The organism is Pseudoalteromonas sp. AS84, assembly GCF_038900255.1.
Classification (GTDB): Bacteria; Pseudomonadota; Gammaproteobacteria; order Enterobacterales; family Alteromonadaceae; genus Pseudoalteromonas.
In genome coordinates, this window is record NZ_JBBMQY010000028.1 from 1 (window position 1) to 45,887 (window position 45,887).

Genomic DNA, 45,887 nt, shown 5'->3' on the forward strand with positions numbered 1-45,887 from the left:
GTTATTAGTTATTAGTTATTAGTTATTAGTTATTAGTTATTAGTTATTAGTTATTAGTTATTAGTTATTAGTTATTAAAGCGCAAAAAAGCCATAACGTGGTTATGGCTTTTGCTTTATTTTAAATTTGAATATGACGTTAATTAAAACGCGTAACTAACACTTACATTAAATGAACGCCCCTGCCCTGCAAGTTGTTCAAACCCGCTGCTACTACCTTGCTTAAGTGCCGCAATACTTACACCACCTAGTGGGAGTTGGTAATACTCATCAAACACATTACTCACTTCTGCGCTTAGCGTTAATGCATCCCATGTGGCTTTAGAGCTTAAATTAACCAAGCTGTAGCTGTCTGTTTGGTTTTCAAAACGATTATTATCTACACGGCTTTTAGTATCTACCCACTGCCAAGATAATGCATTTTCAAATCGACCTAGTTGCTGGCTAATACCTAGCTGGGTTTGCAGTGGTTTAATTTGATAAAGCGGCTGGTTAGTATCGTCGCGCTTGCCTCTAGTGTTAGTAACATTGGCGCGTAACTGCCAGTTACCTAAATCCTTAGATTCATAAATGTTGGCTGTTAAATCTATTTTTGCACCATACAAAATGGCATCTACATTAGTGAACTGAAAAATGTTACGCGCCGTGTTGTCCAAGTCATAACTATTGAAGCTTCTTACAATATCAGCATCAATATAGTCGCTCACATCGGTATACCACACATTGGTACTTAATCGCCAACGGTCATCTTTAGCCGATTTAATATAAGTAGCACTTATTGTATGCGCAGTTTCAACGTCTAAATCAGGGTTACCAATATAGCCATTACCATCGCCATACCAACCAATCATGGTGGTTGCCATGGTACTTACACCCCAACTGTATCGCTCGTATAAATTAGGCGCGCGGTTTTTACGGGCAAGACCAAATTGCAGCTCATCATAATTTGTTATTTGGTAGTTAATTAATAAGTTAGCATCAACTATGGTGTCGGTTTTATCTCTGTCTCCAGCATTAAATGTCTTAGCTGCAACAGCATTATTTATAGAAGTATCCATAACCATACCGCCCATGCTCATCATACTCATACCATCGTTGTATGATTGAACCTCTCCAACGTGGGTATTAATACTTTCAATACGTATACCTGCGTTTAACCATAACTTTGTATTTACTTGGCTCTCAAATTCTGCAAATGCCGCTATCCGCTCTCGTTTACCGTTGTTTATATTTACGTAATCGTTGGGGCCCATCATGGTTGAGCCTTCAATACCTGGCCACCAATCATCAATGCTGTAATTGTAATATTCTTGGCCGAGTAAAATACTGCTGTTTTTATCTAGCGCAATACGCCATTTTAACTGCGTACTTATATCTTGTGCATCAGTTTTCATTGGCATCATGCCTGTTTTTTCTTCACTGAAAAAACCCATTTCGTGCTTTACGCTATGCCAGTTGACTTGCCCTTCAAGCTCGCTGTTTTCAAAGGAGCGCTTGTATTGAGCTATTGCACCGTAACTGGTGTTATCGGTCATATCCATATACTGATTTGCAAATCCCTGATACGGGATTTTTTGATGGGTTAGCTTTATAACTAATTGCTGTTTATCATCGCGTATAGCTGCGGTTAAACTGTGATTTTGTGCTCGGTACAATGTATCAAGTACTACGTCGCCGTTACCGTCTTCATAGCTATCTGCGTCACTAAACGAACCTTGATAATTAAGGCTAAACGTATCACTTGCTAAACGTGCACCCACGCCAAGTTTACGTCCGTTATCAACGCTACTGTACTTTGCTGACACATAACCTGAGTGCCAACCTAATTCATTGCTATCGCTATACTGTGGTGAAATAGAATTAACGCTTATTACACCGGCAATATTATCGCCGCCCGCGCTTACAGGCGATACGCCTGCTACCACATTGTAAGACGTAATTTGATTAGCCGAGATATACGAAAGTGGCGGGTTCATATGATTAGCACATGCAGCGGTAACATCTGCGCCATCAATCAACACTTTAACTCTGTCGCCCATTAAACCATTTAAAACAGGGAGGTTAGATACGCCGCCCGCTGCTGAAAAATCGACACCTAAATCACTTAATAATGATTCTGACGAGCCCAGTGCTAAATGCTTATTTTGAGCATGTCCGTGTACTTCAATAACTTCTAAAGACGTATCGTCGGCAAATGCAAAAGGTGATAAGACACCACTAATAAAAAGTGCGACAGGGGTAAGTAAGTAAATTTTTTGAGTTTTGCTTTTATAAACCATTTTTAATTTATGCCACTGTAATAATTAGCGTAATTATAGTGTGAACTGCAAAAGCAAAAGCGCGACATATTGTCGCACTTTATCAATTTAGAATGTTGTTAGGTGTGTTTAATCTAAAAGGTCATATAATAAATTAAGTATTTAACTTTGCTACAGTTTGAGAAACAATATCTGCTCCGCGCTCAATCTCTTTAATAACTTCTGACACATTAGCAATAAGCTCTCGCCCTTGCTCTGAAGAGTCTGAAACTGACGTTATTTGCTTTGATATATCGTTGGTTAACTCTTGGTTATTTTTAACAACCGTTGCTATTTCATTAGTTGAACTACTCGTACTAGCTGCCAGCTGCCTTACTTCATCAGCTACTACGGCAAAACCTCGGCCATAGTCACCAGCACGCGCTGCTTCTATTGCGGCATTAAGTGCCAGTAAATTAGTTTGATCGGCAATGCTGCTAATTGTAGAAACAATGGAACCTATTACAGCGGATTGTTCATTAAGGTTTTTAATTAAATCTACCGATTTAAGTACTTGGCTTACAATCGCGTCGGAGTTTGAGACAGAGCTTTGTAATATTTCAGAGCCTTTTTTAGCAGTTTGCGCAGTAGATACCGCCGATTCATATGCTATTGCAGCAGCTTCAGTTACAGCACTATTATTTTTAATACGGGCAGTGATATTCGACGCAAACTTAATTATTTTAATTACATTACCTTTGCTATCTAAAATTGGGTTATAAGTTGCTTCTAACCAAATTTCTGAACCATCGGCGGCAATACGTTTAAACTTCCCTGACTTAAATTGCCCCTGCGCTAACTCACTCCAAAAAAGTGGATTTTTCTCATAAAATACTTCCGTACAAAACATTTTATGATGCTTACCTACGATATCTTTTAAGCTATATCCGATTGTCGTTAAAAAGTTTTGATTTGCGCTTAAAATATTACCCTCTGGGGTAAACTCTATGGTGGCTAAAGCTTTGTCGAGTGCATTTGCAATAGCTTCTTGCGCTTTTCTTTGTATGTAACTAGTCGTAATATCAGAGGCTATTTTAATAACTTTGGTAACTACGCCGCGCTCTTCTACCGGGAAGTAAGTTGCTTCAAGCCAAAGTTTATCGCCATTGGCTTTATATCTTAGAAACGCTCCTGCTTTAGAGTCACCAGCCTTTAATTCTTGCCAAAACTTACTGTATTCGTGTGAGCTGGCATACTCACTTTCGCAAAACATACGATGATGCTTACCTATTATTTTCTCTTTACTGTAACCAATGGTTTTTAAAAACAATTGGTTTGCGTCTAATATTATTCCTTCAGGTGTAAATTCTATATAAGCTACATGCTTATTAATTGCAGATAATACAGACTGCTTTTGAATTAATTGAAGCTCCATTTCTTCAATTTTTGCGTTTCTTTTAGAAATACCAAACATATAAAAACCTTAAGGAGTAAATTAGTACAAACATTAGCAAATCAATGTGATATCAATATGTAACTATACTGTAAATATAAGCTTTAAATAGCCTTTCTGCTAATATTTAATACCTTATAGGCACCTGCTTTATAAATAGTTTTTTTATTTTATAAATATTAAGTAGTGTTTTCTTCTAATTAACATTTTAAAAACCTAACAAAACCACTAATTTATGCATGACTCTGTACTTTTTTTAACTTAAAATAACGCTCTCACAGACTACCCTCTCACACCAAAATTTAAGCATACATATAATATTTTCTATTCAGAATTTATTGTGCAGTTTCATTTTTAAATTAAACCTAAGGGATCATCTATGACATCAGATGTAACGTCGGCATCTAGTCAACTTAACAGAACTGCTATTTTACTCGTATTAGCGCTTGGCACATTTATTTTAGGATTATCTGAATTTTCGATGATGCCTATGCTGCCATTAATTAGCGAAACATTTGGCTCAACGCCATCACAAAGTGGTTATGCAATTAGTGCTTATGCCATTGGTGTTGTAGTGGGGGCGCCTATTTTAATGCTAACAACTGCTAATATGAGAAAGCGCAAAGCATTGCTCATTTTTATAAGCTTAATGTTTGTCTCAAATGGGCTCAGTGCAATGGCAACCTCGCTTGAGCAGTTGGTTATATTTAGATTTTTAAGTGGCTTACCTCATGGTGCATATTTTGGCGCGGCTATTTTATTAGCATCTGATATTGCCCCAAAAGGTAAACGTGCTAGCTTTATGTCAAAGGTGTTTATGGGTTTAACTGTGGCTACTATTGTTGGTGTGCCTGTTGTAACACTTGTGGGTCAAAACCTTAGTTGGCGGTATTGTTTAGCCGGCGCTGCAGTGCTTGCATTTATTGCTTTTATTTTTGTTTATAAAGTGGTGCCTAATATTGATAACGCTAAGCCTTCTAACTTACTAAACGAGTTTGGCGTCCTTAAAAACAAACTGGTTTGGTCTATTTTGGGTATTGTAATTATTGGCTTTGGCGGGGTGTTTTGTATTTATACTTACATTGCCGACACCATATTAGTGGTAACAAAAACAGCCCCATACACTATTTCTATCGCAATGGTAATGTTTGGTATTGGTTGTACGCTCGGTAACTATGTACTGGGTAAAGCTGCCGATAAATCAGCAATTAAAACGACTGGCCTTGCTCTTGTATGTACCATTGTATTTGCCTTCGCTTATGTAACGGCAAGCCATAATATTTGGGCTCTTTACGCGGTGATCTTCTTTATTGGTTGCAGTGTGGGCTTAGCTACGCTGATTCAAACGCTTTTAATGGACGTTGCACCCGAAGGCCACGCTATGATTGGTGCCTTAGTACAGTGCGCATTTAATACTGCCAATGCTATAGGCCCTTGGGTCGGCGGAATTGCAATAGCACAGGGTGCTGCACCTAATCAAACAGGTTACGTAGCAGCTGCATTATTTTTAGGTGGTTTGGGTATGTGGCTACTAAGTTACTTACAACTAAATAAACAGCAACCAACAGCGCAAGCCACTAATTAACCTGAGTTCAGATTACTTTGAAATACAAAAAGAGCCGCTAATTAGCGGCTCTCTTTATATTTTCGCTACAACTAAGCGTTTAACGATGCCATATCAATAACAAAACGGTATCGTACGTCAGACTTTTCCATACGCTCGTATGCAGTGTTAATTTCGTCAATGTTGATCATTTCGCACTCAGGTAGCACGTTGTTTTCACCACAAAAGTCGAGCATTTGTTGTGTTTCTGCAATACCACCAATAAGTGAGCCTGCAATACGGCGGCGACCCATTAATAATGGTACCGTGCTTAGCTCATCTACAGGACCAACTTGGCCAACAATAACTAAAGTACCATCTACATCAAGTAGCGGTGTGTATATAGATAAATCATGCTTCACAGGTACGGTATCTATAATGACATCAAAGGCAGATTGCGATTCTTTCATTTCGTCATCATTAGATGACACTAAGTAGTGCTGAGCACCTAATTTAACCGCATCCTCTTTTTTAGACTCACTACGGCCAATTACCGTAACGCTTGCGCCCATTGCAACTGCATTTTTAACGGCCATATGACCAAGTCCGCCTAGACCAACAACACCAACACGGCTACCTTTTTTTACGCCCCATTTATGAAGTGGCGAGTAAGTAGTAATACCAGCACAAAGTAGCGGTGCTACGCGAGAAAGGTCTAAATTTTTTGGCACAGAAAGTACGAATTCTTCGCGTACAACAACATGTTTAGAATACCCACCTTGGGTCATTTCACCTGTAATACGGTCTTTACCTGCGTAAGTACCAATCATGCCTTCGCGACAAAATTGCTCTTCGTCATTATCGCATTGGTCGCAGCTTTGGCACGAATCAACCATACAACCAACAGCAACCGTGTCGCCTTGCTTATACTTTTTAACGTCGCTACCTACCGACATAACTTTACCGACAATTTCATGCCCAGGTACCAACGGGTAGTCACTGCCACCCCAATCATTTCGTACGGCGTGTAAATCTGAATGGCACACACCACAGTATAAAATTTCAATTTCTACATCGTTATTTCGTAAATCGCGGCGCTCAAAAGAAAACTCTGTTAATTCAGAACCTTGGCTTTTTGCTGCATATCCTACTGTTTTCATAATAACTCCATAGTGGTTAAAAATTTAAATCATCAACAGCATAGTGCATAGCCCGTGAATAGAACCTGACAATATAAAATAGGCACAAAAAAAGCCCAACAATGTTGGGCTTTAGTACACTAATAACCTAATACAGGTTAAGTCGTTTTATTTTTCAAGTAAGGTATTTAGTTCATTAATAATTGAATGAATGCGCTCTGCATTTTTTCCTAAATCACTGCGCCCTACACGCGACTTACTACGAATATCAACAAAACATTGGCTGCCTTCATCTTTAATACGAATGACCACATCGTCTTTAAAACCAAACCATGTTGTTGTATCAGTAGCCTCTACAATACCTGTAGCCGTATTTGCACTTACTACAGCAAAACCAAGGTTTTTAACTGCTTGTTCGCTTGCTGTCATTAAATCGGCTTTTGATTGTGCAAAGCTTAACGTTGCCAGTTCAGGGTATGCTTTGCGTTGCTGCACTGCTATTTCTTCACCCGCGTATTCTACTGGGTTAGATGCATTTGCACGTAGTGGCGCAATTGCTACAAATTTTGGTGGGTTAACTAAATCAGTTGAAATGTCATGAATTGCCGGTACGCCTTCAGCCTTGTTCATCATATTAAGTGGCATAGCAATAGCCACAACCGAAAACACAAGTGCAATAACACCACTACTTAGCGTTAATGTTTTACGCATAAATAACACTTGTACTATAAGTAATACCAAAGCAGCGCCACCAGCGTAAACGCCATATTTAAAACCCGTAAACGCAACGCCTAATTCTACAATACCAAACTTATACAAAGGCCCTGGCAGTAGTACGAGTAAAAAAGCGATTAAACTAACTAAGCTCACTAAAACTTTCATTTTACAATTCCTTTATTGTGTGTGATTTTTATTATTGAAACAGATAAGCACTATTAACCAGTAGCTTATACTACTAACAAGCGCTTTTAGATTACTATTAGCGACTAATTACACAAAAAAGTCCAATGTTGTGTAATCAAAGTTACTTAAATTAGGAAAAATATCAGCAAGCTCAGAGCTTGGCACACCAAACCACTGGGCTAATGTGGCAAAGTACTGCTCATTAGCAACACTAGGAATTAAACGCCCGCCACCGGTATCTTGTGGCCCATCCAAATGTTGCGTTAGTAGCTCGCCATATATATTGCCACCTTTTACTGCGCCGCCCATTACTATTTGGTTTCCTGCCCAACCATGGTCAGTACCATCGCCATTTGAGGTCAACGTGCGACCAAAATCAGACATAGTAAACGCAGTCACTTTATCAGCCATATCAAGCTCTTTCATAGCGCTATCAAATTCACTTAATCCTTGAGCTAACGTATTTAATAAAGCAGGGTGCGTTGTTAATTGGTTGTCGTGCGTATCATACCCCCCCATAGAAACAAAAAACACTTGGCGCTGAGTACTCAATTTTGCCTGTACGCTAATTGTTTTCGCGACTGCTGCGAATTGCTCACTAAGGCTATTATCGCTAAATGGGGTAATAAATGCAGGCGCGCTTTCCAAGGCGCTGTTCATTGCTTGAGTGTTATTTATCGCACTTGTTAAACCATTAGCATAAGCAGTACTTAACGGATGCCCTGTATTACCTAGTAAGCGATTCATAATAGCGGTTACGTGCTCGCTTCGAGGTTGATACCCTCCAAACGCGTTGATATTACTAATGCCGCTTTTGTTAAGCGCAAATGCACTCGTTGTACTTCCCGTTTGCCATAGATTAGTACCGTCGAGTGATACATTAGCTGCAAACTCATCTTGTAACTCTAAACGTTCTAAAAGTCGTGCGCCCCAACCACTGTTAAGTGATTGTTTTTCTCTACCATACATCCACGCAGCCTGCTGATCGTTATGCGAAAACAAATGCTTAGGTAAGCCTACAGTTTTATTTTTATAGTCACTCAATGTCGTGGGAGCGAGTAAAGTACCTACCCCGCCTATAAATGCTAAATTTTGAGATTCAAATACACTTTGTATAGGTTCAAGTGAAGGGTGAATACCGACTCCACCGGCAAACTGGCTTTTAATACTTAACTCAAGTGGGCTCTCTACCGCTAGATTCTGCCTGCTTTGCTCGTAAACACTACGTTGCTCGCCTTCAAGCGGAACTAGCATATTTAACGAATCATTCCCTCCGTATAAATAAACACACACTAATGCTTTGTAATCACCTAGCTCAACAGCATTAGTCGCTCCAGTTAACGCTTGTAATTGCAGGCTTGTTAACGCGGCGGCCGATACGCTGCCTTTTACACATAACGACAAAAACTCTCTTCTATTAATGCTCATTATGCGCTCCTAATACTGCACGTTAAATTCAGGTGAAATAGCAATCATATATAATAAATACGAAACCCGTTCACGGTATTGCTCTTCATTAAAATAGGCATCTAAATCAAATAATGCTTGGCGAGTGTCACTGCTCATTGCGCCTGCAAAATATAGCGTGTTGTACTGAGTTAATAGCGCGCTAACACCGTTTTTCTCTAAAACATTCATGTCGTCTTGAACATAAACATAAATACCATTTGAATTTAAATCACTGTGCGCTTCTGCGGTACTCCACACTAAACTTGCGTAAAGCGCGTTCATGGTGCCAATCAGTGTTGCATCGTTTGCTATTTGTAATTCTGGCGCAACAATACCTTCATTTCGTAAAGCTGCGGTTTGATAATCAGGCCTAAAAAAGTTAAATACCGAAGCCGACTGCATGGGCCCTTGCCCGTAGCTATTTATTAAATTCCATGTTTTATAATAACCCGCTGGCGATTTAGCATCGAGGTTTCGCCAAAACTGTACAGTCTTTAAAATAGGCTCTTTAATTTTACCTTGGTAATTAAGCACTGAGCCAAAATGCCGCGCTTCATCATCTAAATAAATAGCCTTTACTACCGCCGCTAAATCGCCGCGTACACCAGCACCGTTATCAATAAATACATTAGCTACTCGCTCAACGTATTGAGGTGTTGGATTTGACGTAATTAATCGCTGAATAAGCTGTTTGCTAATAAACGGCGCAACATTTTGATGGTTAAATAAGTTATCAAGCGCTATATGCAATGACTCTTCTGCTGCATAACCTTGTGGTATAACCTCGCCATTTAGTAAGTTTTTTTGTTTACTAGAGTGGTACTCGTCAAACGCTTCCATTGGCTTAATATAATCACGACTTTTACGCTTAAATGTTTCACTATCGGCAAACGTCCAACCTGTAAATACGCGTGCAAAACCCTCTATTTCGTCCTGCCCGTAAGTGGCAATAGTATTACCTTGGGCATCAACCTTGGCGCTACCATCTAGGTTTAGCACTTCAAGGCCAATAGTAAATAATTGCATTACTTCACGTGCGTAATTTTCGTCTGGGCGAATATTAAGTGCATCGTCTGCTTTTTCGTTACCCAAATGGCTTAAGTAAGTTCCCATAATAGGCGAAAGCGTGACATCTTGGAGTAAGTCACGATAATTACCAAAAGCATGCTTTAGTAGCAAATCGTAATAAGTGATCATGCCCTCAGGTTGGCCTCTTAAGGCACTGTTTTCGTCCGACACTACTAATATTTCACTTAACGCAAATGCAACGCGTTGACGAAGTTGATCGTCACTTTGCATTGCTGCCTTCCACCATGCGTCTATGCGGCTTATGTATTTAAAGTCGTCATCGTCATTTAGCTTTACTAAATAATCACGGTGATAATTAATAGGTAGCGCTATTTGTTTATCAAGCCATTGCTGCTCGCTTAAACCTTGTGCGCTTTGTATTTCACTAAGCTTAGGCCCCATTGTTGCTTGGTGTAGTAATCGTGCGGCGCTAATGTCATCCATATTATTACGAGCAGTAAAGCTCAGCGTTTTTACACTGCTTGCCCCTTCGTTATCGGTTGCTGTGACCGAAAAAGCATAATCAACAGGCTTATAACTTTGCGCATTTAGCAGAGTTACTGAGGTAGTTGCGGCCTCTAGAGGCCCATTAATTAGTTGAGGCCCTTGCGTTTGTTGCCAGACAACCGAGGTAATAGTGCCGTCTTTATCACTGGCTGTTGCTGTTAGCTCAATTGTTTGGCCTTTACTTAATTCACTAGGAATATCAGCGACTGACAAAATGGGGATTTTATTTCCGTTAACGGTTGGCGTATCATCGGAGCCTGAACCACCGCAAGCGCTTAGTATAAAAACCGAGCTTGCGATCAGAGCAAATTTATAATGCATGTAAAGTCGTCATCATTTGTTAATTAAAGTACGCTAGTGTGTACCGAGTTTGATGCATTTATTGAAACACAAAATTTACAATTTAACTCTTTATTTTTTGTAACCGAATCATGAATGCCCCATTAATAATGCACCAGCTGCAGGGGTAAACAGCCAGAGCTTTATTATTTATGAAAACAGAAATTCGCTATTGTTTTGAATCTTCACAAGTTGCTAACCGATTTTTACACGAGCTCAAAGACTGGCCGGTTAACGATGTAAAAACACGACTTTTTAATGGCGGCGATAGTGTGAAAGTGACATACGAATACGACGAAAGTGGTTTTGACTACACCTCAGCAGAGCTCGACGACCTAGCAGAAAAGCATGGCGGTAAAGAAGTTTAAATTAAGTGATAACAATAACTAAAGGCAATCTAATGAAAAATAAAGTGTTAAGTTTATTTACAATAATATGTTTAGCTTTTAGCTTATTAAGCCATGCAGAACCGATTAAAACAAAACCTTTTAGTATTGGTGAAACCTTTACCTTTAAATCAACCACGCTTGAGCAGCAACGCACTATAAACGTTTACTTACCTAATAGTTATGAGCAATCAAGCGATAAGCATTACCCTGTTATTTACTTACTCGATGGCTCAAAAGATGAAGACTTTATTCATATTGCAGGGCTTGTACAATTTGCTTCTTTTCCGTGGATAAACCATATACCCGAAGCCATCGTTGTGGGTATAGCAAATATCGATCGTAAACACGATTTTACATCACCGAGTAATAATGCCCTCGATTTAAAAGACTTGCCAACGCACGGTGGCTCAAAAAAGTTCATTAGTTCTATAAACGACGAACTACGCCCACTGATCAATAAAACTTACCGTACCAACTCAACAAGCACTTTAATTGGTCAGTCGTTAGGTGGCCTATTAGCTACCGATATTTTGTTTAATCACCCTGCAATGTTTAATCATTACGTAATAATTAGCCCAAGCCTATGGTGGGCCGATAATGAATTACTAAATGGCCCTTTTGAGCCAACTACCTTTCCTCAATCGGTTTATATTGGTGTAGGTAAAGAAGGTGAGCTAATGGAAGGTTTAGCAAAGCAATTACATAAAAAAGTCACGCCTATTCTGAGTAGTAAAAGCCAAGTGCAATTTGGCTATTTTGAAAACCTAGATCACACTGAAACACTACATTTAGCGATATACGATGCTTTTAAAAAAATGAACTATCATCCCGAATAGTTAAGTATAAATAGTTAAATATAAATAATTTCATATAAAAACGCCAATAATGCACTGCATCATTGGCGTAAAATTATATTGTAACTAACAAAATAATTTTACTCTTCTACAGAAAATTCAACTTTTGATGGAGACGAACTCGCAAGATCCAGTACTTCGTAATAATTTAAACCATCTATTTTTTTGCCAATAATAAAGTAATTCATTTCCCCCATCATGGTCGGGTCGCCTATTATATCTTCTGCGCTTTGCACGTCAGAAAACTGAATTGCGATTAAAGCGCCTAAAAAACGCATGGAATCTTGAGGCTTTAATGCTTTTAAAACTTTATTAACTCCCACTTGAGTTGTCTCTGGTGTGGAGCCATCAAATCTAAAATCATTTTTTGTGCTAACGCATGCACTAAGCATTAATATTGATAATGCGATAAGTAAATGTTTCATATATATCCTTATTTTTTTTATTAGTTATTCGTTTATTCGTGATACTTGCGGATCATCGCCATTTTGCGGATGAATACCTTTTACATAGTTTTTATAACGAATAGCAAAGCCTGTATCGTTAAACACAAATGTATGAAGCAGTGTGCTTTCAAACAATGTGTGCGCACCTAAGTAAAAACTCATACCTTTGCGCATCTGCTTTTTACCATCTGGAGTACGTGAGTCATCCGGTTGATACGGAATATGTTGATTGCCAATATCATCGGTTAACAATGCAAGGTAAGCTTCAAGCTCTTTAGCACCTGCGTTAGGTGCTTGTGTTGCGGTCATGGCATGTAATAACTTTGTGCAAACAACTTTAGGTCTAACGTCTCATCGGCACGGGCTGAAAAGCTAAAAAATATAATTAATAGAAAGCTTAGCTTACACTTCATAACGATTACTTTTAAAAAAAGTATTTTTACTAAAACGACTAAATTTATTAATACATTAATTTTTTAGCGCAGCTTTTCTTGCAAGCTCTTTTATATCTTCATCGATATTGTCATCAAAAGACATTGAATAAATTCTCCAACCTTCTTTCACTTTAAAAAATTGAAATTCAAAACGAATAGGCTGCCTATCGTAGGTTACTAGGTAGGTTACATGAACAAAAAGCTCCCCAACTTTATAATCAGAAACCTTATTAATGAAATTAATTTCACCAACAAGATCATCAAGTGAGGATAGCTGTGTTTTTATCTGTTTTACCTGATCAGGTATCGACGACACATATTTATTACTTGCGTAAATGGAATCAACAGCATCGCTTATTTTTTCATCAGCGTACAATTCAAAAAATTTATCAACTTCTTCTTGGTAATTGTTAGCACTGACACCCGATGAGAGTAGAAGTAAAGCAGCAAATATTATTTTCATTTTTAACATTCCTTATTGTTTCTAATATAAAAACACACTATTTAAAGTAAATAAAGTTATAAAATACGGCAAATTACATTTTGCTCTTTACTCTATTTGTTGCAACGCTGTTGGCAGGGTCGTCCGGCCAAAAATGCTTAGGGTAGCGACCTTTCATTTCCTTTTGCACATCGCGGTAACTGCTAGCCCAAAAGTGCGCTAAATCTTGAGTAAGTTGCAGTGAGCGTTTACCCGGCGATAGCAACTCCATAAGTAGTGGCAGTTTACCGTTACCGAGCATAGGCGTACTGGTCAAGCCGTAAACTTCTTGCATACGTACGCTTAGCTTTGCGGGGCCATCAAGTTGGTATTCTATTTTTATATTTGAGCCACTGGGCACCGTTAAGCGCAGTGGTAACAGTGTTTTTAAAGCGGTTTGCTGTTGCCAATTAAAGCAGTTTTGTAATGCTTCAAAGTAGTTAAACTTTTTAAGCTGCGTGAGCGTTTTAATATCTTCTAAAAATACGCCTAGCCACTGCGCTGCATTTTGAATAAGTTGTTGCTCGTTTATTTGCGGAAATTTATCGGGCATTAAATTACTTGCTAAGCTCATACGTATCAGCAATTGCTGCGCATCAGGTTGCTCGTTAAATAATGCAAAACCATGTTTAGCAAATAAGTTAAGCCACGCTTTAGCACGCTCGCCCTTATCTAGTTTTTGTTTACTAGGCTGGCTAGTGAGCGTTATAGCACCAAGCTTTACTTCATCTTGATGAATAAAACGTGCTGATTTTTCATCAAACTCACAACGAGTAAGGTCACTAAATAAATGCGGTAAATAGTCTTGTAACTCAAATGGGTTAAGCGCGGTGGCGGCAAATATACGCCCACCTTTGTGCCCGCCCATAGTTGCAATGGCTAGGTAGTCGTCGTTGTGCCAGTAATCGGCATTTAATTCAGCCCCTGCACCATTGGCAAGTAGGTAACCATTACCGCGTTTTTTAGCAATACGATCAGGGTAAGCGAGTGCCACAAGCAAACTTATATAATGCGTATTTAATTCGCTGGTTTCGTCTTTTACTTTTAAGCGGCTTTGCCAATACTTTAACTGTTGTTTAAATACCGGATGCGGACGTTGCTGTTGGCTATGCAGCGCTAAACTCAACTCGTTTGCACTATTTACTCTACTCTCAAGTAATGCAACTAAATAAATAGCGAGCCTAAAAATACCAGGGAGTTGTTCATCAAGTATTTGTGCTTTTAATAGCATATGCGCCAAACGAATATCAGCGCCAAAACCTAACATTTTACTGCCAAGCGGTGTGAGCTTGCCTTTGCTATCAATAGCTTCAAGCATATTAAGTAAATTACTTGCTTGCTCGCTTTGTTGCTCAGTGGGCTTATCAAGTAGGGTTAACTCATCAATACTGGCTCCCCACTGCTTTGCCTCAAGCATAAGTTGGCTTATGTCTGATGTGAGTATTTCGGGATTGTCGTGGCTATTACGTCGCTCAAAGGTTTGCTTTGAGCCAAGCCTATATACAATACCCGGCTCTATTCGCCCCGCACGCCCAGCACGCTGCACAGCAGACGAGCGCGATATACTTTGTGTTGTGAGCTCAGTAACCCCTGTTTTTAAATTAAAGGTAGCTGCACGGCGCTTGCCGCAGTCAATTACAATGCGTATGCCTTCAATAGTTAAACTGGTTTCTGCTACATTGGTGGTAAGCACTACTTTGCGCATACCGTTTGGTGCAGGGGCAATAGCAGCTTGCTGATTAGCTTTATCTTGCTCGCCAAATAGCGTGGCAACTAGGCAGTTACTGGGTAAGTCGGTGAGTGCTTGTTGCACGCGTAGTATCTCAAATTGCCCAGGTAAAAATACCAATGCACTACCTGTTTGCTCATTAAGTGCTTGTTTTATTATGGTAGGAATTGCATCAAGCCAGCGGCTTTCATCTTTTATGGGTATGTATACTTCGTCTATTGGGTAGCTGCGACCATTTGATTGAATTACAGGGCAATCAAAAAATGCTGTGTAACGCTCAGTATCTAGCGTTGCCGACATAAGCATGATGGTTAAATCTTCGCGCAGCGCACTTTGGGTCTCTAAAGCAAAGGCAAGTGAAGTATCGGCTGCAATTGAGCGCTCATGGAATTCATCAAATATCAGTAAATCTATATCGCTTAATTCGGGGTCGTTTTGCAGCATGCGTGTGAGCATGCCTTCGGTGACTATTTCGAGGCGCGTATTAGCGCTTACTTTACTCTCGCCCCTAATCCGCAAGCCCACACTTCGCCCAACACTCTCGTTTTGGCACTTTGCTAGGTAACTGGCAATATTACGTGCAGCTAAACGACGAGGCTCTAGCATTACAATACGTTTAAAATACCCATCGCGCATAAGTTGCAGCGGCAACCACGTAGATTTACCCGCACCAGGCGGTGCTTGTAATAACGTAATAGGATTACGTTGTAATGTAGTAACGAGTTGTTGATATATGTCTTGAACCGGCAGCACAGCTATTTATCCTAAATTGCTTTGCAGGCATTGTAACAAAAAACCGCAGCGACACCGCGGTAGATGCTTATTAATAATTGCTATTAACTACCCGACACCATTCTAATTCGATCTGCAGGCACTCGTAATTGCTGCATTAAGTAAATTTTAAATGGTGCTTCGTAAGGTTGCTTATCAACCGCTTTTTGCATGCATAAAAGCCATGCATCACTTTGCTCAATTCCTACATGTAAATGTTTGTGCGCTTGAGGAATGTTAATACTGCCAAAATGTTCAGCGTATAATTTAGGACCACCTAACCAGCCCGACAAAAAATAAGCGAGCTTTTTTCGCGATGCCGATAAGTCTTTTGAATGCATACTCCTTATATTTTCAGCCTCTTTTAAAGCGTCCATATTATCGTAAAACGCATTCACCAATTGTGTAATACCTGCTAACTCACCTGCCATTTTGTATGAGCAGTCATCCACTCCGTATTCACACGTTTTTGTATTCATAACTCACTCAGGTTAACTACTTTATTTAATACCTACATATTAGCTTAAAACAAAAATTTAAGAATGAGTTACATCAAAGCGGCGTAACTTATGTCAGCAATAATTACAGGCTGCTATGTATATTTTTTAATAAATAGCGCAATATTAAAAACAAAATCGCTCAACATAAGAATATAACCAACTGATAATAAAGACAATAAAACCATTATTATTCCTTGGTACAAGGCTTGCTACTTTATAACTGACAGTTAATTCACTAACCTAAAGTAAGGATAAACTTATGAACAGCGATCGTATCGAAGGTAATTGGAAAGAACTTAAAGGTAAGGCTCAACAAAAATGGGGCGATCTTACCAACGACGATTTAGATAAAATTGAAGGTAGCCGTACAGAGCTAGTTGGTAAAATCCAGCAGCAATACGGTAAATCTAAAGAAGAAGCAGAGCGTGAAGTTGATGAGTTTGAAAAAGGTCGTTAAACCGCGTTAACCGCTTTTAAAAAAACCGCCATTTGGCGGTTTTTTTGTTTAAGCTGTAGGTTATTTAGCTACGCTTTTAATTGGTTACCAATCGGTAACTGCCTAATACGCTTTCCGCACGCTGCAAAAATAGCATTACATAATGCTGGCGCATAAACTGGTGTAGACGGCTCGCCTACACCTGCTGGTGGTGCATCACTTTGTACAATTTCAACGTCAATCTCAAGAGGTGAGTCGCTCATACGCGGTACGCGATAATCATGAAAATTACTTTGCTGTACGCGGCCTTTATCAAAGGTAATACCATCGCTGATTGCAGTTGTAATCCCGTAAATAGAGCCACCTTGGGTTTGGTTTTTAACGGTGTCGGTGTTTACAACCGTACCCGCATCAATGGCAACCCACGACTTAATTACTTTTAAATCGCCAGCATCCGACACTTCTACTTCAACTACCGTCGCTACGTAAGTTAAAAAGCTTCTGTGTGCTGCTATTCCTAAACCTCGACCTTTAGGAAGCTCTCGCCCCCATTTACTCATGTCAGCTACTTTTTCAATAACATGGCGCAGTCTGCCAATATCTAGAGGATAAACCGCTTTATCGCCACCGTAATTATCGTATGTAGCATTTTGCTCTGTTACATCAACAATACGACTTGGACCTATAGTGTCTAGTAAATAGTCTTTTTGGTCGCGACCGGCTTTGTGCGCTGCTTCACCAATAAATGACTGAATAGCAAAGGCATGAAAAATATTTGATACAGAACGCATCCAACCAATTCGTGCTTTAGCAGGCGCATCACCGTTTTCTAACTTCATGTTAGGTGTGTTAATAGGGTTATCGGTAAATCCTAAGCGCAGTTCAAAGCTTCCTGGCGTAGTCGCCCCTTCTGAAAAGGTAGAGGTGATCGGTGAAAACGCGGTGCGGTGTAAATAAGATTCTATAGCACCATTTTTATCTAGCGATGCTTCAATGTGCTGAGCCGAAACTGCATGGTAAAAACCATGTTGTATGTCGTCTTCACGCGTCCATTGCACACGAATAGGCTTGCCTACTTTCATTGAAAGGTAAGCCGCTTCTGCTGAAAAGTCAGGTTTTGACTTACGCCCAAAACCGCCTCCTAACATGGTAACGTGAACATTAATTTTGCTCTCATCCATGCCAAGCATTGCCGCCACTGTTTTCATATCGGCTTGTGGATTTTGCGTAGCAGCCCATATATCAACACTGTCTTTGTTGTACATAGCTGTTGCACAAGGCGGCTCCATTGGTGCTTGAGCAAGATGCGGTGCGTAATAATCAGCTACCAATTTATTGCTCGATTTAGCCAACACTCCCATGGCATCGCCTTTATCACGTATGTTTACCTGTGGAGTTTGTACTGTTTTTAGTAATGACTTTTTAAATTCTTCTGAATTGTAATCGCCATTTTTGCCATCATCCCACACTACTTTTAATGCTTTACGCCCTTGCCATGCAGCCCATGTGTTTTTAGCTATAATCGCAATACCGCCTTTTGGCTGAAACTGCGGCGCGCCTTTTGGTGCAGGTATTTCAATAACATCTATAACGCCGTTCAACGCTTTTGTAGCACTGGCATCAAATGACTTAACAACACCGCCTACTACCGGCGGGCGTTCAATTATAGCCACCAGCGCTTGTGGTTCGCGTACATCGGCTGCAAATATTGCTTTACCTGTTACTAAATCGGCTAAATCTATGTGCGCCATGCCGGTATTAATATAGCGCCATTCTTTGCGTGTTTTAAGTGTTAGTTTATCAGCTTCTGGTGGCGTTATTGTAAATGCTAAGTCGATTAAATCTTTATAAGTAAGTGATTTACCTGAGCTGTGAGTAACAACATGCTGTACTGCGGTACATGTTTCTGGTTTTACACCCCAATGCTTAGCGGCAGCGTGCTGCATCATGTAACGCACACTTGCGCCCATTTCACGCAGGCGCTGCATATTGTAGCGAATACTGCGCGAGCCATCGGTATTTTGATCGCCGTATTTAGGGTCGCCCTTACCCTGAATAACAATAACCTTATCCCACGCAGCTTCCATTTCATCGGCAACTATTTGTGCAATCGCGGTGCGAATTTGCTGACCCATTTCAGAGCGATGGCACGTTATTTCAACCATGCCGTCTGGGCGCAGTGCTATAAATAAGTTTGCGCGTTTTGCCAGTTCAGATGGCTGCTCTAACACACCCGCAAATGCACTTGGCGCACTGCCTACAAAATAAGTACCAAGTACCAACGCACCTATTGCACTGGTTTTTAAAAATTGACGGCGGTTTAAATCAAAATATTTATTATCTTGGCTCATACTTCTTCCCCTTGTTCATTTGGGTCAAAATACTGAACACTCGCCATTGTTTTAGCAGCCGACTTAATTGCTTTATGAATACGCGGGTATGTACCACAACGGCAAATATTACCCGACATATTACTTACTATTTCATCGTCGGTTGGGGTTGGGTTTGCTGCTAATAAACTCGCAGCTTGCATCATTTGACCACACTGACAAAAACCACATTGCGGCACTTTATGCTCAACCCATGCTTGTTGCACTGGGTGGTCGCCATCTTCGCTTAACCCTTCAATTGTAGTAATTGAAAGACCCGCTACTGCCGCTACAGGTAATATACACGAACGTTGAGCTACCCCATCAATATGCACGGTACACGCACCACACTGTGCCATGCCACAGCCAAATTTAGGGCCGGTTAAATTCAATTCGTCTCGGAGATACCATAATACTGGCGTTGACGGATCGCCAGAAAACTCATGTTTATTACCATTTATGGTAAGCGTGATCATACAAAACTCCTTGGCAAAGCGCTTTACAGGAGGGTTCCTTGTGGCGCGAGAACTATTTTTAATTACTTACTATTTTATACTTACTACTTTTAGCCTACCACTTAGATGTATTTTATTAAAATATTAATTATTAGAACGTTTAAATTTTCACCTTATTGAATAAAAACAAAAAATCGAGTACTACCTAAAACGGAGCATGAAATAGCTCTATCTAAACACGTTATTACATTAAAGTGCTCAAACTCATGCCAGTAATAATTGCAGCCTGTTATGTATATTTTTTAATAAAAGCTCAGCCTCCAAATTAGCCCACACAACCTAAATTACGCAACTCTATAATATTTATTAAATTAGTGAATAAATGACTTTTTGGTACAAGGCTTGCTACTTTATATATGTAGGTTTATTTCAACCTAAAAAATCAAATAATTAGGAGTCACTCATGAGCAGCGATCGTATCGAAGGTAATTTAAAAGAGCTTAAAGATAGAGCCCTGAAAAAATGGGACAAACTAACATGCGATGATTTAGACGAAGTAAAAGATAACCGCAAAGAACTTGTTGCCAAAATTCAGCAAAGGTACGATAAAACGAAGCTAGAAGCAGAAACCGAAGTAAATGATTTTGAAAAAGGTCATTAGTTAAATGTATTTTACATTTTTATAAATCATGAACCGCTATTTTTAACGGTTTCATAGTGTAACAGAGCAACGACACTCTAAATTTAGACATAAGATAGTTCAATATCTATTTTTACTAGGTTATTTTTAGTTGCCCATTGAAATGCAGGACTGTTTTCAATAAAAGCTTTAAAGCTATTAACTTCATTTAACGCAGAACACCACTTACTCGTTGTTGAAAGCGCAAACGCAGTCTCACTTGGCAAAAACTTAAAGGTCGTACTAAGTTGCTGCATGGCATCTGTTGCGTCATCTACGTCTTCTAAATCAGGGATTATTTGGCGTGTAATATCAACTATAAAATAGTCTTTACTTAAACTATCTCGCCCACACTGAAAAAGAAGCATATCGCCATCATTCTCCATCACCGTGTTTTCAATACGATTGCCCTCGTATAAATCAATAATAAAGCTGATGAGCTGCGCAATATCGTTATTTTTATAAAACTCAGAGTTCTCAATTTTAAATTCTATGTCTTCTATTTTCATAACAGACCTTAATACATAATAATTTGGTGGGTTAAATAATATTTGATCTTAGTTATTAATTTACACTTTGGCGTTTTCTAATGTCATAAGTTGCGATAGAACATACTGGCGCTACATTTACAAAATCAATAAATGCATAAATAATGAGGGAAATAACATAGTAATATCTTTATTTAAAAGCGGGTTACCGACTTTTTACCATAAATAAACTAAAACCGCTGTTTCGCGGTTTTAGTTTATTTAGGTCGTTTTACTGTAGTGTAGATTAATATTTAACTACTTAGCTAAAAAGCTAAAAAGCTAAATTTAAGCATAACGTTACGCTTGAAGCCATGCCGCAGTTCTATATTTTTCAAGCCCTGGCCAAGTATTCATATTTTGAGGGTCGTTAATTTTAAAACCACTTTTAGCGCCAAATTCTTCGCGAGTTTCATCTAAAAGTAAGCTACTCCACAAAAACGTTTCATTGGATTCACCTAAACAGTTATGACGAAAAACTGAAATATGAGTAACTACCTCTGATTCACTCATAACGTTTAAAACCTTATTCGCCATATTTAGAAGTTCTTCATGTTCAGAATAAAGTAAAATAAAATATAAATTATCGGTCGCTTTAACACTTCTTTTATATTCAATATCATCAGGTTCAATTTCAGAATCGATAGCTGCATCAATAGCGCTAATAAATGGCGTAATATCTTTTTCTGCGTTTATAAGAATAAAACATGGATCATCGTAACCACCCACCGTGTTAAGATGTTCTTGAATTAAAGGAGGTATACTTTTTAAAGATTTGCTCATTATTGACCTGCCTATTACTACTTATTATTAAAATATATTAAGAGCCTATATTTACTCATTTAAAATTTATATCTATCGATATACAGCCTCTAGCCGAGCATCAATTTTGGAGCAACAAGCCTGAACAGAGTCTGTATTTTCGATACTATTTATATTCAGCCTTATATAATGACTCGTTTTTATTAGCTTGAGCATAATTTTATGTACCGCTACCTTTCGCACTTATTACATCTTCAGATAAAAGCAGTTCATCGTCTTTATAAACTTCAAGCCAACCTGGCGGTGATGTATCGCAGCCAATAATAGTTACTTGTAGCACATAACTATAGCGACCATTTTTAAAGGTATAATGATGATTCCCACCGCTACCTTCAAATGTAATATCGCCATTTAGTAAAACCATATCAGGCTTGTCGCTTGGTTTTTTATTAATACCCCACACTGCATACCGATAATTGTGATCGCCTAAATCATCAACACGAATATGGTAGTTAGCCGTTTTCCAATCGAGTACTGGTTTTTCAAAAGTATTAATACTTAAATGCAAAGATTGCTTACCTTGTTCGATTAAGCTTTTAGCAAGTGCCTGCTCTTTAGTATTTTGTGTATTTACAGCAATAATTTTACCTTCGATATCTACCCACATAACGCCGTTATTTAGCATAATGCCGCGCCAACCAACTTTATCCCAATCGGTATCAATATTAGAGCTACCAATAACTGCGGCGAGGTCATCATTAAATATCTCATCAAAGCGGTTAATAAACTCAGCTTCATTTTTAATGTCAGGTATGGGGTATCGTCGTTTTAATGGGTAACGAACAAGTGCTGCAATTGCGGCTTTGTCATTAGCTTCAAATGCAGCAATAACAGGTGAAATGAACTCGTGATATTTTTTCTCAAGAGCAAATGTGCTAGATGTGAAAAGTAGAGATAAGCAAAGTAAGATGAAATTTAGATACTTCATTTTTAGTCCTTTAGCGCGTTCATGTCTTAATTTACCGCCTAAAGGCATGCTTAAACCTTTAGATGTTATAAAGATTAATAATAAATATATAGATTATTAATCCGCTTATAAACGAAGCTAATGCATTTAAGTAAACCCGGGTGTTATAGCCCTTAATAAACCATTCTTTTACTAACGTTATGGGAATCAAAACTAAGCACAAATAAGCAAACCAAGGGGATACAAACATATCAGCTAAGCTAGATTGCATTAAGAGATCACTATTGCCATATCTTTCGGTACTTATCACCTCATAACTCTCACGATCTAATGCGATGCCAGCGACTCCAAATAAGAAAATTATATGAGTAAATAGTAAAGCTAAATTTAAAGTTCTTTTTAACAAGCCAATATCACGAGTTTTAATAGTACACGAGCTATGCATTTTAGTTTTTCTGTTCCTAAAATATGATTAGAACAGCTAATTTGACTTGTTTTACGTCAAAGTGCAAAAATACTTTTATCAATATGATAATAAAAATGGTGAAGCAGAGTCAGATTACGTTACTTAAAATGAAACAGAGTTTGCTCTTTATTTTATTTTTTTGACTTAACCTTGGGTGTCATGGGTTGAAGTATCATCAGTAATTGAAGCTTTGAACAACAACGCCCTCATTTTTAAGGAACACCATTTAGTTCGAGTTTAATTTTTGGTACTCCTATGTCTGCAATACTAGCAGGCTTGTTCTGGCTAAAAATTAAAAATACCGAAATTAGCCTACACAGTTTAAATAAGTGGTACAGACTATATGGAATAACTTTATTACTTATGGTAGTTACTACACTTATTATACCAACATTATTGAAAGTAAAATTGATGATAAAGGTTATAGTATTTTTAATTGGTATGCCCGTGGTTCCATTTATGCACCGATATTTAGGTAACCGGTCAAAGCTATCGCATTAAAGAAGGCTTTAAAGTCAGAGTGGATAATATATTGGTTAAAACAACAAACGTCTAAACCAACTCCAGAAGTTGTCATGAACAAAATAGATGAGTTAGTAGCCAATAAACATTAATGATTTTAGAACAAAAAACGAGCCTAATATGGCTCGTTTTTGTTTTACTGATAGCTAAAAACTGACCGTTCGCTCTACTCTGGATCATACCCCAAGTTCGGCGACAGCCAACGTTCAGCCTCTTCAAGCGTCATATTGGTTCGTTTAGCGTAATCTTCGACTTGATCCTTTTGCACAGCGGCTACAGCGTAGTATTTAGCTTCGGGGTGTGAAAAGTACCAACCTGAAACAGCAGCACCTGGCCACATGGCGTACGAACTAGTTAGCTGCATACCAATGCGTTTTTCGGTATCGAGTAATTGCCAAATTTTCTTTTTCTCAGTGTGCTCTGGGCACGCTGGGTAACCTGGCGCTGGGCGAATACCTTGGTAGTTTTCGCGTATTAGCTCATCGTTTGCTAGGTTTTCGTCTGGTGCAAAACCCCAATACTCTTTACGTACTTTTTCGTGCAGGTATTCTGCAAACGCTTCGGCGAGCCTGTCGGCAACCGCTTTAACCATTATTTTGTTGTAATCGTCTTGCTGTGCGTCAAACGCATTTGCTAAGTCGTCTTCTTCTAGGCCGCCCGTTACTGCAAACGCACCAAAGTAATCAGGCGTGCCTTTTGGTGCGATGTAGTCGGCTAGGCAATAATTAGCAAAGTCGGTTTTTTCGGTTTGCTGGCGTAAATGGCACGAAGTAGTTAATACTTCTTTGCGTGTTTCGTCGGTGTATATTTCTATGTCGTCCCCAACGCGGTTAGCAGGGAATAAACCAATTACGCCAAGTGGTTGCAAACTGCCTGCTTTTTCAAGGTCGTCTAACATATCGTTAGCGTCTTTAAATAAGCTTTGCGCTTGCTCGCCTACTACTTCATCGTCCATTATGCGCGGGTATTTACCGGCAATTGACCACGTCATAAAGTATGGCGTCCAATCTATGTATTTACGCAAAGTCGCGATTGATACATTTTTAAATTCGGTCACGCCCAGCTTGTTAGGCACTGGTGGCGTGTAGTTATCCCAATCAAGCTTTGCTGCGTTATCGCGTGCGCGCTGGATTGTAACAGGCTTAGAGCGTGGTTTTTTACGCGCTTGTTGCTCGCGTACTTTTACATATTCAGCTTTAGTTTTAGCTAAAAAGTCAGGTTTAATGTCTTTTGATAATAAGTTTGAAACCACACCAACTGCACGGCTTGCGTTATTTACATACACAACGCCTTTGTCATATTGCGGCTCAATTTTTACTGCGGTGTGCGCTTTAGAGGTAGTTGCACCTCCAATAAGTAGTGGCAGTTCAAAACCTCGGCGTTTCATTTCTTTTGCTACGTGCACCATTTCGTCAAGCGATGGGGTAATTAAGCCCGATAAACCAATAATATCGGCTTTTTCGTCGATGGCGGTTTGCAGTATTTTATCGGCAGGTACCATTACGCCTAAATCAATAACTTCGTAGTTATTACACTGTAGTACCACGCCTACAATATTTTTACCTATGTCGTGTACGTCGCCTTTTACGGTCGCCATCACTATTTTACCATTGGTTGAGCCTTCTTCTTTTTCGGCTTCAATAAATGGGTCTAGGTAGGCTACGGCTCGTTTCATTACGCGCGCCGATTTAACCACTTGTGGTAAAAACATTTTACCTGCGCCAAATAAATCACCTACCACGTTCATGCCATCCATTAACGGCCCTTCAATTACGTGAATAGGTTTATCGGCAGCAGCGCGGCACTCTTCGGTATCTTCATCTATAAAGGTAGTAATGCCTTTTACAAGCGCGTGCTCAAGGCGTTTTTCTACAGGCCATGTGCGCCATTCTAAATCTTCTACTCGCTCGGCTTGTGCCATACCAGAGTATTTAGGTGCAAGCTCTACTAAACGCTCGCCTGCACCTGGGTCTGTGTTAAGTATTACGTCTTCAACGGCTTTACGAAGCTCTTCTGGTATGTCGTCGTAAACAGCAAGCTGGCCTGCGTTTACAATGCCCATATCCATGCCTGCTTTTATTGCGTGGTATAAAAATACCGAGTGAATAGCTTCACGTACAGGGTTATTACCCCTAAATGAAAACGATACATTAGACACCCCGCCCGACACTTTACAGTGCGGTAAGTTTTGTTTAATGCGGCGTGTGCCTTCAATAAATTCTACAGCGTAGTTGTCGTGCTCTTCTATACCGGTGGCTACGGCAAATATATTAGGGTCGAATATAATATCTTCTGGTGGAAAACCAATATCTTCTACTAATATTTTGTAGCTGCGGGCACATATTTCATATTTTCGGTCTGCTGTATCAGCTTGCCCGTCAGTATCAAACGCCATTACAACGGCAGCTGCACCAAAGCGTTTTATTATTTTAGCTTGGCGAATAAACGGCTCTTCGCCCTCTTTTAGCGATATAGAGTTAACAATGGCCTTACCTTGAATACACTTTAGGCCTGCTTCTATTACTTCCCATTTAGAGGAGTCGACCATAATGGGTACGCGTGAAATATCAGGCTCTGAGGCTATTAAGTTTAAAAACTTAACCATCGCGGCTTTTGAGTCCAACATGGCTTCGTCCATGTTTATATCAATTACTTGGGCGCCATTTTCTACTTGCTCGCGGGCCACTGTTAGCGCGGCTTCAAAGTCTTCTTCCATGATTAAACGTTTAAACATGGCAGAACCGGTTACATTGGTACGTTCGCCGACATTGGTAAATACTGCTATTTGTTGGGTCATGCTGGCTCCTTAATTTAAGTTACAGGCTTCAAGGCCTGATAAACGCATGCGTACTTCAAGATCGGGTAGTTGCCGTGGTTTAACGCCCGCTAAACCTTTTGCAAAAGCACGAATATGCGCAGGCGTGGTGCCACAACATCCACCTACAATATTAATAAAGCCCGATTTACCCCAATCGATAATTTCGGCTGCCATTTCAGGCGCTTCTAAGTCGTATTCACCAAACTCATTAGGCAAGCCCGCATTAGGGTGTACCGATGTAAAGGTTTCGCACACGCGCGAAAGCTCTTCTACATATTGGCGCAGTAAATCAGGGCCAAGCGCGCAGTTTAAACCAATCGAAATAGGCTTAATATGGCGAATAGAGTTATAAAATGCTTCGGTTGTTTGCCCAGAAAGCGTACGCCCTGAGGCGTCAGTAATAGTCCCCGATATCATAACTGGTAATGTGCGCCCTGCTTGCTCAAAGGCTTCTTCTACGCCAAACGAGGCGGCTTTTGCATTAAGCGTGTCGAATATAGTTTCGATTAGTATTAAATCGGCGCCGCCTTCCATTAATGCAAGGGTAGACTCTACATACGCAGTAACTAGCTTATCAAAGGTAACGTTTCGGTAACCCGGATCGTTTACGTCTGGCGAAATTGAACACGTTTTAGATGTCGGCCCTAAAACACCGGCTACATAGCGCGGTTTTTCTGGCGTTTTAGCCGTAAATTCATCGCAAATTGCGCGTGCTAATTTAGCCGACTCTACGTTTATTTCACGACTTAGGTTTGCCATGTCGTAATCTTCCATCGAAATAGTAGTCGAGTTAAACGTGTTGGTTTCGATAATATCGGCGCCCGCTGATAAAAAACCACGATGAATATCAGTGATTAAGTCGGGCTTGGTTAGGCTTAATAAATCGTTATTGCCTTTAATTAATACATGCCAGTCTTTAAAACGCTCTCCGCGATAGTCTTCTTCTTCTAGCTTATGATCTTGGATCATGGTGCCCATAGCGCCATCTAAAATTAAAATGCGTTCTTTTAATGCGGCACTTATTTCGGCTTGTTTATTATTTGTAGGCGCGTTATTCGGCATAGTTGTTAGTCCTCACGTCTTGGCTAACTAAATTAATATCATACGGTGTGGTTTGGTACACGTAGTAATTTAACCAGTTCGAAAAAAGTAAAAAAGCATGGCTTTGCCACGTTTTTGAAGGTTGTTTGGTTGCATCGTCATCCGGAAAGTAATTTTCGGGCTTTGGTGCATTAGGGCTTTTTTTACAATCGCGCTCGTATTCTGCTTTTAGCGAGTCGGCGTCGTACTCAGGGTGACCGGTTATAAACACTTGGCTACCCGATTTATTTTTAAGTAAGTAAGCCCCTACTCGCTCAGAACCTGCCAGTACTACTAGCTCATCGCAGGCGTTTATTTTATTTATATCAATGTGACCATAACGTGAGTGCGGTACTAAAAAGGTGTCGTCGAATCCGCGAGTCAGTGCACCGTGGTCAAAATAACATTGGTGGGTAAATACGCCACACAGTTTTTCGTCTCTTAAATCGCGCTTTAAATTGTAGCGATGATATAGCGCTGCATGTGCTGCCCAACACGAAAATAACGTAGAGGTAACGTGCTGCTCGGCCCAATCAATAATGACCTTTAGCTCATCCCAATACGCTACATCGTCGTATTCTAAATGGGCGAGTGGCGCACCAGTTACTATTAGCGCATCGTAATTGTTGTCTTTTACTTCTGAAAAATAACGATAAAAGGTATCAAGGTGCTCTTCTGAGTTGCTACTACTGCGGTGAGTGTCGAGGCGCAGTAGCTCTACGTTCACTTGCAAAGGCGAGTTGGCAAGCAAGCGAATAAACTGAACTTCGGTTTCTACTTTATTAGGCATTAAGTTTAAAATAGCCAAACGCATTGGGCGTATTTCTTGCGTTTTTGCACGTGTTTTTGGCATTACAAATACGTTTTCTTGACGTAAACGTGCAATGGCCGGCAACTCGTCTTTTACTGTAATTGGCATACTTTACTCCTGCTCATAAAAACCGAAGGCTAATTATGAACTGAAAGTAAAAAATATCAACCTCTAGATGTATAGATGTCTAAATGAAATTTATTCATGATTTTATACTTTACTTACAAGCATGCTTTAGTACTTTAAAACCCGCCATTCGTTGACTGTTTCACCTGCCAGCCACTACAATACAACATTGAAATTTTTATTATTATTTGAAGGCTTTCCTCCATGGTTTTACCTGATAAATTTATATTCTCGATGAGTCGAGTATCTAAGGTTGTGCCACCTAAGCGCACTATCTTAAAAGATATTTCGTTACACTTTTTTCCTGGCGCTAAAATTGGTGTGCTTGGTTTAAACGGTTCTGGTAAATCGTCGTTACTACGTATTATGGCCGGTGTTGACCAAGATTTTGAAGGTGATGCACATCCTCAGCCTGGTACAAAAATTGGTTATTTACCGCAAGAGCCTGTTTTAGACGAAAGCAAAACAGTGCGTGAAATTGTTGAAGAAGCTGTTGGCGAAGTTAAACACGCACTTAAACGTCTTGACGAAGTGTATAACGAATACGCCATGGAAGACGCTGACTTTGACGCACTTGCAAAAGAGCAAGGCGAGCTTGAAGCTGTTATTCAAGCGCACGATGGCCACAACATTGATAACGTTTTAGAACGTGCTGCTGATGCACTTCGCCTGCCAGAATGGGATGCTAAAATTGAGCACCTTTCAGGTGGTGAGCGTCGTCGCGTTGCTATATGTCGATTATTGCTTGAAAAACCAGACATGCTTATTCTCGATGAACCAACTAACCACTTGGATGCTGAGTCGGTTGCATGGTTAGAGCGCTTCTTACACGATTACGAAGGTACTGTTGTGGCGGTAACGCATGACCGTTACTTCCTTGATAATGTAGCTGGCTGGATATTGGAGCTTGACCGTGGTGAAGGTATTCCATGGGAAGGTAACTACTCTTCTTGGCTTGAACAAAAAGATGCGCGCTTACAGCAAGAACAAAAATCTGAAAAAGCACGTCAAAAATCAATTGCGCAAGAACTTGAATGGGTTCGTTCAAACCCTAAAGGTCGCCAAGCTAAGTCAAAAGCACGTATGGCTCAGTTTACTGAAATGCAGCAGTCTGATTACCAAAAACGTAACGAAACTAACGAGATGTTTATTCCACCTGGCCCGCGTTTAGGGGATCAAGTGCTTGAAGTAACTAACCTTCGTAAGAGTTTTGGCGATCGCGTTTTAATTGACGATTTAAGCTTTAGCATGCCAAAAGGTGCCATTGTGGGCATTATCGGTGCGAATGGCGCGGGTAAATCAACGTTATTTAAAATGATAAGCGGTGAGCAAGATCAAGACAGCGGTAGCATCACCGTTGGCGAAACTGTACACCTTGCGACCGTTGATCAGTTCCGCGATGGTATGGACGAAAGCAAAACTGTTTTCCAAGAAATATCAGACGGCCAAGACGTACTAAAAATTGGTAACTTTGAGTTCCCAAGCCGAGCGTATGTAAGTCGCTTTAACTTTAAAGGTAACGATCAGCAAAAGTTTGTTAAAGACCTATCAGGTGGTGAACGTAACCGTTTACACCTTGCTAAGTTATTAAAAGCTGGCGGCAATGTGTTACTACTCGATGAGCCAACTAATGACTTGGACGTTGAAACACTACGTGCACTAGAGAACGCTATTTTAGAGTTCCCTGGTTGTGTAATGTGTATCTCGCATGACCGTTGGTTCCTTGACCGTATTGCTACGCACATTTTAGATTACCGCGACGAAGGTCAAATTAACTTCTTTGATGGTAACTATACTGAATACGAAGAGTGGCTTAAAAAGACACTTGGCGCAGCAGCAACTGAACCTAAACGTATTAAGTACAAAAAAATCGGTTAATAGCTGATTTTAGATAAATTCTTAAGCCCTGCATTTATGCGGGGCTTTTTTATGCCACCAGCATTACAGGAGCATATATTGCTAGCATGTAGAGAATTACCCGCTATGCTTAATTTATTATAAAAACAGTAAGGCTAAATTGGGTTATGCAAAATCGTCGTCAGTTTTCTCGTGTGTTATTTTCGACTACCGCTTTGTTATGTTCTGATGACCACAAGTATCCATGTAAATTACTTGATGTATCGCTACATGGCGCATTGATTACAAATTGTGATGCTTTTATTGGCAACCAGAATAGCCAAGCTGCTTTGCATTTTTCGCTTCCTCAAAGCGATATAGAAATTAAAATGGAAGTGGTAATTTGCCACATTGAAGCCGATCATATTGGTTTAAAATGTCATCATATTGATATAGATAGCATTACCTATTTAAAGCGTTTAATAGAGCTAAACTTAGCTGATGACGAACTATTACATCGCGAACTCGCCATGTTGATTCACGACACACAAGAATAGACTCATTTGGATTAGTTGATTACCATAGTGCAAACTTTTTAACTTGTGCAAACATGACTTTAAATCCACATTTACCTTTGGTGTATCACCCTAACTACTCGTTTAATTTTGATCCAAAGCATCGTTTTGCAATGAGTAAGTTTGCACATTTATATCAGCATGTTGCAGAGCTTGGTTTAATCGGCAGTAACCTGGTAGAACCAATTCTCGGTACGCCAGAGCCGCTTGAGCTAATACACTGCGAAAACTATATACATGACTTGTGGAATAACCGCCTAGATGAAAAAGCAATGCGCCGCATTGGCCTACCTTGGTCAAAAGAGCTTATGGCACGTACCTTTACAGCACCTCAAGGTACGCTGCAAACAGCTCGTTTAGCACTTAAACATGGTATAGCGTGCCACTTAGCTGGTGGTACACACCATGCGCATACCGATTTTGGCTCAGGCTACTGCATGGTTAACGATTTAGCCTTTACTACGCAAACTTTAATTGAATCGGGTGAAGTAACTAACGTACTTATTTTTGATTTAGACGTGCACCAAGGTGATGGCACAGCCGCAATGTTAGAGCATCAAGCATACGCTTATACTTGTTCTATCCATTGTGAAAAAAACTTCCCCTTTAGAAAGTCCGCTAGCGATTTAGATATTGGTTTAGCCGACAACATGAAAGACGACGAATACCTTGCCATAGTTGACGAAACCTTGAGTTATTTACTAAAAGAGCTAAACCCAAGCTTGGTACTTTACGATGCAGGCGTTGATATTTGGCAAGGTGATGGCTTGGGTAAATTAGATATCAGTTGGGATGGAATAATCAAACGCGACCACTTAGTGCTTAAACGCTGCCTTGAGCACAACACGCCCGTTGCCACAGTAATAGGTGGTGGCTACGATAAAGACCACCTTCGCCTCGCTAAACGCCACGCTATTGTTGTTGAGCAAGCTGCTGGCTTTTAGTTTGAAATAAAAATGTTAAATTCTCGTTCTTATTTAATATGTAAAATAAGAACGAACATATTATGAAACAACTATTTATTGCCATCGCACTAATTTTTATAAGCTTTACAAGCTATTCGCAAGAAGAAAGCACGCAAGAAACATACCCTAAGCTACCTACATTAAATTTACAAATGGCTGATGGTTCTGCTCTCAATACTCAAGATTTATTAGGTCAACCTTACGTTTTACACTTTTGGGCAACGTGGTGTCCGTACTGTAAAAAGCTACAGCCAGCACTTCAAAAAATTGATGATATGGGCTTAAAAGTTATTGCCGTGAGCTTTAAAGAAGATGACGATGCTGCTCCTGCTAAAGCACTTTCTAGCAGAGGTTATACTTTTAAAACAGCCGTAAAAGCCGATGCAATAGCACAGCAATTAGGTATACGAGGCACACCTACTACATTATTTGTAAATAAAGAAGGCAATGTAATTTGGCTGACTAATACGTCAAACCCAGAAGATCCAAACCTACATTTAAAGGCACGAACTTTGTTGCACTCCATCGATATGGCAACTGAGTAACTTATTGCGCTTTCAATTGATTAGGTGTTAGACCTGTCCAGCGCTTAAAGGCTCGCCGAAAGTTAGGTATATCGTAAAAAGCTAAATGCTCAGCGACCTGTTCGTTATGTTTAGCGCACAGAGTAAGTAGGTAAATAGCTTTGTGCTTATTTTGCTCATCTATTAACGCAGAAAAGCGTACTCCATTAAGTTTGAGCCTGCGCTTAAATGTAGCTGAGCTCATAGCAAAGTGCTTTGCTGTACACTCTAAATTAGCACTTGGGTGAGAGTATAAGTATCTACAAGCGGCTTCAATAAAAGTCATGCTAACTACGTTTTTATTATCTAGCTGCGACTGCGCTTGCATGAATCGTAATTGACTCGCATGCGGGTTTTTAGCTCTTAACATGGCTTTATTTAATACCCAGCGAGTACATGGCTTATCAAAACTTACCTTTAGCCCTAAATTTTGTTCATATTCTTGAATATGCCTAGGGCGTTTAAAAGCAAAGTCGAACTGACAATACGGGTAACTTTCGCTCACTCGTTTAAGTAAACTATAAAATGCAGTGCTATATATCTCTAGCACATAGCGGTAAAGGCTTTCATCAAGCCCATGTGCTGGCTGAATATAAATATAAACGTTATCGTTTTTAATATACGTTTGGCTAAATAATAAAGGCGCTAATTGCATTCTTAAAAGTGATAATTGCTTTAATACTTGAGCTAAATTATCGCTATATATTAATGCCTGAGCTTCAGCTCGAGTGTCGTTAATAAGTTGACTACCGAGTAAAAAACCACTGTCAGTACTTTTCATCAATAACTTAAATTGAGCTAATAAACGCACCTGCTGAGACACACTAAATGCATGTTGAAAATTAAGTAAGTCTTGTTCAAAAATACCGGTACCGCGTAGCAGTTTATGTAAATTTATATCTCGGCTTTGAGCAAGCTCTACAGCTGACGTAATAAGCCCTTGAGCGCTTAAATATTTATCGTCTTGGCTAACAAACGTATGCACGGTGCACTACTTTTTGTTGATGCTTTTTTTTTTGTAATTGACTATGCAGTTGGCTTGTTAGTTTACTTGTACTGCTATGCTTATTACCTTGTATTAAGGCGGTAGTGACATATTGAAATTTTGCTTTTTTAGATGCTTCAACTTTAAATGCACAGTGTTTTAGCGCTCCTTTAATTTGCGCCATCAGCTCTTTAGCTTGCTGCTCTGTAGTGGCTGGCATTAATACCATAAAGCAGTCTCCTGCGTAGCGGCACACTACATCACTTAGTCGGCAGTTCATTAATAATAACTCGCTAATTTCACGTAGTAACCGGTCGCCTTCACTAAAGCCAAACTCACTATTAAAATGAGAAAAGTCGCGTATATCAATAGCTCCCAACCAAAACGGCTGTGTGTTAATTGATTGCTCATTAATTGCTGAATCTAGATACTGCCCCTTATAAAGACCCGTTATTGAACACACCTTATCGTGCTCACGTAAATGCGCTTCACGGCGGCGTAGCTGACGATTTAATACGTACTGCTCTTGATGCCAATAATACAAACCTATACTTGTTAATAACATGCCTAACGGAGCGGGCAGAGATTCAATCCAACTCAGCCATTGGTGCGCGGGGTGCATTAGCCATTCATCAAGTAAATCGAGCGTTGCCGAGAACATAAACAGCCCAACACCTATCACTAAGTAAGTGGTTACTTTACTCGGTGGTCTTGAAATTAATAACGCGACTATCCATACAAGTGTCATTAATACAATACCGCCCTCTCCCATAATATCGAGCCACTGAATACTGGCGTAAGTTTTTAATACTCCTAAATAACTACTTAAAAACACAGCGCTAAAAAACATCGCAATAATAGCGTTTATTAGTAATCGGTGGCTGATAAAAGGGTTAAATCGCATGTGCAGTATCTCGTTTATAAATGAGCTTTAAAGTTAGTTCATACAAGCTTGTGTTAGCAGGGTCATATTAGCTCAGCTATGTGACAACTAGATGATACATACCTTAAAAACAGCCCTGCACAGTAGATAACACCAGCCTTTACAGGGAGTGATAAAAGCTCAATACGCTCTACATATTGCTCAAGTACCTCTAAATACATGTATTTAAAATAAACCCTGTCACATTTACGTAATCAATTATCTTTAGCTTGCTCGCCATACCAAGAAACAACCCTGTAATAACCAAGAGCAAATACAATGAAACACTTTAAAATAAAAGCACTGGTAGCCGCATTAGCGTTATGTAACTTAACGGCTTATGCAGAAGATGATGCAAAAAAAAACACGAAAAAAGATATAGAAGTTTCTGATAAAATTGTTGTATACGGTGAAATTGGTTATAGAAATCGCTCTGACGAACTCGCGCCAACCTTAGAATACTCACAAGAGTACTTTCAGCGTTTTGAGCCATTAACTGCGGGCGATGCATTAAAGCGTGTACCTAGTGTTACATTTTTATCGGATGTACTTGAATCTGACGGTGCACGTATGCGGGGCTTGAGCCCTGCTTATACAAAGGTACTTATAAACGGTGAAGAAGTACCTGGCGCAGGTGCCGACCGTTCATTTTTTGTTGACCGAATTCCGGCTGAATTAATTGAACGCGTTGAAATTATTCGCTCATCAAGTGCCAATCGTTCAGCCGATGCGATAGCGGGCACATTAAATATTGTACTGCGCGATGGTTACAGCTTAGATGGTGGTTACTTACGCGCTGGTGGCTTGCTTTATGATGATGGCGAGTTTAAAGAAAGCTTGGCTGCTGTGTACGGTACTGAATTTGCGGGGGGGCGTTTATTACTTGGTGCAAATTTACAAGGCCGATATAACCCAAAACAAAAAACGAGCCTGCGCTACGGCGATAGCCCAGAAAACAATGTAAATTTTCAAACCGAAGAGTTTGATAACCGCGAAGACCAATCTGACACTCGCGATGGCGACGACACATCACTAAACGCCAGTTACGAAATTGTTTTTGATAACGATAGTCAGTTTAATATTAGCGCTATGTGGGTTGATACAGAGCGCACTGAAGATGAACGTTCGTTTGAATACGACGATACCACTGCAACCAGCAATGATATTGTAAATGGCGGAAACCTAGAAACCGATAATGCCAATGTTAAGTATATTGACCAAACTAATTACAACATCAATACCGCCTATGAATTTCCACTGCTAAACGGCACAAGTAAATTAAAGTTTGGTATCGCCAAATTTGACGAGTCGGTATACGAGCAAGAAGTAGAGCTTGATACGTCAGAGCTGCCAATGATATTTGAAGAAGAACAAGCTCAAAGTGACATAGACGATAAAGAATGGACCCTGCAGTGGCAACATAGCCAATCTTGGGGTGACAGCAAAGAAATTCAGTTTGGTGCATTTTTACAAAACAAAAAGCGCGATAGCAATATTTTTGAAGCCGAAGACGAGCTTGAATTAGCACTTACAAGCTGGGATCAATATGCGGGAACACCTTTATCTTTGGCTGTATTTACCAGTGAATTTGAACCGGTTGTTGGTGGCGTAAACACGCTAGAGGAAGACCGCTTTGATGTGTTTGCCCTTGTTAAACACCAAGATGATTTATTTGCCTGGGAATTGGGCGTTCGCTGGGAGTCTACTGATTCAAAAATTAATGATAAAACAATTGGTGTAACCGAAGATAACAATTACGATTTTGTTCTACCTTCTGCGCATTTTCGCTATAACGTGAGTGAGAATGGACGCGTTAGCGCCTCTGTTGCGCGTAGTTTACGACGCCCCGAGTTTGATTTTCTAACACCAGCACTTATCGAAAAAGAACTTGGCGATAACGACCAACTAGGTAATCCAGAATTAAAACCAGAATCAGCTTGGGGTATGGATTTAGGCTACGAATATCGCTTAGGTAAAAGTGGCGTTGTAGGCATTAATTTATTTTACCGCAAAGTAAACGACCTAATAGAAATAGCAAATGCAGGACAAGAAGGCTCTGAAGGAGAAGGTACATTTGTATTGCAGCCTCGCAACACAGGCGACGGTAACGTAAAAGGAGTTGAGCTTGATTTATCTACTCCGCTTGGCGCATTTAGCATGCCTAATACTGGCGTATTTTTAAATTACTCATGGCTTGATAGTGAAGTAACCGACTTTTTTGGGTCTCGAAAATTTAACGATCAATCAGACTACGTTTATAACGTTGGGTTTATTCAAGACTTACCCGATCTCAAAGCTGCATTTGGTGCAACTTACCGTAAGCAAGGTGATGCTTATGGGCGTATTGTAGGTGAAGAAGTAACAACATCTTACAGTGCCGATTTTGAAGTGTTTATAGAAAAACGCTGGGAAAACGTAACGCTGCGTTTAGTGGGCTCAAACCTGCTTGATGCAAGTAAAGACGAAACCTTTAATAAGTTTGATACCGTATCAGATCAGTTCGATCGTAGCTTTGATGAGTACGAAATTGAATCTGAAGAAGCAGGTCCGGTTTATCAATTAATGCTGCGTTACGCATTTTAAATCATGGTGTTTGCGTGGTAACAATGAAGTGACTTTCGATACGTTACTCAAAACGCTCTGATCAGCAAAGGGATTATAATGAATTTTAAATTAAATAAAGCAAAAGGTTTAGTGCTTACAAGCCTGCTAATAAGCACCTTAAGTGCTTGTAGCTATAACATATCAACTAAAAAAGCATTTGAGTCTATCGAGAGCACTGCTTTTGGCCCAAGTGAGAATATGCAAGGCTCGCAAGCCGTATGGATTAATGACAACAACTGGCTACTAGCAAGCGAAAGCCAAGGGTTGGTAATGGTAAACAGCCAAAACCAGCAGAGTAAAAACATTGCTAAAGGTAGTTTTGAGGCGCTTTCTATAAGTGCACTTAATAACTCCACTTATTTATTAGCGACCATTGATAATGACCAAGATAATGTCGTTATTTTTAAATTACAGCAAGCCAATAACAGCTGGAATTTAAAAGAGTTAACTCGTATTAGTCCACCACAAGCTCAGCCCGATACAGTGTGTTTATTTAATAATAAAAACAATAATACCGTGTCGGCATTTGTGCCTGATGTACGTGGTTTGATCACCGAAACTGTTATTTACGACACAAGTAATAATGAAACAACAAATGTAAGCATGCGTGAATTTGCAGGAGTAAGCGAAGCTGCAGGATGCGCTGTGAGCGAGCAAAGCAACACACTTTTTGTAAGTGAAGGTGAAGTGGGAATTTGGTCTATAAATGCCAATGCAGAGTCGCAAGCTGATAAAAAACCAATAGCACTCGTTGCTCCTTTTGGCTCACTAAATAGCGAAATAGGCGCTCTTTTTACATCAACCGACGGCACGCTGTGGTTTACAAGTACACATGATAATACAATTTATGCCTACAACCCTGTTACTAAAAGCATTAATAATTGGCAACTAAATGGCAATTTAGCTTTAGAGTCTGTTGCGGTTAAATACACCGCAAACAATAAGGCTATTGCGGTGTTATATAACGATGAAACAGGCGCATATACACAAAGTACAATACCAGCAACACCAGTTAAAAATGCGGGTAAAAACACTGTTAAAAAATTGACCCATATACATGCCAGTGCACAAACAACGCCTGTACAAGCATTTGGTGATGCCGCAGATGATCCCGCTATTTGGGTAAACTCAAGTAACCCTGCAAAAAGCTTAATTTTAGGCACAGATAAACGTCGAGGCTTAATGGTTTACAACTTACAAGGCTGGCTTGAACAATCAATTGAGATTGGTCGCTTAAATAATGTAGATGTTCGCCAACACCCTAGTATTAAAAATAGTACGAATACTTTAATAACCGCGAGTAATCGAACAAATAACAGCATAAGTGTTTTAACAGTTGATAATAACGAGGTAAAACACCTTAATGATATTGCAACCAATCTCAGCGAAATATACGGCATGTGTATGTATTCATCAGCAACAGGGAATTATGTATTTGTTAATGATAAGTCAGGTCTTTATCAGCAATATAAACTCAACGAAAGTGGCGATAAAGTAACAGGTAAATTAGTTCGAGAATTTAATCTACCTAGCCAACCAGAAGGCTGTAGTGCAGATGATGCGCGTGGTGAACTTTTTGCAGGTGAAGAAGACGCCGGTATTTGGTATATAGGCGCTGAGCCTACAGCTGATAATACACCGGTTATGCTACAAGGCATAAATGAGCAACTTGTTGATGATGTTGAGGGTATGGAAATTTACCACGGCACAAACGCACGTTACTTAGTTGTTTCTAGCCAAGGCGATGATAGCTACGTGCTGTATAAAATAAGTAATAATATTCAGGATGCTAAAACACCCAGTTTAGAGTTTGCAGGTAAGTTTCATATAGTAAGTGACTTGGTTAACGGTATTGATGGCGCATCAGAAACTGATGGGTTAACCGTAACATCGAAAGCGCTACCGGGTTATCCTGAAGGTATTTTAGTTGTACAAGATGGATATAACCGACTACCGCAGCAACCACAAAACTTTAAAATAATAGATTGGCGAGAAGTAAAAAAAGCAATTAAGTAACGCTTATTTAATTGAGGGTAATCACAATTGTAAAAGGCTCATTTGAGCCTTTTACATTACGCCTAACATTTGAATATTAAGTGTAATTAGCTCAATGTAATATATATTTTTATACTACAATTTAAGCTCATAAATTAATTGAGATTATAATGCGCCTACTACTTACTTTATTACTAATCACTTTAAGTGGCTTTGCCGCAGCTGAAGAAGAAAAAACAAAACTTCCACCAGTAGACCCCGCTTACAATGCTGAGCATCCAATGGTGTTGGTTAATCAAGGCTCGTCTATTATAGCAATGAATTTACCTACTTATAATTTACCCAATAATGTGCAAGTAGTTTATAAAATAGGGAACCCCGATGTTGCATTTTTGGGCTTTGTTAGAAATGCAGAACTAATCACCGTAAAGCCACAAGCGTTTAATATTCAGCATTTAATGCGTGGTGAGGAAATTACAATTACTGCCGATATTTACGAGGGTGATTATCAACAAGGTGGCAGTTTAATTTATTCAAAAAAAGAACTGGTCTTGGATAAGCAATTGTATGCTAGAGAGCTTAAAGAGTTGAGTGAATCATCACAATGGCAAGACTACGACATGATCACACTAAACGGTACTGAGCGTATTTATATTCATAAAATTCAAAAAGCGCCGAGCTATAACCATCTTATTTTTGTCGATTTAGTTAACGCCTGTATGCAAAAGTTTCGGACATCTAAACGTGTACCACCTGAAAATGAGCTTACCTATAAATTTATTAATTGCGGTACGCTTAAACCGCTTTATTACAATGCGGATGATTTTAAAAAGTAAAAGAGCGAGAATAAAAATGTTCAATTACTTTAATATTTAGGCATAAAAAAAGGCTCTTTCGAGCCTTTGGATTAACTTTGGAATAGTTAAAAATTTTTAAATTAGGTAAGCGTTAATAGCTGTGGAGCAACGCTGTGATAATCAACAGCCATAGCAATACTTAACGCTGTAATATTAATAATCGAAAATGCGAACACTTTACGTGCCCAACTGCTCATATCAATATTACGACGATAACCGCGCAGCGCCATTAACAACCACCAAAAGCTGGTAATACAAGCAACAGCCATAAAAGCAGCACCTGTGTAGCCAGTAATTGGCAATAACATCACAACTAATGCGTATACAGCGATGTAAAGTACGATATGGCGCTTTGCTTTATCAATACCTTGCGCTACTGGTAATACAGGAATACCTGCAGCTTGGTAATCTTTAAAGCGAAAAATAGCGATAGCGTAAGAGTGCGGCATTTGCCACAAGCTAAACATAACTAGCAGTATTAATGCGCCCATATCGAACAGCCCTGTTACGGCGCAGTAACCTACTACTGGCGGTACAGCGCCAGAAAGGCTGCCTACAAAAGTGCCATATACTGAGTTACGTTTCATGTAGAGACTATAAACCCCTACATAAATTACGTAGCCAAAGGCTGCAAAAAATACCGCGGCTTGAGTGGTATAGGCGATAAGTAAACCAAAGCCAATAACGCCCAATAAAATACCGTGGCTAAGTGCAGCAAAGGCCGACATTTCGCCTGTTACTGTTACTCGCGTACGAGTACGAGCCATGGCTACATCTATGTCTCTATCAATTACATTATTGATAGCACAACCCGATGCAACCACTAGCGACAAGCCAATTAATGTGGCAATCATTAACCATGGATCTATATCACCGCGCGAGGCAAGTAAAAACCCGCCCGCTACGCTGATTAAATTGCCCATGATAATACCCGGCTTAGTCACTGATAAATAACGACGAAACATCTTAAACTCCTAGTACATCATCATTGCGTTAGATTCATAAATGATCCAAACAGATAACCCAACCACCATTACGATGATCAGGGCACTGAATAGGAATGAAAAGGTACTTGCACGGCCATTTTCGGTCGTAAAATTAAGGTGTAAAAAGTATTTTAAATGCACCCAAATTTGTACGATTGCTAAAGTAACAATGCTCCAAAGCGTTGTTACTTTTGAGAAGTCACCTTCCATTACCATGTAAAACGGTATAGCAGTTAAAATTACCGATAGCACAAAGCCAATTAAGTAAGTTTTAACACTGCCATGAGATTCATCATGATGATCACTTTGCGTTTGCTTTAACGCATGCGTTTCGCTGTGGCTCATTACATTGCTCCCATCAAATAAACAACGGTAAATACACAAATCCAGACAATGTCTAAGAAGTGCCAAAATAGGCTTAAGCAGCTTAAACGCGTTACGGTTGCTTTACCTAGACCACGTTTAGCAACTTCAATCATCATTATGGTCATCCAAATTAGACCGGCTGTTACATGTAAACCATGTAAGCCAACTAATGAGAAAAACGATGTTAAAAAGGCACTTTGTTGTGGGCCATTACCGTGCACAATTAGATGATGAAATTCGTATACTTCCATACCAATAAACACAGCACCTAAACAAAACGTAACAAATAACCAAGTCAGTGTTAGTGCCTTTTTTTGCCCTTGAGCGGCAATCATGGCAAAGCCAAAGGTAATACTACTAATAAGTAGTGCAGCAGTTTCTACTGCTACAAAGTCGAGTTCAAAAATATCTTTACCCGATACACCACCTGCTGTGTTCATAAATAAAACAGCGTAAGTGGCAAAAAACGAGGCAAACAATAGGCAATCTGTCATTAGATATAACCAAAAGCCAAATATCGTATCGCCAGATGTGTCGTGATGATCATGCGCGTGGGCATGGTCATCGTGTGATACAGAGTCTAAACTTGCTGATTCTAAATTTGCTGAAAGTGTACTCACGCTTTTAGCTCCTTATTCCCACTTGAATTATATGCAGCTTCAATGCGTGCAATTTCATCAGGTTGTATGTAGTAGTCAACATCGCTGGTGTAACAACGCTTGATAAATATGGCAATTCCGCCCACTAGCCCTACAACAGCTAACCACCAAATGTGCCAAATCATTGCAAAACAAAAAGCGGTTAGGCTGGCTGCCATAAATACACCTGCGGAGGTATTCTTAGGCATATGAATTGGGCTGTAGCTTGCTTTTGTTTGATAAGCTTGGCCTTTTTCTTTCGCTTCGGTCCATGCATCAATGTCATCAATGTGTGGAATAGTTGCAAAGTTATAAATCTGTGGCGGAGAACTTGTAGCCCACTCAAGTGTGTGGCCGTTCCACGGATCACCTGTTGTATCGTCAAGCGCTTCGCGGTCTCTAAAGCTCACATATAGTTGAATAACTTGGCTAATAATACCGAACATAATAATTACAGCGCCGCCTGCAGCAATGTATAACCATATGTTCCAATCTGGATTATTAGTGTGGTTTAAGCGACGTGTCATACCTAAGAAACCAAGTACGTACAGCGGCATAAATGCTACGAAGAAACCAATAATCCAACACCAAAATGATGCTTTGCCCCATTTTTCGTTAAGTTTAAAGCCCATTGCTTTAGGGAACCAAAATACAAAACCGGCAAGATAACCAAATACAGCACCACCAATAATTGTGTTATGGAAATGTGCAATTAAAAATAAGCTGTTATGCAGTACGTAATCCGCACCTGGAATAGCAAGTAATACACCAGTCATACCGCCTACGGTAAAGGTAACCATAAAACCAAGAGTCCAAAGTACGGGTACACTAATACGTAAACGACCTCGGTAAATGGTAAATAACCAGTTAAACAACTTAACCCCAGTTGGTACGGCAATAACCATGGTCATTACCCCAAAGAAAGCGTTAACGTTAGCACTCGACCCCATAGTAAAGAAGTGATGTAGCCAAACAATAAAGCCTAAAATTGAGATTGCACCGCTGGCGTAAACCATCGATTTGTAACCAAATAAACGCTTACCTGCAAAGGTCGAAATAATTTCAGAGAAAATACCAAACGCTGGTAATACTAATATGTATACCTCAGGGTGACCCCATGCCCAAAACAGGTTGATGTACATCATGGCGTTACCGCCCGCTGCATTGGTAAAGAAGTGAAAGTCGAGATAACGGTCAAGCGTTAGCATTGCAAGTACTGCAGTTAAGATTGGGAATGATGCTGCAATTAAGATGTTTGCCCATGTACATGCCCATGTAAAAATAGGCATTTTCATTAGGGTCATACCTGGTGCACGCATTTTAAACACGGTCGCTAAAAAGTTTACTGCAGTTAGAAGTGTACCGAGCCCGGATATTTGCAAGGCCCAAATATAATAATCTACCCCCACCCCAGGGCTAAAGGTCAACTCCGAAAGCGGCGGATAGGCCACCCAACCTGTTTTAGCAAACTCACCAAACACTAGCGACATATTAATTAAAATGGCACCGCTGGCTGTAAACCAAAAGCTTAAGTTATTTAAAAATGGGAATGCAACATCGCGAGCACCAATTTGAAGTGGTAATACAATGTTCATTAAGCCAATCATAAATGGCATTGCCATAAATATGATCATAATTACGCCGTGGGCAGTAAATATTTGGTCGTAGTGCTCAGGTGGTAAGTAACCTGGCGCACCACTGGTAGCAAGTGCCAACTGCGCACGCATCATTATTGCATCAGAAAAGCCACGAAACAGCATTATTAGTGCTAAAAGAATATACATTACGCCTAAGCGTTTATGATCAACAGACGTGATCCAGTCGCGCCAAAGCACGCCCCACTTTTTATACTTTGTAATAAGCCCAGCAATAATAAGCCCAGCTATCGCAATAACCGACATCGTGAACACAAGAATTGGCTCATGAAACGGAATTGCGTCGAGAGAAAGATTACCTAATAACGACATTATTATTCCTCGCCTTGGCTGTGAGATGAAGGCATTGAATGCTCATCCATTTCATGATGTTTTTTACTCATTTGCCCATGTTCGCCCATTGCATGATGTTTTTTATTCATGTCGCCATGTGCCTGCATGTATTTCATAACGATGGTATGAAATAAGCCGTCATCAACTTTGCCGTAATAAGCAACAGGGTTATTTTCGCTCGCTTTTGCAAGCTCAACATAATTTGCATGAGTTAGGTTATTAGCATTTGTTTTAATGTTACTAACCCACTTATCAAAATCTGCTTGAGTAGGGGTAGCAATGGCATTAAATTTCATACCAGTAAAACCAGCGCCACTGTAATTTGCCGAAAAACCTTTAAACGTGCCGGGCTCATTTGCAATTAAGTGAAGCTTGGTTTCCATCCCAGCCATTGAGTATATTTGACTACCCAATTGCGGAATAAAAAATGAATTCATTGTGCTCTCTGAAGTGATTTTATATTCAACAGGTACATTTGCCGGAAAAACTAGTTCGTTCACCGTAGCAATACCTTGCTCAGGATATATAAATAGCCACTTCCAGTTTAATGAAACCACTTCAACAGTAAGATGTTTACCTTTACCTTCAATTGGTTTGTATGGGTCAAGCTCTTGAGTAGACACCCAAGTAATAACACCTAAAATGATTACAATAACAACAGGGACTGCCCAAACTGCGGCTTCAATTTTATTTGAATGAGCCCATTTTGGAGCATAAATTTCATGAGTTTGCGTGTCTCTATATTTCCAAGCGAAATACAAAGTCATCACAATAACGGGAACGACTACAAGCAACATAAGCACGGTTGCGATGATGATTAAATTTTTCTCATCAATGCCTATCTGCCCTTTTGGATCGAGTATCCCGCCTTTACAGCCTGACAACGCCAGCACTGTACTAGCTAAAGCAATATTACAAAGGTTACGAATTAACAAGGGAGTATCCTACAAACCTAGAGTTTCAATTTGCTGCTTAAAATAAAAACCAAAGCAACGATTTTTCAATAAAAACCCAAGTTAACTAGAATTAAATTATAAAAATAAGGGGGCTATTCAAAACCTAAAGCTCATGCCATTAATGACCTAGCAACAAACCCAGCTTTCTAAACGCATTTATATAACGTAATAAAAGTTAACTTGGGTGAGTGGTGGTTGGCTGAAATGTGTTTAAAAAACACAGAGCTACTTTGTTTTAGCTAACCTTAATTATTTACAGCAAGAACAAATAATTAAAACCAGCAACAAGATGCAGCGTTACAGGCAACCTGTAAAGCTAGGTGGAGCACGACAACCATGTGAAGAGATCACAGGCTGAAGAACTTTAGCCTCGCTAAAAGCAAAGGCTGCTTTACGGAGGATTATGCCAGCACGACGCGCTGGACAAATATGGAACAATAACCAACAAAGGCCAATAAGTAACTGACTTGATATGATTGGATGAGCTAAAAATCCAGCAATAGTAAGTAACAGGGGCTCTACAATAAACCCATCACTCAATAATGCTTCAAGCTTGAAGGCATCCTCTAATGCACCGCTTAGCAACATTACAGTATTAAACACTAATAAAGTTATAGCTACACACACGCCCTTGCCTGCTTTATTCAAGCGTTCACACGCCTGCGGCTCGCCAGAGGCAAGTTCCGTAGTTGTATGATGCAAAGAAAGTGTGTTCAAAGACATTAACCTACTAAAATGACTATAACAAAATTAGAGTAATACAGTTTGCAATGGAAAAATTTAAAAAACATTGCTGTTGTAAACCCTAAAACCAGGTGCTAAATACAATCAAATCCAGCTAGCACATATTTACCTAGCGAAAATTGATCCGTATCAACCAAACTTTCAAAACTTACTGAAAGTTCGAATGTGAGTATAACAAAGAGAATTTTCTGTTCAACTAAAAATCAATTAATTTGAGTTAAGCTTTCGAAGCTATTTTGTTAATAAAAAATAACACGATAAGAAACATTTGGTTAGCTAAAATAAAAAACGATTTAAAGAGAAATGTTTAATAAGATTATAGGTTTTTAGGAGGGAGTAATAATTGTGTCGCACAAATAAAAACAGCCCAAATTCAGTCACCACCGAACTTGAGCTGCCTTTCACACTGACAACATCTTCACACACAATATAAAGATTTTTGGTTTACACTGCGTGGCATTGTAGGGAATAAAAACAACTCAAACTCAGTCACCACTGAACTTGAGTTGCCTTTCACACTGACAACATCTTCACACACAATATAAAGATTCTTGGCTTACACTGCACGGCAATTGTAGGGAATAAAAACAACTCAAACTCAGTCACCACCGAACTTGAGTTGCCTTTCACACTGACAACATCTTCACA

General features: G+C 39.6%; 39 protein-coding genes. 12 read left to right on the plus strand and 27 right to left on the minus strand.

Annotated elements, in window-relative coordinates; translation table 11 throughout:
• Positions 1 to 142: 142 nt before the first annotated feature.
• A complete protein-coding gene (locus tag WNY79_RS19115) occupies positions 143 to 2,278 on the minus strand; it encodes a TonB-dependent receptor (protein WP_342876635.1) in 2,136 nt (711 codons plus the stop codon).
• Between the two features lie 133 nt (positions 2,279 to 2,411).
• Positions 2,412 to 3,710: a PAS domain-containing methyl-accepting chemotaxis protein gene (locus WNY79_RS19120; RefSeq protein ID WP_342876636.1), complete on the minus strand. Its 1,299-nt coding sequence runs from the start codon at positions 3,708 to 3,710 to the stop codon at positions 2,412 to 2,414.
• Between the two features lie 358 nt (positions 3,711 to 4,068).
• Here WNY79_RS19120 and WNY79_RS19125 point away from each other — a divergent pair, with 358 nt between their 5' ends.
• The gene (locus tag WNY79_RS19125) at positions 4,069 to 5,274 is read left to right on the plus strand and encodes an MFS transporter (RefSeq protein WP_007581242.1); all 1,206 of its coding nucleotides are present in this window, start codon (positions 4,069 to 4,071) and stop codon (positions 5,272 to 5,274) included.
• Positions 5,275 to 5,345: 71 nt separating this feature from the next.
• Here the strand turns inward: WNY79_RS19125 and WNY79_RS19130 are convergent, their stop codons facing one another.
• From WNY79_RS19130 to WNY79_RS19145, 4 genes are all read right to left on the minus strand, one after another.
• The gene (locus tag WNY79_RS19130) at positions 5,346 to 6,392 is read right to left on the minus strand and encodes an NAD(P)-dependent alcohol dehydrogenase (protein WP_342876637.1); all 1,047 of its coding nucleotides are present in this window, start codon (positions 6,390 to 6,392) and stop codon (positions 5,346 to 5,348) included.
• Between the two features lie 147 nt (positions 6,393 to 6,539).
• On the minus strand, positions 6,540 to 7,253 hold the full coding sequence (locus WNY79_RS19135) for a DUF1499 domain-containing protein (protein WP_342876638.1): 714 nt from the start codon (positions 7,251 to 7,253) through the stop codon (positions 6,540 to 6,542).
• A gap of 108 nt (positions 7,254 to 7,361) precedes the next feature.
• On the minus strand, positions 7,362 to 8,702 hold the full coding sequence (locus WNY79_RS19140) for a DUF1501 domain-containing protein (protein WP_342876639.1): 1,341 nt from the start codon (positions 8,700 to 8,702) through the stop codon (positions 7,362 to 7,364).
• A 9-nt stretch (positions 8,703 to 8,711) separates the two neighbouring features.
• Entirely contained in the window at positions 8,712 to 10,619 is a 1,908-nt protein-coding gene (locus tag WNY79_RS19145; protein WP_342876640.1) for a DUF1800 family protein, read from the minus strand.
• A 170-nt stretch (positions 10,620 to 10,789) separates the two neighbouring features.
• On the opposite strand from WNY79_RS19145, the gene WNY79_RS19150 reads away from it, so the two are divergent.
• Together WNY79_RS19150 and WNY79_RS19155 are read left to right on the plus strand one after the other, a co-directional pair.
• Positions 10,790 to 11,005, plus strand: coding sequence for a hypothetical protein (locus WNY79_RS19150; protein WP_010555169.1), 216 nt, complete (start codon positions 10,790 to 10,792; stop codon positions 11,003 to 11,005).
• Positions 11,006 to 11,037: 32 nt separating this feature from the next.
• Positions 11,038 to 11,862, plus strand: coding sequence for an alpha/beta hydrolase-fold protein (locus WNY79_RS19155; RefSeq protein ID WP_342876641.1), 825 nt, complete (start codon positions 11,038 to 11,040; stop codon positions 11,860 to 11,862).
• Between the two features lie 98 nt (positions 11,863 to 11,960).
• Here WNY79_RS19155 and WNY79_RS19160 read toward each other — a convergent pair whose 3' ends face one another.
• The 5 genes from WNY79_RS19160 to WNY79_RS19180 all read right to left on the minus strand — a co-directional run bounded on the left by WNY79_RS19160 (position 11,961) and on the right by WNY79_RS19180 (position 16,220).
• Positions 11,961 to 12,305, minus strand: a complete 345-nt coding sequence (locus WNY79_RS19160; RefSeq protein WP_076925131.1) for a hypothetical protein — start codon at positions 12,303 to 12,305, stop codon at positions 11,961 to 11,963.
• Positions 12,306 to 12,329: 24 nt separating this feature from the next.
• Positions 12,330 to 12,635: a hypothetical protein gene (locus WNY79_RS19165; RefSeq protein WP_342876642.1), complete on the minus strand. Its 306-nt coding sequence runs from the start codon at positions 12,633 to 12,635 to the stop codon at positions 12,330 to 12,332.
• A gap of 159 nt (positions 12,636 to 12,794) precedes the next feature.
• The gene (locus WNY79_RS19170; protein WP_342876643.1) at positions 12,795 to 13,223 is read right to left on the minus strand and encodes a hypothetical protein; all 429 of its coding nucleotides are present in this window, start codon (positions 13,221 to 13,223) and stop codon (positions 12,795 to 12,797) included.
• A 73-nt stretch (positions 13,224 to 13,296) separates the two neighbouring features.
• Positions 13,297 to 15,723, minus strand: a complete 2,427-nt coding sequence (gene hrpB, locus WNY79_RS19175) for an ATP-dependent helicase HrpB (RefSeq protein ID WP_342876644.1) — start codon at positions 15,721 to 15,723, stop codon at positions 13,297 to 13,299.
• 83 nt (positions 15,724 to 15,806) lie between these two features.
• Positions 15,807 to 16,220: a group II truncated hemoglobin gene (locus WNY79_RS19180; protein ID WP_342876645.1), complete on the minus strand. Its 414-nt coding sequence runs from the start codon at positions 16,218 to 16,220 to the stop codon at positions 15,807 to 15,809.
• Between the two features lie 280 nt (positions 16,221 to 16,500).
• On the opposite strand from WNY79_RS19180, the gene WNY79_RS19185 reads away from it, so the two are divergent.
• Positions 16,501 to 16,698, plus strand: coding sequence for a CsbD family protein (locus WNY79_RS19185; RefSeq protein WP_007581220.1), 198 nt, complete (start codon positions 16,501 to 16,503; stop codon positions 16,696 to 16,698).
• 68 nt (positions 16,699 to 16,766) lie between these two features.
• On the opposite strand, the gene WNY79_RS19190 is transcribed toward WNY79_RS19185, so the two are convergent.
• Together WNY79_RS19190 and WNY79_RS19195 are read right to left on the minus strand one after the other, a co-directional pair.
• Positions 16,767 to 19,028, minus strand: coding sequence for a molybdopterin cofactor-binding domain-containing protein (locus WNY79_RS19190; protein ID WP_342876646.1), 2,262 nt, complete (start codon positions 19,026 to 19,028; stop codon positions 16,767 to 16,769).
• Positions 19,025 to 19,522 carry a (2Fe-2S)-binding protein gene (locus WNY79_RS19195; protein ID WP_166113205.1) on the minus strand — a complete coding sequence of 166 codons (498 nt, stop codon included), beginning with the start codon at positions 19,520 to 19,522 and terminating at the stop codon, positions 19,025 to 19,027. Before WNY79_RS19195 ends, WNY79_RS19190 begins: the two co-directional genes overlap by 4 nt.
• 442 nt (positions 19,523 to 19,964) lie before the next feature.
• Here WNY79_RS19195 and WNY79_RS19200 point away from each other — a divergent pair, with 442 nt between their 5' ends.
• A complete protein-coding gene (locus tag WNY79_RS19200; RefSeq protein ID WP_342876647.1) occupies positions 19,965 to 20,162 on the plus strand; it encodes a CsbD family protein in 198 nt (65 codons plus the stop codon).
• An 83-nt stretch (positions 20,163 to 20,245) separates the two neighbouring features.
• Here the strand turns inward: WNY79_RS19200 and WNY79_RS19205 are convergent, their stop codons facing one another.
• From WNY79_RS19205 to metA, 6 genes are all read right to left on the minus strand, one after another.
• Positions 20,246 to 20,689, minus strand: a complete 444-nt coding sequence (locus tag WNY79_RS19205; RefSeq protein ID WP_342876648.1) for a hypothetical protein — start codon at positions 20,687 to 20,689, stop codon at positions 20,246 to 20,248.
• 318 nt (positions 20,690 to 21,007) lie between these two features.
• The gene (locus WNY79_RS19210) at positions 21,008 to 21,490 is read right to left on the minus strand and encodes a hypothetical protein (protein WP_342876649.1); all 483 of its coding nucleotides are present in this window, start codon (positions 21,488 to 21,490) and stop codon (positions 21,008 to 21,010) included.
• Between the two features lie 199 nt (positions 21,491 to 21,689).
• Positions 21,690 to 22,457, minus strand: coding sequence for a hypothetical protein (locus tag WNY79_RS19215; protein ID WP_342876650.1), 768 nt, complete (start codon positions 22,455 to 22,457; stop codon positions 21,690 to 21,692).
• 1,133 nt (positions 22,458 to 23,590) lie between these two features.
• Positions 23,591 to 26,221, minus strand: coding sequence for a methionine synthase (metH, locus tag WNY79_RS19220; RefSeq protein ID WP_188161165.1), 2,631 nt, complete (start codon positions 26,219 to 26,221; stop codon positions 23,591 to 23,593).
• 9 nt (positions 26,222 to 26,230) lie between these two features.
• Positions 26,231 to 27,304, minus strand: a complete 1,074-nt coding sequence (locus WNY79_RS19225) for a homocysteine S-methyltransferase family protein (RefSeq protein ID WP_342876651.1) — start codon at positions 27,302 to 27,304, stop codon at positions 26,231 to 26,233.
• Positions 27,294 to 28,241: a homoserine O-succinyltransferase gene (metA, locus tag WNY79_RS19230; RefSeq protein ID WP_342876652.1), complete on the minus strand. Its 948-nt coding sequence runs from the start codon at positions 28,239 to 28,241 to the stop codon at positions 27,294 to 27,296. Before metA ends, WNY79_RS19225 begins: the two co-directional genes overlap by 11 nt.
• Positions 28,242 to 28,463: 222 nt before the next feature.
• On the opposite strand from metA, the gene ettA reads away from it, so the two are divergent.
• From ettA to WNY79_RS19250, 4 genes are all read left to right on the plus strand, one after another.
• On the plus strand, positions 28,464 to 30,137 hold the full coding sequence (gene ettA, locus WNY79_RS19235) for an energy-dependent translational throttle protein EttA (protein WP_342876653.1): 1,674 nt from the start codon (positions 28,464 to 28,466) through the stop codon (positions 30,135 to 30,137).
• 146 nt (positions 30,138 to 30,283) lie between these two features.
• Positions 30,284 to 30,652 carry a PilZ domain-containing protein gene (locus WNY79_RS19240; protein ID WP_342876654.1) on the plus strand — a complete coding sequence of 123 codons (369 nt, stop codon included), beginning with the start codon at positions 30,284 to 30,286 and terminating at the stop codon, positions 30,650 to 30,652.
• 53 nt (positions 30,653 to 30,705) lie between these two features.
• Positions 30,706 to 31,614, plus strand: a complete 909-nt coding sequence (locus WNY79_RS19245; RefSeq protein ID WP_024598273.1) for a histone deacetylase — start codon at positions 30,706 to 30,708, stop codon at positions 31,612 to 31,614.
• Positions 31,615 to 31,676: 62 nt separating this feature from the next.
• Positions 31,677 to 32,180, plus strand: a complete 504-nt coding sequence (locus tag WNY79_RS19250) for a TlpA disulfide reductase family protein (protein WP_024598274.1) — start codon at positions 31,677 to 31,679, stop codon at positions 32,178 to 32,180.
• 1 nt (position 32,181) lies between these two features.
• Here WNY79_RS19250 and WNY79_RS19255 read toward each other — a convergent pair whose 3' ends face one another.
• Both WNY79_RS19255 and WNY79_RS19260 read right to left on the minus strand, forming a co-directional pair.
• Positions 32,182 to 33,183: an AraC family transcriptional regulator gene (locus WNY79_RS19255; RefSeq protein ID WP_024598275.1), complete on the minus strand. Its 1,002-nt coding sequence runs from the start codon at positions 33,181 to 33,183 to the stop codon at positions 32,182 to 32,184.
• Entirely contained in the window at positions 33,167 to 34,087 is a 921-nt protein-coding gene (locus WNY79_RS19260; protein WP_342876655.1) for a GGDEF domain-containing protein, read from the minus strand. The genes WNY79_RS19255 and WNY79_RS19260 overlap by 17 nt, the downstream gene beginning before the upstream one ends.
• A gap of 297 nt (positions 34,088 to 34,384) precedes the next feature.
• Here WNY79_RS19260 and WNY79_RS19265 point away from each other — a divergent pair, with 297 nt between their 5' ends.
• The 3 genes from WNY79_RS19265 (at position 34,385) to WNY79_RS19275 (ending at position 39,540) form a co-directional block, all read left to right on the plus strand.
• Positions 34,385 to 36,688: a TonB-dependent receptor gene (locus WNY79_RS19265; RefSeq protein WP_342876656.1), complete on the plus strand. Its 2,304-nt coding sequence runs from the start codon at positions 34,385 to 34,387 to the stop codon at positions 36,686 to 36,688.
• A gap of 78 nt (positions 36,689 to 36,766) precedes the next feature.
• The gene (locus tag WNY79_RS19270; protein ID WP_342876657.1) at positions 36,767 to 38,725 is read left to right on the plus strand and encodes a phytase; all 1,959 of its coding nucleotides are present in this window, start codon (positions 36,767 to 36,769) and stop codon (positions 38,723 to 38,725) included.
• Positions 38,726 to 38,874: 149 nt separating this feature from the next.
• Positions 38,875 to 39,540: a hypothetical protein gene (locus WNY79_RS19275; protein WP_342876658.1), complete on the plus strand. Its 666-nt coding sequence runs from the start codon at positions 38,875 to 38,877 to the stop codon at positions 39,538 to 39,540.
• A gap of 101 nt (positions 39,541 to 39,641) precedes the next feature.
• Here the strand turns inward: WNY79_RS19275 and cyoE are convergent, their stop codons facing one another.
• The 6 genes from cyoE to WNY79_RS19305 form a co-directional block, all read right to left on the minus strand.
• On the minus strand, positions 39,642 to 40,526 hold the full coding sequence (gene cyoE, locus WNY79_RS19280; protein ID WP_076925147.1) for a heme o synthase: 885 nt from the start codon (positions 40,524 to 40,526) through the stop codon (positions 39,642 to 39,644).
• Positions 40,527 to 40,535: 9 nt separating this feature from the next.
• The gene (cyoD, locus tag WNY79_RS19285) at positions 40,536 to 40,892 is read right to left on the minus strand and encodes a cytochrome o ubiquinol oxidase subunit IV (RefSeq protein WP_076925148.1); all 357 of its coding nucleotides are present in this window, start codon (positions 40,890 to 40,892) and stop codon (positions 40,536 to 40,538) included.
• Entirely contained in the window at positions 40,892 to 41,533 is a 642-nt protein-coding gene (cyoC, locus tag WNY79_RS19290) for a cytochrome o ubiquinol oxidase subunit III (RefSeq protein WP_076925149.1), read from the minus strand. Before cyoC ends, cyoD begins: the two co-directional genes overlap by 1 nt.
• Complete coding sequence (gene cyoB / locus WNY79_RS19295; RefSeq protein WP_076925150.1) at positions 41,530 to 43,518, minus strand: cytochrome o ubiquinol oxidase subunit I; 1,989 nt, start codon at positions 43,516 to 43,518, stop codon at positions 41,530 to 41,532. The genes cyoC and cyoB overlap by 4 nt, the downstream gene beginning before the upstream one ends.
• A 2-nt stretch (positions 43,519 to 43,520) precedes the next feature.
• Entirely contained in the window at positions 43,521 to 44,474 is a 954-nt protein-coding gene (cyoA, locus tag WNY79_RS19300; protein ID WP_076925151.1) for a ubiquinol oxidase subunit II, read from the minus strand.
• A gap of 318 nt (positions 44,475 to 44,792) precedes the next feature.
• Positions 44,793 to 45,212 carry a hypothetical protein gene (locus WNY79_RS19305; protein WP_294122916.1) on the minus strand — a complete coding sequence of 140 codons (420 nt, stop codon included), beginning with the start codon at positions 45,210 to 45,212 and terminating at the stop codon, positions 44,793 to 44,795.
• Positions 45,213 to 45,887 lie beyond the last annotated feature (675 nt).

Coding starts and splice junctions, on each gene's coding strand:
- WNY79_RS19135 (WP_342876638.1), bottom strand. CDS start 7,253: ATGAAAGTTTTAGTGAGCTTAGTTAGTTTAATCGCTTTTTTACTCGTA.
- WNY79_RS19120 (WP_342876636.1), bottom strand. CDS start 3,710: ATGTTTGGTATTTCTAAAAGAAACGCAAAAATTGAAGAAATGGAGCTT.
- WNY79_RS19240 (WP_342876654.1), top strand. CDS start 30,284: ATGCAAAATCGTCGTCAGTTTTCTCGTGTGTTATTTTCGACTACCGCT.
- WNY79_RS19170 (WP_342876643.1), bottom strand. CDS start 13,223: ATGAAAATAATATTTGCTGCTTTACTTCTACTCTCATCGGGTGTCAGT.
- WNY79_RS19215 (WP_342876650.1), bottom strand. CDS start 22,457: ATGAAGTATCTAAATTTCATCTTACTTTGCTTATCTCTACTTTTCACA.
- WNY79_RS19245 (WP_024598273.1), top strand. CDS start 30,706: ATGACTTTAAATCCACATTTACCTTTGGTGTATCACCCTAACTACTCG.
- cyoD (WP_076925148.1), bottom strand. CDS start 40,892: ATGAGCCACAGCGAAACGCATGCGTTAAAGCAAACGCAAAGTGATCAT.
- WNY79_RS19195 (WP_166113205.1), bottom strand. CDS start 19,522: ATGATCACGCTTACCATAAATGGTAATAAACATGAGTTTTCTGGCGAT.
- WNY79_RS19250 (WP_024598274.1), top strand. CDS start 31,677: ATGAAACAACTATTTATTGCCATCGCACTAATTTTTATAAGCTTTACA.
- metA (WP_342876652.1), bottom strand. CDS start 28,241: ATGCCAATTACAGTAAAAGACGAGTTGCCGGCCATTGCACGTTTACGT.
- WNY79_RS19200 (WP_342876647.1), top strand. CDS start 19,965: ATGAGCAGCGATCGTATCGAAGGTAATTTAAAAGAGCTTAAAGATAGA.
- metH (WP_188161165.1), bottom strand. CDS start 26,221: ATGACCCAACAAATAGCAGTATTTACCAATGTCGGCGAACGTACCAAT.
- WNY79_RS19165 (WP_342876642.1), bottom strand. CDS start 12,635: ATGACCGCAACACAAGCACCTAACGCAGGTGCTAAAGAGCTTGAAGCT.
- WNY79_RS19115 (WP_342876635.1), bottom strand. CDS start 2,278: ATGGTTTATAAAAGCAAAACTCAAAAAATTTACTTACTTACCCCTGTC.
- cyoB (WP_076925150.1), bottom strand. CDS start 43,518: ATGTCGTTATTAGGTAATCTTTCTCTCGACGCAATTCCGTTTCATGAG.
- WNY79_RS19160 (WP_076925131.1), bottom strand. CDS start 12,305: ATGAAACATTTACTTATCGCATTATCAATATTAATGCTTAGTGCATGC.
- ettA (WP_342876653.1), top strand. CDS start 28,464: ATGGTTTTACCTGATAAATTTATATTCTCGATGAGTCGAGTATCTAAG.
- WNY79_RS19130 (WP_342876637.1), bottom strand. CDS start 6,392: ATGAAAACAGTAGGATATGCAGCAAAAAGCCAAGGTTCTGAATTAACA.
- WNY79_RS19260 (WP_342876655.1), bottom strand. CDS start 34,087: ATGCGATTTAACCCTTTTATCAGCCACCGATTACTAATAAACGCTATT.
- WNY79_RS19190 (WP_342876646.1), bottom strand. CDS start 19,028: ATGAGCCAAGATAATAAATATTTTGATTTAAACCGCCGTCAATTTTTA.
- WNY79_RS19140 (WP_342876639.1), bottom strand. CDS start 8,702: ATGAGCATTAATAGAAGAGAGTTTTTGTCGTTATGTGTAAAAGGCAGC.
- WNY79_RS19145 (WP_342876640.1), bottom strand. CDS start 10,619: ATGCATTATAAATTTGCTCTGATCGCAAGCTCGGTTTTTATACTAAGC.
- cyoE (WP_076925147.1), bottom strand. CDS start 40,526: ATGTTTCGTCGTTATTTATCAGTGACTAAGCCGGGTATTATCATGGGC.
- WNY79_RS19270 (WP_342876657.1), top strand. CDS start 36,767: ATGAATTTTAAATTAAATAAAGCAAAAGGTTTAGTGCTTACAAGCCTG.
- WNY79_RS19155 (WP_342876641.1), top strand. CDS start 11,038: ATGAAAAATAAAGTGTTAAGTTTATTTACAATAATATGTTTAGCTTTT.
- WNY79_RS19210 (WP_342876649.1), bottom strand. CDS start 21,490: ATGAGCAAATCTTTAAAAAGTATACCTCCTTTAATTCAAGAACATCTT.
- WNY79_RS19125 (WP_007581242.1), top strand. CDS start 4,069: ATGACATCAGATGTAACGTCGGCATCTAGTCAACTTAACAGAACTGCT.
- WNY79_RS19265 (WP_342876656.1), top strand. CDS start 34,385: ATGAAACACTTTAAAATAAAAGCACTGGTAGCCGCATTAGCGTTATGT.
- WNY79_RS19180 (WP_342876645.1), bottom strand. CDS start 16,220: ATGAATACAAAAACGTGTGAATACGGAGTGGATGACTGCTCATACAAA.
- WNY79_RS19185 (WP_007581220.1), top strand. CDS start 16,501: ATGAACAGCGATCGTATCGAAGGTAATTGGAAAGAACTTAAAGGTAAG.
- WNY79_RS19150 (WP_010555169.1), top strand. CDS start 10,790: ATGAAAACAGAAATTCGCTATTGTTTTGAATCTTCACAAGTTGCTAAC.
- WNY79_RS19205 (WP_342876648.1), bottom strand. CDS start 20,689: ATGAAAATAGAAGACATAGAATTTAAAATTGAGAACTCTGAGTTTTAT.
- WNY79_RS19225 (WP_342876651.1), bottom strand. CDS start 27,304: ATGCCGAATAACGCGCCTACAAATAATAAACAAGCCGAAATAAGTGCC.
- WNY79_RS19275 (WP_342876658.1), top strand. CDS start 38,875: ATGCGCCTACTACTTACTTTATTACTAATCACTTTAAGTGGCTTTGCC.